The 57,671-nt window shown below is 69.1% G+C and carries 36 protein-coding genes and 2 pseudogenes (2 of these 38 running past the window's edge); 16 read left to right on the top strand and 22 right to left on the bottom strand.

Going from position 1 to position 57,671, the window contains the following annotated elements; translation table 11 throughout:
- Positions 1–883, bottom strand: the 5' portion of a protein-coding gene (locus ACTDXD_RS24745; RefSeq protein WP_440127783.1) for a FecCD family ABC transporter permease. It extends 251 nt beyond the left edge of the window; the window shows 883 of its 1,134 coding nt (coding positions 1–883); it begins with the start codon at positions 881–883; the stop codon falls past the left edge of the window.
- 5 nt (positions 884–888) lie between these two features.
- The gene (locus tag ACTDXD_RS24740; RefSeq protein WP_440127782.1) at positions 889–2,322 is read right to left on the bottom strand and encodes a FecCD family ABC transporter permease; all 1,434 of its coding nucleotides are present in this window, start codon (positions 2,320–2,322) and stop codon (positions 889–891) included.
- Between the two features lie 210 nt (positions 2,323–2,532).
- Between ACTDXD_RS24740 and ACTDXD_RS24735 the strand changes: the two genes are divergently transcribed.
- A complete protein-coding gene (locus ACTDXD_RS24735) occupies positions 2,533–3,276 on the top strand; it encodes a hypothetical protein (protein WP_440124814.1) in 744 nt (247 codons plus the stop codon).
- A gap of 221 nt (positions 3,277–3,497) precedes the next feature.
- Positions 3,498–3,947, top strand: a complete 450-nt coding sequence (locus tag ACTDXD_RS24730) for a PaaI family thioesterase (protein ID WP_440124813.1) — start codon at positions 3,498–3,500, stop codon at positions 3,945–3,947.
- Between the two features lie 18 nt (positions 3,948–3,965).
- Here the strand turns inward: ACTDXD_RS24730 and ACTDXD_RS24725 are convergent, their stop codons facing one another.
- From ACTDXD_RS24725 to ACTDXD_RS24705, 5 genes are all read right to left on the bottom strand, one after another.
- Positions 3,966–5,411: an NAD(P)/FAD-dependent oxidoreductase gene (locus ACTDXD_RS24725; protein WP_440124812.1), complete on the bottom strand. Its 1,446-nt coding sequence runs from the start codon at positions 5,409–5,411 to the stop codon at positions 3,966–3,968.
- Positions 5,412–5,546: 135 nt separating this feature from the next.
- On the bottom strand, positions 5,547–6,602 hold the full coding sequence (locus ACTDXD_RS24720; RefSeq protein WP_440124811.1) for a tyrosine-type recombinase/integrase: 1,056 nt from the start codon (positions 6,600–6,602) through the stop codon (positions 5,547–5,549).
- A 90-nt stretch (positions 6,603–6,692) separates the two neighbouring features.
- Positions 6,693–7,475, bottom strand: a complete 783-nt coding sequence (locus ACTDXD_RS24715; RefSeq protein WP_440124810.1) for a pentapeptide repeat-containing protein — start codon at positions 7,473–7,475, stop codon at positions 6,693–6,695.
- Between the two features lie 374 nt (positions 7,476–7,849).
- On the bottom strand, positions 7,850–7,987 hold the full coding sequence (locus ACTDXD_RS24710; RefSeq protein WP_440124809.1) for a hypothetical protein: 138 nt from the start codon (positions 7,985–7,987) through the stop codon (positions 7,850–7,852).
- Positions 7,988–8,138: 151 nt separating this feature from the next.
- Positions 8,139–8,741, bottom strand: coding sequence for a TetR/AcrR family transcriptional regulator (locus ACTDXD_RS24705; protein ID WP_440124808.1), 603 nt, complete (start codon positions 8,739–8,741; stop codon positions 8,139–8,141).
- Between the two features lie 72 nt (positions 8,742–8,813).
- On the opposite strand from ACTDXD_RS24705, the gene ACTDXD_RS24700 reads away from it, so the two are divergent.
- Complete coding sequence (locus ACTDXD_RS24700; RefSeq protein ID WP_440127781.1) at positions 8,814–9,923, top strand: FAD-dependent oxidoreductase; 1,110 nt, start codon at positions 8,814–8,816, stop codon at positions 9,921–9,923.
- 250 nt (positions 9,924–10,173) lie between these two features.
- Here the strand turns inward: ACTDXD_RS24700 and ACTDXD_RS24695 are convergent, their stop codons facing one another.
- Complete coding sequence (locus tag ACTDXD_RS24695) at positions 10,174–11,658, bottom strand: dihydrolipoyl dehydrogenase family protein (RefSeq protein WP_440124807.1); 1,485 nt, start codon at positions 11,656–11,658, stop codon at positions 10,174–10,176.
- Positions 11,659–11,709: 51 nt separating this feature from the next.
- Positions 11,710–12,501: a precorrin-3B synthase gene (locus tag ACTDXD_RS24690; RefSeq protein ID WP_440124806.1), complete on the bottom strand. Its 792-nt coding sequence runs from the start codon at positions 12,499–12,501 to the stop codon at positions 11,710–11,712.
- Between the two features lie 139 nt (positions 12,502–12,640).
- Here ACTDXD_RS24690 and ACTDXD_RS24685 point away from each other — a divergent pair, with 139 nt between their 5' ends.
- From ACTDXD_RS24685 to ACTDXD_RS24665, 5 genes and pseudogenes are all read left to right on the top strand, one after another.
- Positions 12,641–13,789: an acyl-CoA dehydrogenase family protein gene (locus ACTDXD_RS24685; protein WP_440124805.1), complete on the top strand. Its 1,149-nt coding sequence runs from the start codon at positions 12,641–12,643 to the stop codon at positions 13,787–13,789.
- Positions 13,786–15,060, top strand: a complete 1,275-nt coding sequence (locus tag ACTDXD_RS24680; protein WP_440124804.1) for an acyl-CoA dehydrogenase family protein — start codon at positions 13,786–13,788, stop codon at positions 15,058–15,060. The genes ACTDXD_RS24685 and ACTDXD_RS24680 overlap by 4 nt, the downstream gene beginning before the upstream one ends.
- A gap of 42 nt (positions 15,061–15,102) precedes the next feature.
- Positions 15,103–15,501 carry a PPOX class F420-dependent oxidoreductase gene (locus ACTDXD_RS24675; RefSeq protein WP_440124803.1) on the top strand — a complete coding sequence of 133 codons (399 nt, stop codon included), beginning with the start codon at positions 15,103–15,105 and terminating at the stop codon, positions 15,499–15,501.
- A 46-nt stretch (positions 15,502–15,547) separates the two neighbouring features.
- Entirely contained in the window at positions 15,548–16,081 is a 534-nt protein-coding gene (locus ACTDXD_RS24670) for a glutathione peroxidase (protein ID WP_440124801.1), read from the top strand.
- A 392-nt stretch (positions 16,082–16,473) separates the two neighbouring features.
- Positions 16,474–16,623: pseudogene (locus ACTDXD_RS24665) on the top strand (DapH/DapD/GlmU-related protein); the annotation flags it as partial.
- A gap of 41 nt (positions 16,624–16,664) precedes the next feature.
- Here the strand turns inward: ACTDXD_RS24665 and ACTDXD_RS24660 are convergent.
- Genes ACTDXD_RS24660 through ACTDXD_RS24650 form a run of 3 tightly spaced genes read right to left on the bottom strand, consistent with a single transcriptional unit; the run spans position 16,665 to position 20,324 of the window.
- Positions 16,665–18,029, bottom strand: coding sequence for a metallopeptidase TldD-related protein (locus ACTDXD_RS24660; RefSeq protein WP_440124800.1), 1,365 nt, complete (start codon positions 18,027–18,029; stop codon positions 16,665–16,667).
- Positions 18,026–19,537 (bottom strand): TldD/PmbA family protein, encoded by a 1,512-nt coding sequence (locus tag ACTDXD_RS24655; protein WP_440124799.1) that lies wholly within the window; start codon positions 19,535–19,537, stop codon positions 18,026–18,028. Before ACTDXD_RS24655 ends, ACTDXD_RS24660 begins: the two co-directional genes overlap by 4 nt.
- Before the next feature lie 22 nt (positions 19,538–19,559).
- On the bottom strand, positions 19,560–20,324 hold the full coding sequence (locus ACTDXD_RS24650) for a TSUP family transporter (protein WP_440124798.1): 765 nt from the start codon (positions 20,322–20,324) through the stop codon (positions 19,560–19,562).
- Between the two features lie 108 nt (positions 20,325–20,432).
- On the opposite strand from ACTDXD_RS24650, the gene ACTDXD_RS24645 reads away from it, so the two are divergent.
- The 4 genes from ACTDXD_RS24645 to ACTDXD_RS24630 are packed head-to-tail and all read left to right on the top strand — an operon-like array spanning position 20,433 to position 25,111.
- A complete protein-coding gene (locus ACTDXD_RS24645; protein ID WP_440124796.1) occupies positions 20,433–20,978 on the top strand; it encodes an FxsA family protein in 546 nt (181 codons plus the stop codon).
- A 22-nt stretch (positions 20,979–21,000) separates the two neighbouring features.
- Entirely contained in the window at positions 21,001–22,620 is a 1,620-nt protein-coding gene (locus tag ACTDXD_RS24640) for an amidohydrolase (protein ID WP_440124795.1), read from the top strand.
- A gap of 20 nt (positions 22,621–22,640) precedes the next feature.
- Positions 22,641–24,302 carry an apolipoprotein N-acyltransferase gene (lnt, locus tag ACTDXD_RS24635; RefSeq protein WP_440127780.1) on the top strand — a complete coding sequence of 554 codons (1,662 nt, stop codon included), beginning with the start codon at positions 22,641–22,643 and terminating at the stop codon, positions 24,300–24,302.
- On the top strand, positions 24,302–25,111 hold the full coding sequence (locus ACTDXD_RS24630; protein ID WP_440124794.1) for a polyprenol monophosphomannose synthase: 810 nt from the start codon (positions 24,302–24,304) through the stop codon (positions 25,109–25,111). The genes lnt and ACTDXD_RS24630 overlap by 1 nt, the downstream gene beginning before the upstream one ends.
- 47 nt (positions 25,112–25,158) lie before the next feature.
- Here the strand turns inward: ACTDXD_RS24630 and ACTDXD_RS24625 are convergent, their stop codons facing one another.
- The 5 genes from ACTDXD_RS24625 to ACTDXD_RS24605 all read right to left on the bottom strand — a co-directional run bounded on the left by ACTDXD_RS24625 (position 25,159) and on the right by ACTDXD_RS24605 (position 30,386).
- Complete coding sequence (locus tag ACTDXD_RS24625) at positions 25,159–26,193, bottom strand: AurF N-oxygenase family protein (protein ID WP_440124793.1); 1,035 nt, start codon at positions 26,191–26,193, stop codon at positions 25,159–25,161.
- Entirely contained in the window at positions 26,190–27,131 is a 942-nt protein-coding gene (locus tag ACTDXD_RS24620) for a prephenate dehydrogenase/arogenate dehydrogenase family protein (protein WP_440124792.1), read from the bottom strand. Before ACTDXD_RS24620 ends, ACTDXD_RS24625 begins: the two co-directional genes overlap by 4 nt.
- A complete protein-coding gene (gene pabB / locus ACTDXD_RS24615) occupies positions 27,128–29,245 on the bottom strand; it encodes an aminodeoxychorismate synthase component I (protein ID WP_440124791.1) in 2,118 nt (705 codons plus the stop codon). The genes ACTDXD_RS24620 and pabB overlap by 4 nt, the downstream gene beginning before the upstream one ends.
- Positions 29,246–29,390: 145 nt before the next feature.
- Positions 29,391–29,777, bottom strand: a complete 387-nt coding sequence (locus ACTDXD_RS24610) for a chorismate mutase (RefSeq protein WP_440124790.1) — start codon at positions 29,775–29,777, stop codon at positions 29,391–29,393.
- 273 nt (positions 29,778–30,050) lie between these two features.
- The gene (locus tag ACTDXD_RS24605; RefSeq protein ID WP_440124789.1) at positions 30,051–30,386 is read right to left on the bottom strand and encodes an RNA polymerase-binding protein RbpA; all 336 of its coding nucleotides are present in this window, start codon (positions 30,384–30,386) and stop codon (positions 30,051–30,053) included.
- A gap of 182 nt (positions 30,387–30,568) precedes the next feature.
- Between ACTDXD_RS24605 and ACTDXD_RS24600 the strand changes: the two genes are divergently transcribed.
- Complete coding sequence (locus ACTDXD_RS24600) at positions 30,569–30,901, top strand: hypothetical protein (RefSeq protein ID WP_440124788.1); 333 nt, start codon at positions 30,569–30,571, stop codon at positions 30,899–30,901.
- A 25-nt stretch (positions 30,902–30,926) separates the two neighbouring features.
- Here the strand turns inward: ACTDXD_RS24600 and ACTDXD_RS24595 are convergent, their stop codons facing one another.
- On the bottom strand, positions 30,927–31,529 hold the full coding sequence (locus ACTDXD_RS24595) for a hypothetical protein (protein WP_440124787.1): 603 nt from the start codon (positions 31,527–31,529) through the stop codon (positions 30,927–30,929).
- 464 nt (positions 31,530–31,993) lie between these two features.
- Between ACTDXD_RS24595 and ACTDXD_RS24590 the strand changes: the two genes are divergently transcribed.
- Positions 31,994–54,148 carry a non-ribosomal peptide synthase/polyketide synthase gene (locus ACTDXD_RS24590; RefSeq protein ID WP_440124786.1) on the top strand — a complete coding sequence of 7,385 codons (22,155 nt, stop codon included), beginning with the start codon at positions 31,994–31,996 and terminating at the stop codon, positions 54,146–54,148.
- Between the two features lie 17 nt (positions 54,149–54,165).
- Here the strand turns inward: ACTDXD_RS24590 and ACTDXD_RS24585 are convergent, their stop codons facing one another.
- Positions 54,166–54,891, bottom strand: coding sequence for a TetR/AcrR family transcriptional regulator (locus ACTDXD_RS24585; protein ID WP_440124785.1), 726 nt, complete (start codon positions 54,889–54,891; stop codon positions 54,166–54,168).
- A gap of 99 nt (positions 54,892–54,990) precedes the next feature.
- Between ACTDXD_RS24585 and ACTDXD_RS24580 the strand changes: the two genes are divergently transcribed.
- Together ACTDXD_RS24580 and ACTDXD_RS24575 are read left to right on the top strand one after the other, a co-directional pair.
- Positions 54,991–55,368: a VOC family protein gene (locus ACTDXD_RS24580; RefSeq protein ID WP_440127779.1), complete on the top strand. Its 378-nt coding sequence runs from the start codon at positions 54,991–54,993 to the stop codon at positions 55,366–55,368.
- Between the two features lie 229 nt (positions 55,369–55,597).
- Positions 55,598–56,560 carry a quinone oxidoreductase family protein gene (locus ACTDXD_RS24575; RefSeq protein ID WP_440124784.1) on the top strand — a complete coding sequence of 321 codons (963 nt, stop codon included), beginning with the start codon at positions 55,598–55,600 and terminating at the stop codon, positions 56,558–56,560.
- A 373-nt stretch (positions 56,561–56,933) separates the two neighbouring features.
- On the opposite strand, the gene ACTDXD_RS24570 is transcribed toward ACTDXD_RS24575, so the two are convergent.
- The 3 genes and pseudogenes from ACTDXD_RS24570 to ACTDXD_RS24560 all read right to left on the bottom strand — a co-directional run.
- On the bottom strand, positions 56,934–57,398 hold the full coding sequence (locus tag ACTDXD_RS24570) for a hypothetical protein (protein WP_440127831.1): 465 nt from the start codon (positions 57,396–57,398) through the stop codon (positions 56,934–56,936).
- 16 nt (positions 57,399–57,414) lie between these two features.
- Positions 57,415–57,564 (bottom strand): annotated as a pseudogene (locus tag ACTDXD_RS24565) (DUF4158 domain-containing protein); the annotation flags it as partial.
- A gap of 90 nt (positions 57,565–57,654) precedes the next feature.
- Positions 57,655–57,671 carry the end of a pentapeptide repeat-containing protein gene (locus ACTDXD_RS24560; protein WP_440127778.1) on the bottom strand. Its footprint extends 388 nt past the window's final position, so the window shows 17 of its 405 coding nt (coding positions 389–405); its start codon lies beyond the right edge, outside the window; the stop codon is at positions 57,655–57,657.

The following is a 57,671-nucleotide window of genomic DNA, read 5'->3' as shown; positions in this document are numbered from 1 at the left end:
CGATGGCGGCGAGCGCGCAGGCGGCGACGAGGAGCATGCCTTGCTGCGATTGCAGGCGGATCCCGAGGGAGCGGGCGGTGTCGTCGCCGAGGCGGAGGGCGCCGATGGTGAACGAGGCGATGATCGTCCAGGTGCCGATGACGGCGAGGGCGATGCCCGCGGGGATGACCTGACTCCAGCTGATCCCGTTGAGGGAGCCCGTGAGCCAGACCTGGGCGCGGGAGACGTCGTTGATGTCGGCGGAGACGAGCATCCAGTTGGTCAGGCCGATCAGCATGGCGTTGGCGCCGATGCCGATGAGCACGAGCCGGAATCCGTCGACGCCGTTCTTCCAGGCGAGCAGGTAGATCACGGTGGCCGTGAGCAGACCGCCGGCGAGGGCGGCCAGGGGCAGGCCGAGGGCTGCGAGGACTCCGACGATGGTGCCGCCGCTGGTGACGACGATCAGGGCGACGGCAGCGGCGCTGGCGCCGGCGGTGATGCCGAGGATGTCGGGGCTGGCCAGGGCGTTGCGGGACAACGACTGGGTGATGGCTCCGGAGACGGCGAGAGCCGCGCCGACGACGAGGGCGCCGATGCCGCGGGGGAGTCGCAGGTCGAACACGATGAACCGGTCGAGTCGTTCGCCGCCGCCGAAGAGAACTTCGAGGACTTGGGGGACGGACATGGGGTAGTCGCCGCGACCGAGTCCGATGCACAGGAGCAGGAATGCGGCGACGGCGAGCAGGAGGCACACCAGCACCGGGCGTCCGCGCCATACGACGGAGAAGCGGCCGAGGCGGAAGGCGGGGCGGGCGGGGACGGCGGTGGAGCGCTGGACGGGGGTGTGGCGGCGGCGTTCTCGGCCGGTGGTGGAGGGCGCCGCGGGGTCGATCTTCGTCAGGTCGGTCACAGCGACACCAGCTTCCGGCGGCGGACGAGGGCAATGAAGAACGGGGCGCCGACCAGGGCGAGCACGATGCCGACCTGGAGTTCGCCGGGGCGCACCACGATGCGGCCGATGACGTCGGCGAGGACGAGGAGCACGCCGCCGAGCAGGCCTGCGTAGGGAACGAGCCAGCGGTAGTCGGGGCCGGTGACGGCGCGGGCGATGTGCGGGACGATCAGGCCGACGAACGCGATGGGCCCGCACGCCGCGGTGGCGGCGCCGGTGAGGATGGTGATCACGGCGATGCCGATGACGCGGGTGAGTGCGATGTTGGTGCCCAGGGATCGGGCGACGTCCTCACCGAGGCTGAGCACGTTGAGGCCCGGGGTGCTCGCGAGGGCGATGAGGAGGCCGACGACGATGAACGGCAGGACCTGCCAGAGCACGTCCATGCCGCGGCCGGCGACGGATCCGACGACCCAGAAGCGGTAGCCGTCGAGGCTGGTCTGGTCGAGCAGGACGACGGTTTGAATCATGGCCTGGAGGAAGAAGGCGACGGCGGCGCCGGCGAGGGCCAGGCTCAGGGGGCTCGAGCCGCCGTTGCCGATGGAGGAGAACCCGAACACGATGACGCTGGCGAACAGGGATCCGGCGAACGCGAACCACAGGTATTCGGCGGGGGTGCTGGTGCCGAGCAGGTAGATCGAGAGTACGACGAACAGTGCGGCGCCTGCGTTGATGCCCAGTAGCCCGGCGTCGGCGAGCGGGTTGCGGGTGTGGCCTTGGATGAGGGCGCCTGCTACGCCCAGGGCGATGCCGACGAGCAGTCCGAGCAGGGTGCGGGGGATGCGCAGGGAGTGGATGATCACGTCGGTTTCGGCGCCGTCGTTGACGAACAACGCGTGGAACACTTCGGTGAAGGTCATCGGTCGTGCGCCGATGGCGACGCTGGCGAGCAGGACCAGCACGAGCATCACGGCGAGCGCGAGCAGTCCCAGAAGTCGTCGGCGGCGGATCCCGGCGACGCTGGTGTCCGCGGGCAGCGGCGTGAAACCGTCGTCGGCGGCGGTGCGGGCCATGACGACCTCGGTGCGGCGGCGCAGCAGGGCGCGGCGGGGGCCGACGGGAGCGCCGGTGTCCGGGTCGCGGGTGATCAGGTCGGTCCAGGCTTTGCCGAGGCTTGCGCCGGTGCGGCCTTCCCGGTGGCCCCGGTTCCACAGCAGCACCCCGAGGGCGGCGGCCAGTGCGGCGCCGCCGAAGACGACGCGGTCGGTCTGTCCGCCGCCGTTGGCGTCGGCGAGGGTGTCGACCAGTAGTGCGCCGATCGCGAGGGGGATTGCGAGGAGCGCGAGATCCAGCAGTTCCGCGACGACGCGCCGGGCCGTGGTGGGCGGTTCGGTGCACTCGGTGGTCGTGGGTTCTGTGGCCGTGAGTGTGGGGGAGGGGGGTCGAATGATGGCCACGTGCGTGGTGCGCTCCTCGTGACGGCGTGCTCGGCTGGGTTTGGAGGTTAGGTTACGGAATCCTATTTCGGTCTGTCACGGGGCGGGTCCGCTCGGTGGGTGTTGGTTCGGTGCGGCGGGTTGCGCAATCCCCACCTCGAATGTAATGGTTAGCCTTACCTAAGCAAACCGCTGGGTTCCTGTCGACAAGAGAGGTGTCGGATGACGACTCTGCTGCTGCCACCGACCACCACCGCTCCGGTCCCCACGTTCGACGACCGGAGCATCCGCGCATTCGAGGACACCCGCACCCGCCTGCGGGCCCTTGCCGCGGGATCTCCCCGCGTCTACGCCGTGGCCTGTATCGACGAAGAGCCCAAGCGCCGCTGGTGGAGTCTCGGCAGTGCGGAACGCACCGAACGCGTCGAACTGCTCTACCGACGCTCCCTCGAGGACGTCGACGAACCGCGCATCGCCGCAGAGCAGGTCGCTGCCGCCCTCATTCACGCCGTGGTCGGCCGGGTCCTGGCACCACTCGCTCTCGAAGGGCGCGCGTGGGATCCCGGGCTCGACAATCTCTGGCTGCATCAAGACAGTGACGGCTGCATCGACTGGGCCGGTGTCGCCGACGACACCCTGCGCGTACTCCCCGGAGACCGGGCCGCCGCCGAGCGCGGGGTCGTGGTGCTGCCGTGCGAGCAGGCCCTGGCGGTGTGGACTGCCCATCGCGCGGTGACGGCCCTGACCGCGGTGCACGAGGCCGTGCAGCGATGCGCCCCGCTCGACGGCCCGCGCTTCTGGGCGATGGTCGGACGCACGATCGTCACCGGCGCATCGCAACTGCCCGTCCTCGGTGGCGCCTCCCGGCGCGACGCGGCGCGACGCGGCCAGCAACTGCTCGACGCGTTCGTTGCCGCGGGCCACCCGGTGCGAGGCCTTGTGGGATTAGGTCAGGCTTCCCTATAGTTGGGGGCGTGCAACACCGGACCGTGCCGGAGTCCTGAGGGCTGCAGCGACTCCCGGTCCATCCCGACGGCGGGCCTCGCGATCACCACGCGAGGCCCGCCGCTACGTTCGGACCGCTCGGATGGTTGCCGCACCGGCAGGCGAAAACCTCCATGCCCTACCATCGTTCGACGGCAACCGGCGACCCGGCCGGCCCCGATCGAGCAGGAGCACGCTTAGACATGACCGATCACTCCCTTCCGGATCCCGCCGCCGCCACCCTCGAAGAGATCACCACCTTCAACCGCGCCGGCTTCGGGACCGCACTCGGGCTCGAGTTCCTGGAAGTGACCGCCGACGTCGTGCGGGCGCAGTGGACGGTGAGCCCCGATCAGCATCAGCCCTACGGCATCGTGCACGGCGGGGTGTACTGCGCGGTGATCGAGACGATCGCGAGCATGGGCGGCGCCACCTGGTTCGGTGAGCGCGGCAACGTCGTCGGCGTCAACAACAACACCGATTTCCTGCGGGCCACCCGCGAAGGCATCCTCACCGCCGTCGGCACCCCCATCCACCGTGGCCGCACTCAGCAGCTGTGGCGGGTGGTGATCACCGACGAGAAGGAGCGTGTCGTCTCACAGGGGCAGGTGCGGCTGGCGAACATCGAGGACAGCGCCCGCATCGGGAACTGACGGCGCACGCCGGGGCGGTCAGCCTGCCGCTCGACGTGCCGCCGACGAGTCGCCTTCGTTCTGGGCAGTGTCCTTCCCGTCGGCGGCGTCCTTCCCGTCGGCGGTGCCGTTGCCCGCAGTGACGGAGTTCTCGTGGTGTCGTAGTCGCTCGATGGCGATCCGCGCGAACACCTGCTGCTCGGTTGCGGCCATCTCGTTACGTCCCGTCGAGAAGAACGCCTGCGCCCACGACAACAATGTCGACATCTTCGACGAGAACCCCACCAGGTACAGCAGGTGGATGAACAACCAGGCGATCCAGCCGAGGAACCCGCTGATCTCGAGCTTGCCGACTTTCGCAACCGCGCTGAACCGCGAGATGGTCGCCATCGACCCCTTGTCGAAGTACTTGAACGGGGCCCGCTGGGCCGGGGTCTGCCCCGCGAGGGAGGCGATGATCTGTTTCGCCGCGTACTTGCCCCCCTGCATCGCCACCTGCGCAAGCCCGGGAAGCTTGTCGAGCGACATCATGTCGCCGATCACGAACACGTTCGGATATCCCGGGAGCGACAGATCGGGCAGCACCTCGACGCGACCCGCCCGATCGATCCCGGCACCGGACTGCTCGGCCAGTTGCTGACCCAGCGGGCTCGCCGCTACGCCCGCCGACCACACCTTGCACTGTGATTCGAGACGTCGCTCGGTGCCGTCCTTCTCCTTGACCGTCAGGCCGTCCGCGTCGACGCCGGTGACCATCGCACCCAGCTGGATCTCCACCCCGAGGCCCTCGAGGGTCTTGCGTGCCTTCTTCGACAGCTTCCCGCCGTAGACGGGCAGCACGTCCGATGCCCCGTCGAGCAGAACCACCCGCGCCCGCGTGGAGTCGATATGACGGAAGGTGTCCTTGAGAGTGCGGCGGGAGAGCTCGGCGATCTGACCGGCCAGCTCGACCCCCGTCGGGCCCGCGCCGACCACCACGAACGTCAGCAACCGCGCTTGCTCCTCGGGGTCGTTCGACAATTCGGCCTGCTCGAAGGCGCCGAGAATTCGGCCGCGCAACTCGAGTGCGTCGTCGATCGTCTTCATGCCGGGCGCGAACTCCGCGAAGTGATCGTTGCCGAAATAGGACTGGCCGGCGCCTGCGGCGACGATCAGCGAGTCGAAGCCGGTGGTGGTGCGACGCTCCAGGAATTGGGAGGTGATCGTGCCGTTCTCGAGATCGATGTCGTCGACTTCCCCGAGCAGCACCTGGGTGTTCTCCTGTTTGCGCAGCACCATGCGCGTGGCCGGGGCGATGTCGCCGACCGAGAGGATGCCCGTCGCGACCTGATAGAGCAGCGGCTGGAACAGGTGATGGGTGGTGCGCGCGACCAGCGTGACGTCCGCGTCGGCGCGGGCCAGGGCCTGCGCGGCGAACAACCCTCCGAACCCCGATCCGATCACCACGACGCGATGACGAGCAGATCCCACCGATTCGACGCTCATGCAAGCTCCTTCGTTGATCTCGGTACAGCAGCGGTTCGACGGCCCAGCGTTTCAGCGCCCGTTTCAGCGCCCGTTTCAGCGCCCGTTTCAACGCCACTGCAGTTTCGATGCCACTGCGGTTCGGTTCCCAGTCTGTCAGCTCTCGCCGTCACTCACAGCGCGATCGGTGCCGCCGAGCAACCCGTACACCGGGTTGTGGCGGGCCGCGTGCCGCACCGCATCGTTCGTCGCCGAGGTGTAGATCTGCACGGTCTGCAGCGACCGGTGCCCAAGCAGTTGCTGCAACTCGACCATCGTCGCGCCGTTGTCGGCCAGCGAAGTTGCGAAGGTGTGCCGTAGCGCGTGCGCGAGCGCACCTCGTTTGCGTTCGGACTCGATACCCGCCCGCCGATACACCCGTCGCACCCGATACTGCAGGGTGCCGCGGGTGATGCGCTGCCCATCGGCGCCGACGAACAACGGATCTGCCGGTGTGTGCCGCTCCCACACCGGCAGGTCGGCGCGGTCGGCGAGCGCGGATCGCCGCAGCGTCGGAAACCTGGAATAGCGTTCCTGCAGGTAGGCAGAGACGATCGCCGTCCAGCTGTCCTCGAGGGGGATCTCTCGTTCGACCGCGCCCTTACCGTGCACGCGCAGCACCGGGGCTTCGAGTCCACCGAGGATGTGCCCGAGATCCAGTGAGATCAGCTCTTCCGTCCGGATGCCGGTGAGCAGCAGCGTCGCGACCAACGCCAGATCCCGCTGCGGCCAGTCCCGCGACGACCCGCTCGGGTGCTGCGCGTCGCGGGTCAAGGTGTCGACGAGTTGCCCGACGGCGGCCGGTTTGAATGCTTTCGGGGTGTGTTCGGGGCGTTTCGGCTGCGCGATCGAGGCCATCGGATTGCCTTCGGAGAGCCCCTCGGTGACGAGAAAGTTGCAGAAGTTGTTCCAGACCGACCACGCGCGACGCACCGACGCCGGTTGGCGTTCCCGCGCGAAGGCGGCGAACGCCGACCGCAACCCGCGGATCGTGAGATCCGCGATGGTCAGGGTGTCCGGTGCGGCACCACGCACCGCCGCGAGTGCGGCACACACCCCGTGCAGGTCCAGGCGGTATGCCTTGACGGTGTGCGCCGAGCGTTTCGCGGTCTGCAAGGTCTCCAGGTACGACGCGACCCAGTCGAGGAGGGGCGGTTCGTCCCGGCTCGTCATCGGAGCAGCCACCTTCCCGTGGTTGTCGTACGCTTGTGCGAATCCAGTGTGCCAGGAGGGGCCGACAGGTTCGGTGGGGCCGGTGGGTGCTCACCGGTCCCACGTCGGGCGCGGTACCCAATGCGGCAGTGCCGTGTCGTGGTTCCCGCGCGCCGAGGCGATCTGCGGACCGGTCAGGTACAGCGCCGACGACAGGTCGGCGCCGTCGAGTCGGGCGTCACGCAGGTCGGCGCCGAGCAGGTCGACCGCGCTCAGATCGCTGCCGCGCAGATCCGTGCCGATCAGGCACGCCCCGCGCAGATCGGCGCCGCACAGGGCGCGGCTGCGTAGAGACCGGCCGGCGAGGTCCGCGCCGGGGTGCAGTCGTGGATCGGGTGTGCCGGTGGCGTGATATGACGCGCGGATCACCTCACTGACGTCGACGAGCAGGTTGCGTACCTGCTCGTGCAGCGCGTCCAGGTCGAGAGCGACCAATTCGGATGCCTCGAGCCGGGTGAGTCCGGTGATCGTCTCGGCCAGTTCGGCGGCGCCGGCGATGTCGTCGGGGTCGAGGGCGCGGTCGGTGGCCTCGTGGAGATACCAGAGCATCTCGTGCAGTTGTTTCATTCTCGGGAACACTGCCCCGGTGAGGGGGCCGGGGACCCGTGCGGTGGCGGCTTGCCCGGCGCCGAAGCAGTCGAACGTGGTACAGCCACGGTACCCGCGCGCGGCCAGGACGTCGTGGATCGTGCAGCCGAAATCGGATGCGAGGTGTGCGCATGGTGTTCCGGCGGGCTTGTCGGTGGCGAAATCGGCGGAGCGGGAGAATCCGAAGACGGTGCAGCACAAGGCAGCACAGTTGCGGCAGTCGCCAAGTAGGTGGGTGCGGGGCATGGGAACTCCGAAGGGTGTGATCCGGTGGGAGGCGAAGCTGGGGAACCGGTCATGGTCCCCCTGCTCGGGGCACACGGAATCACCGCCGCGCGCAGGCGGCGTCGTTCACGATCGACGCGTGGCTCGAAGGTCACGCACAAGAATCGGTGTTCACTGCTTCGGAGAGTAGCAGGGCCTCGGCCCGGTTCCCGGACGCACTGGCAGCGGCATCCGTTGATGAGAGCCGGCAGCGCCCCCTCGAAGGGCGGGAGGCCACTGTGTCAGCGGATCGATTCGAGGAGCCGGGCATGGTCCTCGGCGTCGCCACCATGGCGTGAACATCCGCAACGCTAGGGTGCAATATGCCGGAAATTGTGCGTCGGCGGCGTATCCAGTCACCGCCGCCACGCATCATCTACCACGCCCTCACCGATCCCGATCGTGACCCGACTCGCCGGTGGTTGATCCTGCGTGAGAGCGAACAACGCCCGATGGTCGTGGAAGCTGTCGAGCCCGATCTGGGGTGTGGACATCTATCTGGCCGCGGCGTCCCGACGCTCGGAAGCGGTGCGTTGCATCGCCACCGAGTTTGCTGACGATCCGACGTTCGTGGTGCTGGACGGGCAACACACCCGCTACCGACTCGATGCGGCAGCGCATGCTGCCACGGCAGACTTTGCGGGCTCATCGCAGATGGGGATGCAGCGAACAACTCGCGTGTTGCGGGTCACCCGGAATATAACGGTCGATGACGGCGCGGATCACCGGACGAGACCACTGTGCGATCGCGTCGGGTTCCTCGGGTCCGAGAAGAAGCGCGGTGACCACGAGTCCATCGACGACTGCCCCGAGTTCGCTCGCAGCCTCGGGGGTAGCGATTCCGTGGGAAGCGAGCATCTGCGCCCTCCACCTCTCCGCCAACGCCCCACGCTCGCGCATCGTGACGCGAAGTTCTTCATTGTGAACAGCAGCCAAGGTCAGCTCCAGGCGAGCAAGCGTCCGAACACGTTCCTCGCCCAGCATGCGCACGACAGATCGAACGACGGCGTCGACGATGTCTTCTGCCGTCGAGTCCGTTTCGCCCAGCAGAGGTGCCTGTTCGAACTCGAGGAGGCGGTCGGTGCACCCACGCACCAATTCCACACGAGAGCGGAAGTAGTAGGTGGCGCTGCCCATCGGCAGCCCGGCCTCCGCGTCAACGGCTCGATGCGTCAGGCCGCGCATTCCGCTCGAAGCGAGGACACGTAAGCCCGCATCCAACAGGTCCGTGCGTCGATCGGACACCATCCATCCTCTCTACGTTTGTTGAGGTATGTTGGACATACTATCCCTCAACAAATGTAGAGACTGGAGGTCGTGATGAAGGTAATCGTCGTCGGGGCGGGCATGGCCGGATTGGCCGCGGCGGTGGGCCTCACGCAGGACGGTCACGAGGTGACCGTCCTCGAACGTGCCGAGGAAATCAGTCAGGCCGGCGCCGGAATAGGTGTCATGCCCAACGGAATCAGGGCCCTCGACCGCTTGGCGCTGGGCGACGCTGTCCGCGCCCACTTCGTACCCGGGGATGGGGACGGCACCACGCGAGACCGTGGCGGGCGCGCTCTGTTGCGCGTTCGAGACGCGGAGAAGGCCACGCCTGCAGTTGATCCGATTGTCGCGCTGCCGCGTCGAACCCTCGCCGGCATTCTGCGTGACGCCCTACCGGAAGGGACAGTGAAGAGTCCTGTCCATGTCACGAGCGTCGACGCTGCCTCCGGTTCCGTTGTGAGCACGACCGAGACCATGCACGCGGATCTCATTGTCGCCGCCGACGGTGCCCGAAGCCGTGTGCGCAGAATCCTTTTCCCAGGGCACCCCGGACTGAAGCCGTCAGGCCAGCATGCCGCGCAGGCGATTGTTCCGGACTTCACGCAGGACGTCTCGCCCATCATCGGTGAGATGCTCGACCACCGGTCGGGAGGCCGGTTCGGCACACTGCCGATGGCCGACGGAAGCATCTACTGGTACGCGCTCTGGGACTCGCGGCAGCAGGTGCCGAGCGATCCCTCCTCGCTTCTGCGGTGGTTGCGGTACGACCGGGCGGAGTGGCATCCGGCCGTGGGCGACCTGCTCTCCGCGACGGATCCGGAACGCATCCATGTCAGAGAGACAGCATCACTGGCCAGGCCTCTTCCGTCGCTGACTGTCGGGCGAGTTGCGTTACTCGAGGACGCCGCCCATGCGATGACTCCGGATCTCGGCCAAGGGGCAAGCCAAGCGTTCGAGGATGCCGTCGCGCTGATCGATGCGATCCGCACCAGCCAACACGACGTTCCTGTTGCACTGCGGCGCTACGACGCGGAGCGTCGCGCCCGCACGGCGAGAATGATTCTGCTCTCCCGACTGACCGGTCGCCTCTCATCGCTTCGAGGAGTCGCGGGCGCAACCCGCGACGCGGTCATGCGCCTTATGCCGGCCATGCCTGCTTGATGTCGAATGACGCGGACGCTGAGTGGCGCCGGACCCGCACTCAGAGACCTCGACATGCCCGACGCTACCTGCCTGCTGGTGCACCGTATCTGGTGAAGCCTCGCCGCGATGGCGACACCGGGTACGAGCGCTACAGCGGCGACGGGTATCGATTCGTTCAACGCTTCTGGCCCGGTTCGGGTCCACGGGTGCAGATTTCCGGGACATGTGAAGACAACGCCGATAGATAACCACTGCAAAGACCTTGGTATCAGGGGCGGCGGGTTTCGAGTAGACGCAGCCACACCTCACTGATGGTGGGGTAGGCCGGTACGGCATGCCACAGCAGGTCGAGGGGTACCTTTCCGACGATCGCGACGGTGGCGGCATGGACGAGTTCGGCGACCTCGGACCCGACGAACGTGGCGCCGACCAGCACGTCGGTGGTGCGGTCGACGACCAGCGCCGCGTGGCCGGTGAAGTCGTCGCGGTGCAGGGCGGCACCCGCGACGTCGATGTCGGCCTCGAGCACCTCGATGTCGAGTCCGGCGGCACGGGCCGAGTCGGCGGTGTGTCCGACGGCGGAGACTTCGGGGACGGTGAAGATCACCTGGGGGATCTGCTGGTGGTCGGCGCTCGCCCGGTACCGGGGGTCGTCGAGGGGCCGGTTCTCGGCGCGGGCGGCGATGACGTCGCCGCACACCCGGGCCTGGTACTTGCCCATGTGGGTCAGCGCGGCGCGGCCGTTGACGTCGCCGACGGCATACAGCCAGGCGCCGTCGACACCGTCGACGGTGAGATGGTCGACAGTGAGATGGTCGTCGACGGTGATCTTGCGGGCGTCGAGCCCTACAGTGTCGAGTCCGAGATGGTCGACGGCGGGTCGGCGGCCGGTCGCGACGACGAGTTCGTCGACTTCGAGGGTGGTGCCGTCGGTCAGTTCCACTGTGAGGGGGCCGCCGTGGATCATGCCGATGCCGGTGTCGCGGGCGTCGGGGCGGGTCACCGAGGTGACTTCGGTGCCGAACCGCACCTGCACGTCGCGGGTGCGCATCGCGGCGGCGACAGCGTCGGAGGCGAACGGTTCTACCCGCGCGAGCAGGCGGGCGCCGCGAACCACGACGGTGATCTCGTCGGCGCCGAGTTGTCGTAGCCACGTGGCAGTTTCGCAGGCGACGACGCCGCCGCCGAGCACGAGGACCCGGCGGGGGATCTGCTGCAGGTTCGTTGCGTCGCGGGAGGTCCAGGGCAGCGCCGCGCGAAGTCCCGGCAGGTCGGGGACGGTGGCGAGGGTGCCGGTGGCGAGGACGACGGCGTGGCGGGCGTGCAGGGTACGCGGGTGGTCGCCGTCGACGGTGACGGTGCGGGGCCCGGTGAGGTGGGCGTGGCCGCGGATCACATCGATGCCTGCGGCGTCGGCCCACAGTACTTGGGAGGAGTCGTCGTGACCGGAGGTGAATCGGTCGCGGCGGGTCAGGACGGCGGGGGTGTCGACGTGTTCGGTGGTGACGTGCTGCTGGACACCGGGCATGTGCGTGGCGGTGGTGAGGACCTGGGTGGGGCGGAGCAGGGCCTTACTGGGCATGCATGCCCAGTAGGAGCATTCGCCGCCGACCAGTTCGTGTTCGACGAGGGCGGCGGTGCGGTCGGAGCCGGCGATCGCGTACTGCGCGGCGTTCTCGCCTGCGGGGCCTGCGCCGAGCACGATGACGTCGAAGGTGTCGGTGGATGCGGAGTCGGCCGGTTCGGAACTCACGCGTTCTACGGTAGGCCGCTCGGGTGCGGGGCGGGGGTGGTTCGTCGGAGGTCAGTGCAGGCGCGGTGACTGGGCGTCGAAGATCAGGCCCATGGGGGCGAGGACTCGCACGACTTGTTCGGCGATGTGCTCGGGGAGGTCACACAGCAGAATCGAGCGCCAAGGGGTGATGACGAGGGGGCGGTCGACGGCGGCAAGGAATTCGGCGAGGCGGGCGGGGAGCAGACCTCCGGGTAGGCCGCCGGCGAGGGTGACGGTGCCGCTCGGCTGGTCGAGCCATCCGATCGGGGCGCTCGGAGGTGCGGGAAGGGCAACGGCGGGGGCGGTGTCCGCGGAGAAAGACGGGGTGTCGTCGAACAGGAGGTCGACGGCGGCGTCAGGGTCGGTTCGGCGGATCCCGGTGTCGGTGCCGGCGAGGACCAGTGTCCATTCGTCGCCGGAGAGGGCGAGCAGCGCGCGATCGGGGGTCAGCGCAACGATGTCGCCGGTGCCGTCGTCGAGCCCGAGGGTGCTGCCGGGGCGTGCGGTGGGGAGGTGGGGGAGCGCTGCGTCGGTGAGGGGACGGATATCGCATTTTCCGCCGATGCGGCCGCTGAGCGGGGAGGTGAACAGGTGGGGCAGTGCGGGATGGCCCACGGTGAGTCCGGCGCTGGTGACGGCGGCGGTCAGGGTTGCGGGGTCGCCGTGCAGGCGCAGGTGGGCGTGCGGGGTCAGGTACAGGACGCCGCCGGCGTGGGTGTGCGCGAGGTCGGCGAGGGCCTGCAACTGCGCGGCGGCCAGTCTTCCGGCGGGCAGATGCACGTCTACGGGTGCGGGGTCGTCGCTCGGGTTCGTCGCGGTCACATCGTCCAGTATCCGGGTGCGGGGAAGTCTCGTGAAACGCACGGAAGAGACTTTCCTTTACAGGATTGGATAACTATATTCTCATTATTGAGATCGAGGTGCTCCTTCGTGGGCCCCTACCTGAGACGAGAGGCACTGCATGCTGCTCGAACCCACGCCCGACCAGGACTTCTTCCGCGACACGACCGCCCGGTTCCTGCAGGAGCGGACCCCGGTCGCGGTCCTGCGGGGCCTGCGCGACGATGCCGCCGGATTCGATCCCGCCTTTTGGCGTGCCGGTGCCGAACTCGGCTGGACCAGCCTGCTCGTCGATGAAGCGCACGGCGGCGGCTCCCTCAGCGACTCGGGCCTGATCGACCTGTCGTTGATCGCATACGAGTTCGGCCGTCACGCCGCACCGGGCCCGCTGGTCCCGACCAATGTGGTGGCGGCTCTGCTGGGCAGGCACGGTCGCCACCCGGAGACCCTTGCCGGGCTGCTCGACGGCTCCGTCACCGCCGCGTGGTGTTCCGCCGAACCGCCTCCGCAGGCCCGTGCCGCGACCACCGCGCTGTCGATCACCGTCGACGGCGGCGAGGTGATCGTGCACGGCACCAAACGCCCCGTGGAGGCCGCGGGCACCGCCGAGATGCTGCTGGTGACCGGCCGCACCGGCGACGGTGTCAGCCACGTGCTCGTGCCCCGCGACACTCCCGGCGTGCGCGTCACGGCGATGCGCTCGGTGGATCTGACCCGCCGCTACGCGAAGGTCGAGTTCGACGAGGTGCGCCTTCCCGCCAGCGCACTGCTCGGCACTGCGGGGGACGGCGCCGCCGACGACGAGTACGCCCGCCACGTGGCGATCGTGCTGGGCTGCGCCGAAACCGTCGGTGCGCTGCAGACCGCGTTCGACACCACCGTGGCGTGGGCATTCGACCGATATTCGTTCGGCAGGGCCCTGGCTTCTTACCAGGCCATCAAGCATCGTTTCGCGGACATGAAGATGTGGCTCGAGGCGTGCCACGCGATCAGCGACAGCGCAGCCGCCGCCGTCGCCGCAGGCACCCCCGACGCGGCCCGTCTGTCGAGCGCGGCGAAAGCCTACATCGGCGACCACGCCGCCGATCTGATGCAGGAATGCGTGCAGTTCCACGGCGGAATCGGCCTGACCTTCGAACACGACCTGCACTTGTACACCCGGCGCGTCGCCGCGAACCGGTCCACCTACGGCACCCCCGCCGAGCATCGCCGGATGCTTGCCGATGCCGTCATCGCCACCGCTGCCACGTCGAAGGAGAGCGCACAGTGACCCAGACCGAGGTCGAGATCGAAACCCTCGACGAGTTCCGGGCGCGTGCTCGCACCTGGATCCGGGCGACTCTCGAGCCCGCCGATCCCGCCGCCCACATCGGGGTACTACGCAAGGAAACCTCCGACGAGGACGAACTCGCCGCGGTCGCCCACGACCGCGCGCTGCAACGGTCGTTGTACGACGCGGGGCTCGCCGGCGTCAGCATTCCCCGCGAGTACGGCGGGCAAGGGCTGACGCCCGCGCACCAGCGGGTCCTCAACGACGAACTCGCCGGGTTCGAGTATCCGGCGCGGCTGCAGGCTCCGACCTTCGTGCCGTGCGCGGCGGTGCTGCTCGACTTCGGCACCGAGGAACAGAAGAAGCGGCACATCCCGGCGATCCTGCGCGGGGAGGAACTGTGGATGCAGATGTTGTCGGAGCCCAGTGGCGGCTCCGATGTGGCCGGCGCGGTGACCACTGCGGTGCGCGACGGAGACGACTGGATCCTCAACGGCTCGAAGATCTGGACCACCGGCGCCTGGTGGTCCGACTGGGCGTTGTGCCTGGCCCGCACGAACTGGGATGCGCCCAAACATCGCGGGTTGACGGTGTTCATGGTGCCGCTGAAGGCCGAGGGCATCGAGGTACATCGCATCGAGATGCTCAGCGGATCGAAGGAGTTCTGTCAGGAGTTCATGACCGACGTCCGGATCCCGGACAGCGCGCGGATCGGTGAGGTCGATGCCGGCTGGACCGTCGGCACCCGCTGGATGTTCCACGAACGGCTGTTGTTGCGTTCCCCGTACGCGACGTTGCCTGCGGGCAACAGCCGCGGCGGCTCCCGCACGGAAGAACTTCTCGCGGTGGCCCGCGATGCCGGACGCCTCGACGACCCCCTCGCTCGGGATCTGATCGGCGAGGCCGACACCCTCGAACTGGTCAAGAATGCACTGCAGAACCGTATCGGGCAGGGCATGGCGACCGGCGCGATGACCGACCAGGCCGCGAGCATCGTCCGGTTGATGCACGGCGAGGTAGCGACCCGGCTCACCACGATCATCTACGAGATGACCGGCGCCGCGGGCGCCGCGTGGGATGAGGACGACGGCGCAGTCGTCGAATGCGGCACCGATTTCCTGATGCAACAGTCGTTCACGATAGCCGGTGGCACCACCGAGATGGCCCGCAACACCATCAGCGAACGGGTTCTCGGGATGCCGCGTGAGCGCAGCCACGACCCGAACCTCGCCTTCCGGGACGTGCCTCGCGGCGCGCCGACCGGAAGGTGAACCGCCGCGCGCACTTCGGGGCCTGTTCCGTAGGGTGGGCGCATGTCTGATGGGGAAGTCACCACACCGTCGTTCGCCGACCTCGCCGCCGCCCAGTACGTGCTGCTGAGCACGTTCCGCAAGAACGGCACGGCTGTCGCCACTGCCGTGTGGGCGGTCGCGGACGGAGACCGGTTGCTGGTATGGACCGCCACCGGGTCCCACAAAGTGGGACGCGTGCGTCGCGACTCGCGGATCACGCTTGCGGTGTGCGATGCGCGCGGACGTCCGCGTAGCGCTGCGGTGCCGGGCACCGCGGTATTGCTCGACGACGCCGGCACCGAACGCACCCGGTCCGCGATCATCGGCAAGTACAAGCTGTTCGGGTGGCTGACCGTCAAGGGCAGTCTGCTGCGGCGCGGCCGGTCCGGCACGATCGGGGTGGCGTGCACCCTCGACTGACACTGCATATCCGATATCCGACCGACCCCGATCTCCGAGGAGCACTATGAGCGTCCATGATTTCACCGTCACCACCGCCGACGGCGGCACCGAATCCCTCGGTGTGCACCGCGGAAAACACCTGTTGATCGTCAACGTCGCGAGCAAGTGCGGGCTGACCCCGCAGTACGAGGGCCTCGAGGCACTGCACCGCGCGAAGAAGGACGCAGGCCTGCAGGTCGTGGGGTTCCCGTGCAATCAGTTCGGTGGCCAGGAGCCGGGCACCGACCAGGAGATCCAGGATTTCTGCTCGGTCAACTACGACGTGACCTTCCCGGTCTACGGCAAGATCGACGTCAACGGCGAGGACGCCGCGCCGCTATACACGCATCTGCGTGCGCAGGCACCCGGCGACTTCGGCCCAGGCAACGGGTTCCTGTTCGAGCATGTGAGCAAGTCGCGCCCCGAGGCGATCGGCACCGACGAGGTGAAGTGGAATTTCACCAAGTTCCTCGTCGACCCCGACGGCGCGGTGGTCCGCCGCTTCGAGCCGACCGTCACTCCCGAGGAGATCGCGACGGAACTCGCCGACCTGCTCTAGGGATCGTCGCCCGGAGACGACACCCCCGGAAGAAGACACCTGTGGAAGGTGGTACCGCGGTGCACCACACCTATCTGTCCCAATCCGTGTTCGTCGCTGCCGCAGGGCTTCCTGTTGTTCCCGGGGCCCTGCGGCACCGGTTGCTGCGCGGGGCCGGTGCGCGTACGTCCGCGCCGAGCTTGATCCACCGCGGTGTGGTGGTGCAGGGGCTGGGCCGGTTGACACTCGGCTCCGGGGTCTTCGTCAATTACGGGTGCTTCTTCGACACGGTCGCCGACATCACCGTCGGCGACCGTGTCTTCCTCGCCGACCATGTTCGCGTGCTCACCAGCAGTCACCGCACCGGAGGACGGGAACAACGCGCCGGGCCGCTCACCGGCGAACCGGTGCACATCGGGGACGGTGCCTGGATCGGGTCCGGGGCGGTGATCCTGCCCGGTGTGACGATCGGGACCGGCGCCGTCATCGGCGCGAATTCCCTGGTCACCGCGGACTGCGCGCCGAACGCGCTGTACGTCGGCAGTCCCGCTCGGCATCGGCGCAACCTACCCTGATCGCCCATCGGACCACCGGACGGTGCTGCTCACTGTGCCGCGCTCACCGAGGACATGTGGAAATCGGGGATGCGCATCGGGGGCATCGCGGTGCGGGTGAACCAGTCGTTCCATTCCCGCGGCAACGTCCGTTCGGTCGCCCCGACTTCGACGGCGCGGCGCAGCAGGTCGAGCGGGGACTCATTGAATCGGAAGTTGTTCACCGCGCCGCGCACCTGTCCGTCCTCGATCAGGTACACCCCGTCGCGGGTCAGGCCGGTCAGCAGCAGCGCCGACGGGTCCACATCCCGCAAATACCACAAGGTGGTGAGCAGCAAGCCTCGTTCGGTGCCGGCGATCATCTCGTCGAGGGTGGCGCGCGAGCCGCCGGTGAGCAGCAGATTCTCTCCGGGCGCCGTCACCGGCACGGAGAATTCCGCCGCCGCCGCACGCGGGTAGGTCAATGCCGCCACGGTGCCGTCGCGGATCCAGTCGACGCGTTCGATTCCGAGACCGTTGTCGAACACCGACACCGTGTCGGTCGAGGCGGTGGCGGTGAGGAACGGTGGGCAGGCCAGCCCCGGCACCGCCGGATCCGAGGTCAACGTCACCGGCAACGCCGCCACGGTCTCGCCGAGGCGGGTGCCGCCGGGCCGCGACCAGACGGTGTGCCCCTCCTCGGCGCCGCGCCCGGCCATCGACCACATCAGGTAGATCATCAGATCCGCCACCGCCGAGGGCGGCAGCAGCGTCTCGTACCGGCCCGGCGGCAACGCCACCGTGGTCTCGGCCCACCCGAGGCGCCGGTCCAGTTCCGTGAGCAGCGCAGTGGTGTCGACGTCGGTGGTGCCTGCCCCGACCCAGGCGCCCGCGCCGGACAGCCCGCCGCGTTTCGCGGTGATTTCGAGTGACCCGTCCGTCTGCGTCCAGCGGCGTCGCAGCCCGGTGGAGGTGCCCAGCCAGGTGGTGTGCACCTGGTGATGTGCGAACCCGTACAGCGGATCGCGCCCGCCGCCACCGAAACCGGCGGCCAACGCGCCGATCACGTCACCGAACACGTCGATGCCGGTGCCCGCTGCCGCGTCCGCCCAGTTCCCGGGTTCCCCGTCGCCGGGCAGCAGCGGCATCGCGTCGGTGGCCTCGGCCGCGGTGTCTGCGGCCGCGACTGCGGCGGCCACTACCGCGGGGATCTCGTCGGCGGGCACACTCGGGGCGGTCACGATGCCGCAGCGTGGTCGCGGGCTTCGGCGGATCGCGATCACCGTCCAACTGCGGGCGTGCATCACCCCGTTGGTGGTCATCGAACTGCCCGCCCACCGCACATTCGCGTCTGCGCGGTCGGTGACCAGCACGATCGTCTCGTCGGCGCGGGACGCGGCCAGCGCGGCGTCGACGAGCCGGGGTGCGTCGATCATCGACTGCCCTCCTGCCGGGTGTTGAGCACGTTGATCTGCCGCAGCAGTACCGACGGGCAACCATGACCGACCGCGGCGACCTGCCCGGGTTGCGCTTTACCACAGTTCATCGCCCCGCCGAGCTGCCATGTCGAGCGTCCCCCGACGGCTTCGAGCGCACCCCAGAAGTCGGTGGTGCTCGACTGATACGCCGCATCCCGCACTTGCCCGGCGAGGCGGCCGCCGCGGATCCGATAGAACCGTTGCCCGGTGAACTGGAAGTTGTAGCGCTGCATGTCGATCGACCAACTTCGATCACCGACCACGTACAACCCGTCCTCGACCCCGCCGATCAGATCGGCCGTGGACCGATCCACCTGCGGATCCGGTTGCAGCGACACATTCGCCATCCGCTGCAACGGCACATGATGCGCCGAGTCGGCGTAGGCGCAGCCGTTCGAGCGCCCCACACCGGCCTTGGCGGCGAACGCCCGGTCCAGCTGATAGCCCACGAGCCGCCCGTCGCACACCAGATCCCACGACTGGGCGGCCACGCCGTCGTCGTCGAATCCGACGGTGGCCAGTCCGTGCGGCTCGGTGCGATCCGCTCGCACGTGCATCGCGGCACTGCCGTAACGCAGCGTCCCGAGCCGGTCCGGGGTCGCGAAGGAAGTCCCCGCATAGGCGGCCTCGTAACCGATCGCGCGGTCGTATTCGGTGGCATGCCCGACCGACTCGTGAATGGTCAACCACAGATTCGTCGGGTCGATCACCAGGTCCGTGGGGCCCGCCGTCACCGTCGGCGCGTGCGCCTTCTCGACCAGCAGTTCGGGCAGCGCCGCGAGCTCACCGGACCAGTCCCACCCCGCATCCGAACAGACGTACTCCCAGCCCCGCCCGGTCGGTGCCGCCAGGGTGCGCATCGATTCGAACGTCCCGGCCCGGCGGTCCACCGTCGTCGCCTCCAGCTGCGGATGCACCCGCACTCGCTGCTGGGTGATCGACGAACCCGCCAGATCCGCGTAGAAACCCTGTTCCTTGACCAGATCGCACCTCGCCGCCACGTGATGCACCCCGTCCGCGTCGAGCAACCGGCGCGAATAGTCGGTCAACACCGCGACCTTCTCGTCGGTGGACACCGTGAACGGGTCCACCCGGTAGTCCGAGCACCACGTCGCCCCGCGGTACACCGGCTCGGGTGCCCACTCGACGGGGTCCCGGTTGATCGGGCGCAGCGCCTGCGCCACCGCCACCGCGCGCGTCGCCGCATACGCGGCGCCGTCGGGATCCGGATCCGGATGCGACGCGAAACCCCAGGTTCCGTCGAGCAACACCCGCACCGCCACCCCGAGATCCGAGGCGTCCACCACGGACTGGACCGCGCCGTCACGCACCATCAACGACTCGGTGCGCACCCGATGCACCCGCACATCGGCGTGTTGCGCCCCCGCCGCACGTGCCACCGACAGTGCCGCATCGGCGATACGCGGCAACGGCAGCGCCAGAAAATCCGGATCGACGACGTTCACCTGCAGCAGCGTATCGGCCCGCTCACCCGAACTGTTGAATTCCGAGCCGGATCACCATCACGGTCACCACCACCAGCAGCACCACCCGCACGAACCCGGCGCCGCGCCGCAGCGCGGTGCGCGATCCCAGCACCGACCCGGCGACATTGCATACCGCCATCGCCAACCCGAGCGTCCACCACACGTGCCCGCCGAGCGCGAACAACACCAGCGCCCCGAGATTCGACCCGAAGTTGAGGACCTTCGCCATCGCGGCCGAAGTCACGAACTCACTGCCGAGCATCGCGGCGAACACGATGATGAAGAAGGTGCCCGTGCCGGGACCGAGGATGCCGTCGTAGAACCCGATGACCGCGGCCGCCCCTACGATCACCACCACCATGCGCGGCACGCTGGGCCGGTGGGCCGGGGCGGTTCCGAGCGTCGGACGCGCCGTGACGAACACCGCCACCGACACCAGCACCACCATCACCACGGGAATGAACACATCCGGGTCGATCAGCGAGACCGCCGCCGCACCCGCCGCCGCACACACCGCCGCGACGAGCGCCGCGGGCGCCAGGATCTTCCACTGCAGCCGGATGCGCCGCGCGAAGGTGAGCACCGCCGCGCCGGTGCCGAAGATCGCGGTGAGTTTGTTCGTCGCCAACGCCGCCTGCGGGGTGAGCTGCGGTGCCACGAGGAACAGGGCAGGCAGCAGGATCAGCCCGCCGCCGCCGACCACGGCGTCGACCCACCCGGCGGCCGTGGCCGCCACCAGCAGTACGCCCCAGTCCGCGGCACTCATCCCGCCATTCGATCACGTCGGGAGAAAAATCGCGTACTCGTTCGTTGAGGGGATAACGGCCGCTCATCCCCTGCAGCAGACGAAGCGGCCGGCACCGGAAGGACCGCCATGTACCTGTTGTTGTTCCTCGCCTACGTGGTCGCGGAGATCGCTGTGCTCGCCTGGCTCGGCAGCGCGCTCGGCGCGCTGTCCACCGTGCTGTTGTTCCTGGGTGTGAGCGTGCTCGGCTACGCGGTGCTCGCCTCCCGCGGCCGCCGTGCGCTGCGTGATCTGACGTCGCTGCGCGGTGGCACGACACCGAACCTCGATGTGACACCGGAACGGATGCTCACCGACGGTGCGCTCATCGGTGTCGGTGCCGCCCTCGTGCTGGTGCCCGGGCTGGTCACCAGTGTGCTCGGGATCGTGTTGTTGCTGCCGACCCGCGCGGTGCTGCGCCCGCTGGTGCGCATCGCCGCGGCGCGGCAGGTCGCGCGGCACGGCGCCACCGTGCGGGGGGCCCGCATGGTGGTGGTGGACGGGCAGGTCGTCGAACACACGGTCGTCGGTGCCGATCCGCGGCTGACCGCACCTGCTGCGTCCGACTCGGTGATCGCCGGCGACGGTGTGCTCGAGGGCGAGATCGTCGACACCCCGCCCCGCCGACACCCGTGACGAGGGGGCAGACTGGACTCTCGTGAGTTCAGCACCGCGCACCCGGCTTCTCGTCGGCGGCCGCATCTACAGTTCCTCCGCCCCGGACGCGACCGCGATGGCGGTCACGGACGGACACGTCGTGTGGGTCGGTCAGGACCGTCCTGGGAGGGCATTGCATCCGGATGCGGAGATCGTCGATCTCGACGGGTTGTTCGTCGCACCCGGATTCGTCGACACCCACATGCATGTCACCGCTCAGGGGTTGACGGTCACCGACCGCAACCCGCTCGCGGTGGACCTGGCCGACCTCGGCAGTTGCGCCGAGTTGTTGCGGCGGGTCGCGGAGTTCGCCGCGACCCACGACGACGCCGTGATCTGGGGGCAGGGCTGGGACGAGACCACCTGGCCCGACGGCGCACCGACCACCGCGGCGCTCGATGCCGCCGCGCCGGGCCGCGCGGTGTACTTGGCGCGGGTCGACGCGCATTCGGCGGTGGCGTCGACGGCGTTGCGGCGGGCTGTGCAGGCCACCGGGCTCGACGGCTATCACCCCGAGCGGCCGTTGACCGCCGCCGCGCATCACGCGGTGCGCGCGGCCGCGCACGCGGCGCTCACCCCGCAGCAACGCGCCGCGGCGCGCGCCGCGGCCCTCGACGACGCGGCCGCGCACGGGATCGTCGCGGTGCACGAGTGCGGTGGCCCCGACATCTTCGGTGTCGACGACTTCACCGAACTGCTCGCCCTCGACCATCCGGTGCAGGTGCGCGGCTACTGGGGGCAGGCCGTCACCACCGAGGGCCAGGCACGTGCGGTGCTCGCGGACACCGGAGCGCACGCCCTCGGCGGCGACCTGTTCGTCGATGGTGCGTTCGGGTCGCGGACCGCGTGGGTGTCGGAGCCGTATCTCGATGCGCCCGGCTGTTGCGGCCGCACCTACCTCGATGTCGAGGCCATCGCCGCGCATCTGCGGGCCTGTACCGTCGCCGGGGTCCAGGCCGGATTCCACGTGATCGGTGACGCGGCGACGGCAGCGGTGATCGCGGCGATCGAGCAGGTCGCCGCGGATCTCGGTGGGCCCGCCGTTGCGTCGTGCGGGCATCGTCTCGAACATGTCGAGTCGGTGACCGCCGCGCAGGCGCAGGTGCTTGCGCGGTACGGGATCCTCGCGAGCATGCAGCCGGGATTCGATGCGGCGTGGGGTGGGCCGTCGGGAATGTATGCGCAGCGACTCGGTGCCGAACGGGCGGCCGTGCTCAACGATTTCGCGGCGATCGCCGCGACCGGCACGTCGCTGGCGTTCGGGTCGGATGCGCCGGTGACCGCGCCGCGCCCGTGGGCGATGCTGCGCGCGGCAGTGCACCATCGCACCGAGGGCAGCGGTATTTCGCCGCGGGCCGCGTTCGCTGCGGCGACGCGCGGGGCGTGGCGGGCCGGTGGGGTGCGTGACGGTCTGGCGGGCACGTTGGAGCCGGGTGCGCCTGCGTCGTATGCGCTGTGGGAGGCGGGGGAACTGGTGATCAGTGCCCCCAAGGACGGGGTGCAGCGGTGGTCGACGGATCCGCGGTCGCGGGTTGCGCCGCTGCCGGATCTGAGTCCGGGCACCGCCGATCCGGTGCTGGTGCGCAGTGTGCATCGTGGCCGTGTGGTGTACGAGCGGTGAGTGCCGAGCCACAGGATGTGATGCAGCGCAATAGGTTTCGGGCGGGAGCGGGTGCGTCGCTGACCCGGCGGCTGGTGCCGGTGGTGGCACGGTCGGTGGCTGCGGTCGGTGCCGGCGTACTGCTGTTCGCGAGTTTCCCGCCGCGCCCGTTGTGGTTTCTGGCGCCGCTGGGCATCGCGGTCCTGGTTGCGGTGGTGACGGCCCGGCCGATGCGGCGGAGGGCGGGGTTCGGGTACGGCTATCTTGCGGGCCTGGGATTCCTGGTGCCGTTGCTGCCGTGGATCGGGGTGTATGTCGGGCCGTTGCCGTGGTTGGCGTTGGCCGCGGTCGAAGCGTTGTTCATCGGCCTGTTCGGGGCGTTGGCGGTGCATGTGCGGTCCTTGCCTGCGGCACCGGTGTGGATCGCGGCGGCGTGGTCGCTGACCGAGTATGCGCGGTCGTCGGTGCCGTTCGGTGGGTTTCCGTGGGGCCGGTTGGCGTTCGGGCAGCCCGACGGGTTCTTGGTGTGGCTTGCCGTGGTGGGGGGCGCGCCGTTGGTGTCGTTCGCGGTGGCGTTGATCGGCAGTGGCGCGGCCGTGCTCGTGCTCGGGGTGTGGCAGTGTCGGCGTCGCGGCAGGCCGGGTGGTGGTGGTCTGTGGGCGGCAGTCGCGTGGACGGCGCTGGCGCCGCTGGCAGCAGCGGCGGCATGGCCGTTGATCGTCACCCCGGATACCGTTGATTCGGACGGGCGGGAGGTGACGGTCGCGGCGATCCAGGGCAGTGTGCCGCGCCTGGGTCTCGACTTCAACGCGCAACGCAAGGCGGTCCTGGACAACCACGTCGCCCGCACCCTCGAACTCGCCGAGCAGGTGCGTGCCGGTCGGGTCGAGGCTCCGGACGTGGTGATCTGGCCGGAGAATGCGTCCGATATCGATCCGTTGCGCAACGCCGATGCTGCAGCGGACATCACCGCGGCGTCCGCGGCGATCGGTGCCCCGATCCTCGTCGGCGCGGTGCTCGTCAACGGCGACGGCACCACCACCAATTCGGTGATCGTGTGGGACGCGCAGTCCGGCCCGGGGGAGCGGCACGACAAGCGGATCATCCAGCCGTTCGGCGAGTATCTGCCCTATCGGTCGTTCTTCCGGTTGTTCTCCGAATACGCCGACCGGGCCGGGTTCTTCGTGCCGGGAGACGGGGACGGCACGGTCTCGGCCGCGGGTATCACGATCGGGGTGGCCACGTGCTACGAGGTGGCGTTCGATCGGGCGTTTCGTGATTCGGTCGATGCCGGCGCGCAGGTGCTGGCGGTGCCGACGAACAATGCCACCTTCGGCGACACCGAGATGACATATCAGCAGCTGGCGATGTCGCGGGTGCGGGCCGTCGAGCACGGTCGCACCGTGGTGGTCGCCGCGACGAGCGGCGTCAGCGCGGTCGTCGACCCTGACGGTCGGGTGCAGCAACGCACTGCGTTGTTCGAGCCGGCCGCGTTGGTCGCGCACGTGCCTCTGCGGCAAGACGCTACGCTGGCTAGTCGGTTCGGACCCGTCCCGGAGCTCGCGCTCTGTGTCGGGGCCGTGGTCGCTGCCGGCCTCGCACTCGTGCGTGATCGTCGGCGGCGGGATATGCCGGGGTCACAGCCCGACTCCGACACAGCATCAACCCCGGCCGACGGCCGGTTCGACAGGGAGGACCACTGATGGCAGCGGCGACGCCGGCCGGGGACACGAGCGCACCGAGCGCGCGCACCCTGGTGATCATTCCGACGTACAACGAACGCGAGAACATCGGACGGATCGTCGCGCGGCTGCACGCTGCGCTGCCGCACACCCACGTGTTGATCGTCGACGACGGCAGCCCCGATGGCACCGGCGCGTTCGCCGACGAACTCGCGGCTGCCGATCGTGGTCCCGACGGCTCGGGTGGGCGTATCGAGGTGATGCATCGCACCGAGAAGAACGGTCTCGGTGCCGCCTACATCGCCGGTTTCCGGTGGGGCCTGGACCGCGGCTACACCGTGCTCGTGGAAATGGACGCCGACGGCAGTCATGCCCCCGAGCAGCTGCATCTGCTGCTCGAGCGGATCGATGCCGGCGCCGATCTGGTTCTCGGTTCGCGGTATGTGCCGGGCGGCACCGTGGTGAACTGGCCGTGGCATCGGGAGGTGCTCTCGCGCGGCGGGAACATCTATTCGCGTGTGGCGCTCGGGGTGGGCGTCCAGGACATCACCGGTGGTTATCGCGCGTACCGGCGGCATGTGCTCGAAGCGCTCGATCTCGACGCGATCGCCTCGCACGGCTACTGCTTCCAGGTGGATCTGGCCTGGCGGACTCTGCAGGCCGGATTCACGGTCGGTGAGGTGCCGATCACGTTCACCGAGCGGGAGATCGGGGAATCGAAGATGAGCGGCAACATCGTGCAGGAAGCGTTGCTCAAGGTCACGTTGTGGGGGCTCGAGTCGCGGCTGTCGAAGGGGCGGGCGCTGCTCGCGCGGGTGACCGGCCGCTGACCCACAACGCCCTTCGGGTCACGCATCCGGTGCGCGCCGGGTGTGTCTCAGGCCGGATCGAAGGGGCCGCGCGCGACGAGGTCGGCTTCGACCCCGAGATGCCCGCACAACCGGCGGATGGCGGTGCAGTCCTGCACCACCGGCCGCCCGGCGGTCGCAGCGGCGGCATCGGCGAGCATCGCCTGCCCGCCGGGGATCTGCTCGTGCGCCACGATTGCGGCCCAGGTGCTCATGTCGTTGCCGGTGAACGCCTCGATGCCGGCGGCGAGCGCATCGAGTAGGAGTTCACGTTCGGTGGCGTCGAGTTCGTCGAAGATCATCATGAGCAGTTCCCCGGCCAGGGAGCTGTGACACAACTCGTCGCGGCGATGCACGGACACCGTGCTGCGGTTGACCTGCTGCACCGTCTCGTCGCCGATGAACAAGCCCAGATAGGCGCTGATCGAGGTTTCGGCGACGGTGGTGAACGCCAATCGGATCAAGGCCGCATGCCGAGGGTCGAGGGCGTGGGCGATGGCCGCGTCGTGGGCACGGACGGTACGGCAGGGAGGCAGCACCGCGTCGGGCATCGCCCAGCCGCGGCGCCGGCGGGTCAAGGCGTTGGCGTTCTGATGCATCAGTGTGTGGTATTGCTCGTCGACCATCGCCTGGAGCACCCCGACGGTGACCGTGTCGTGCGGGCCGACGCCGAACACGTCCGAGGTGATCAATCCGAATCCGGGATTGACGACGTGCTGTTCGATGTCGATGACGTTCTTGTTGTATGCGATCCAGGCCCAGGACTCGATGCGGGCGCGGTGTTGCTGGTCGAGCGCGAGATAGCGGGGGTGGGTGTGGAACGGGATCATCGTTTCGGGAAAGTCGTGCAGGGCCGGCTCGAACATCGCGTCGAGGTCGGGTTCGGCCTTCTTGACCGCGGCGCGGCGCGGCCACGAGTGGGACAGGCCACGGATCACGGCGCTCTCGACGGGATCGGTCGGGTCGTGGGTGGGCAGTTCCGGAGGGCGGAGCCGGGCGCGCACGGGTTCGGCGGTGGCGGCGTCGGCGTGGGCGAGGGGGACGCCGAAATCGGGATCGATCATCGCGGACCCCCGTTCTCGAGGTCGGATCCGGGTGCTGCGGACGGCAGCGTCGTCAGCAGCTGCCCGCATATCGCACGATACCGGTCGAGCCCGGGTCCGAGGGCGGTACCGGCCCGGGTCATCGCCGCGGCGAATGTGTCGATCCGCTCGGGGTCGGCGGCGGCGTCGAGTTCGTCGAGGGCACCACGCAGGGCGCGGCGGGCCTGCGCCGCGTAGGGGTTGGCCGCCTGGATGTCGTGGTACACCGCGGGGACGCCCGAGGCGACTCGCGCGAGGAGTGCGCGCAGCAGCAGATGCGGGGGCGGGGCGGTGCTCTCGGTGGCCGCCGGCGGATCGAGGGCCTCGAGGGCCAACCCGAATGCGAGGGCGGTCGCGTGGGTCAGGGCTTGGGTGGTGGCGGTGATCCGGTCGTGTTCGTCGGCATCGACCGCGACGACGCGCACCCGTTCGCGGCGCAACACCGCAAGAAATGCTTGCACGGGTGGTCCGGGTCGGTAGACGACGGCGGCGACGGGCCGCCCCGCCATCCCGAGAGACGGAGCGAACATGGGGTTGATGCCCAGGGCCGCACGGTCGGGCAGTCCGTTGTGCACGGCGTCGGCCATGACGGTTTTCACCGACAGGGTGTCGACGAGCAGGGCATCGGGGCGCAGCACGGCCGCGAGGGCGGGAAGCGCGGCGAGAGCAACCGGTTCCGGGACGGCGAGGACGACGGTGGCGGCTGCCCGCAGCGCGGATGCGGCGGCAGGAGTCGGTGCCGTGATGTCGGCACAGAGCGCCTGACGATCCGAATCAGTGTGCGCAGCAGCGGGTTCGGTTGCCTGTGCGTCGAGGACGTGGACGGTGTGGCCGGCGCGGCGCAACGCCGCGACGAGCATCGCACCGACGGCCCCGCAACCTCCGGCGACGACGATGGGCCCGGTGAGTGTCGCCGTCACCGGCGGGTTCCGTCTGCCGGCGACGCCACGTCGACGGGGCCGGTTCCGCCGACGCGAGCGGCTCCACCCGTCCCCCCCGCGCCGGGGTCGGCGAGGCAGCGGCGCATCGCGACGGCCTTGACCAGGGTTTCTTCGAGTTCGTCGTCGGGGTCGGAGAGCGCGACGATCGCGCCGCCGATACCGAAGCTGACCTGATGGTCGGTGGCGACCATCGTGCGGATGACGATGGACAGATCCACCGTGCCGGTCAGGGACAGATATCCGAGTGCCCCGGAGTAGACGCCGCGTGGCCCGTCCTCGAGTTTGTCGATGATCTCCATCGTGCGCAGTTTCGGTGCGCCGGTCATCGAGCCGCCCGGGAATGCGGCCCGCACACAGTCCACCGCCGTCCTGTCGGGACGTAGGGTTCCTCGGACGGTGGACACCAATTGGTGTACTGCGGAATAGGTTTCGACGTCGAAGAGGTCGGGGACGTGCACTGATCCTGGGATGCACACCCGGGAAAGATCGTTGCGTACCAGATCGACGATCATCAAGTTCTCGGAGCGGTCCTTCTCGCAGGTGCGCAGATGCTCGCGTAGGAGGTCGTCCTGCGCGGCGGTGGTGCCGCGCGGCCGGGTGCCCTTGATCGGCTTGGACTCGACGACGCGGTCCGGCCCGATCCGCAGGAACCGTTCCGGGGAGGCGCTGAGCACCGCCAGTCCCGGAAAGCGCAGCAACGCACTGTACGGGGTGGGGCTGATGCTGCGCAGGACCCGGTAGGTGCGGAGCGGATCGATGTGCCGGTCGACGGTCGCGGTGTTGGTCAGGCACACCTCGTACGTTTCGCCGCTGCGGATCTCGGCGAGGCACTGGCCGATCAGGTCGAGGTACCGCCGCGGGTCGTGCCGCACCCGGATCTTCTCGTCGCGATCGGCGCGCACCAGCAGCGGCGGCGGGGCGGGCGGCACCGAGTCGGACAGGGTGGCGAGTACCGCGGCGGTCTCGTCGAACCACGCCTCGGTGGCGGTCTCGCCCACCTGCTCGCTGAGCGCGAGCAGGTGGCAGCGCCCGGCCTCGTGGTCGAGGACGACGGCCCGGTCGGCGAACACCATCGCGGCGTCGGCGACGGGGGAGGTGTGCACGAGTTGACCGCCGGCGTCGGCTTTGAGTTCGTAGCCGAGATATCCCACGTAGCCGAGTCCGAACGCGCAGGGCAGGTCGTTGCGGGGCTCGACGCGCCGGTCGGTGAGGCGCCGGTCGAGATGGTCGAAGAACGTGCGGTGATACGAGGCACTGCTGCCGTCCGAACGGTGTTCGCGCACCAGGGTTTCCGCGACGCTGTAGGTGACGAACTCGGCGCGGGGCCCGGAGGCGTCGCCCATGACCGTGAATCGGGACTCCGGTTCGAGTGCGTCACTGCCGTCGAGGAGGAAACTGTGCGGGCCCGCGGCGAACAACGCCTCGTAGACCGCCTGCGGTGCGGGGTGGCAGTCGAGGGTTCGGCTCTCGAGCACGAATCGTGCGGCGGCCGGTGCCGGGGCGGGGGCGGCGGCCCCGTTGCGGGTGGTGCGTGCACGGGTCGTGGTGACGGCACGGAAGTTGTCGAGCAGTTCGAATCCGTAGTCGGTGCCGATCGATTCGGGGTGGAACTGCACGCCGAACAGAGGCCGGTGGCGATGCGCGACGGCCATGAGCAATCCGTCGCCGGTGCGGGCGAGGACCTCGAACTCGCCGGGGACGTCCTCGACGATCAGCGAGTGGTAGCGCACGGCGGTGAAGGGGGACGGGATCCCGGCGAACAGCCCGGTCCCGTTGTGCAGGATGTCGCTCGTGCGACCGTGCACCGGCTCGGGGGCGCGGACCACGGTGCTGCCGAACAGGTGGCACAACCCCTGATGGCCGAGACATACCCCGAGCACGGGGACGTGCAGTTCGGTCAGCGCGCGGGCGCTGATCCCGAAATCGCGTTCGCGGTCCGGGCGGCCGGGGCCGGGGGAGATGACGACGTTGTCGAAGTCGAGGGTGAGGACGTCGTCCCAGGGGGTGTCGTTGGTGACCACGAGCGGGGCGGCGCCGTTGACGCGGGTCAGCAGGCTGTAGAGGTTGTAGGTGAACGAGTCGTAGTTGTCCACGAGCAGTGTGCGGACCGGCGGTGCGGGCGGGTCGGGCTGCGACCTACGGTGCGATGACGACCCAGGGTGCGATGACGACCCAGGGTGCGATGACGACCCAGCGTGGGTCGATCTGGGGTCGGACGGGGACGCAGCCATGACCCGCTCAGCTCCGGCGCTCGGCGGACGCGGTGACGCTCGGATCGCCCCCGGTGGAGGGAGCGCCGTCGGCGACGATGAGGTCCTCGACCCGGCACGCCTCCCCGATCAGCAGGTCGTAGAGTTCGCGCACGAACTCGGCGGACAGCCCGTGACGTTCGGCATAGTCGCGGGCGCGGCGCTGCACGAGCTGCATGCGGCCGGGTTGCAGCACCGCGATGTCGTGCCGTTGTTTCAGTTCGGCGACGCGCGTGCACAGCGCCAGCCGGTCCCGGACGTCGTCGAGCAGTGCCCGGTCGACGCGATCGAGTTCGATGCGCAACGCTTCGAGCGCGGTCTCGGGATCGGTGACGGAGCGGATTTCGCTGCCGGTGACGGTGTTGTTGTCGTTCACGTGTATTCACCCCCCGGGTGCTGCCCGACCGATCATCGTCGGATGATCGGTGCGTGGTGTGAAGGTGGTGCCGCCGAGTGTTCTCGTCCGGCGGGTTCGCCCATAATTGCACGCCGATCCGCACGGCTGCCCGTCATTTGATCTTTTTGTGGCGTGTCTGCGACCTGACGCCGGGCGGGTCCTGGAGAAAAGGAAATGCCGTTGCGGGAAACAATTCCCGCAACGGCATCGCCGGTTGCGCGGGCCCGGGGTGATGACCACCCGTCGGGTCGGTCAGCCGCGCCTCTTGCTCTTGATCAGGTCGAGACGCTCTTTGAGCAGTTCCTCGAGGTCCTCGACCGAGCGACGCTCGAGCAGCATGTCCCAGTGGGTGCGCGGCGGCTTGGTCTTCTTCGGCTCGGGTGCCGCACCCTCGATGAGGGTGCCTTCGAGGCCGTTCTTGCACATCCAGGTACCGGGGATTTCGGCTTCGTCGGCGAACGGCACCTCGAACTCTTCGCCGTTGTCGCAGCGATAGCGTGCCATCCGACGCGGCGCGAGATCGTGGTCACGGTCGGTTTCGTAACTCACCGCCCCGAGTCGGCTGCCTCGCAGTACACGATCTGCCATGGTGGTGTCCTCTCTCGTATTGCTCCGCCCGGTGGGTCCCGGCACCGACGCGGCGTGTGCCGGACGGTACCCACGTCCACACCATGTCAACGTCGGCGGGGCCGAATCCGTTCCCGAACCGGGGACACGGCCGGTCAGCCAGTTTACCGGCACCGGTTCTGCGCTCGGTAACGTGTCGCCCTATGTCCGGACGCGAGCGCAGACCATCGAGCTGTCTGTGGTGTGGGCGACCGGTGCCCGAGATCGGGACGGGTCGCCGCCGTCACTATTGCCGCCGGTCATGCCGGCAACGCGCCTACGAGCAGCGAGTCACCGCGGCGAGCTCGGGTCTGGCAGCCGATGCCGTAGTGCTCTCGGCGGCCGAGGCCGAGGCCCTGACCGATCGGGCGTTCGAGGTGCGGTGTGCCGCCGAGGACGTGGCTACCGCCGTCGACGAAGGTGCCGATCAGGGGGAACTACGTCGGTTGTGCGCCGAACTGGTGGAGTTGGCGCGGGCGGCCGAGCGGCTGCGCTGAGCATCCGGCTGCCCGCGCGGTGCGCTCACACGAAGAATCCGCCCATGGTGTAGATGACCTGGCAGAACGCGCCGTTGACGTACCGGACCGACCCGAACAGTGCAGCCATGACGGGGCCGGGCCCCGGCGCGATGGTGGTGGACAGTTGCGGGACCCCACCGATCCGGTCGTCGAGCGTGGCGACACCGGCCCGGAAGTTCTCCATGTTCATCCACACGAACTTCAGGTCGGCGGCGGCGGGCGGCACGGGGATGGTCGGCTGCACGAACACCTTCATCTCCCCGAATCCGATGTCCGGATCGGCGTGCGGGCCCGGGTGTGCCCAACCGGAGGTCATCGCGAAGGGGGTGAATCCGCCCCCGCAGCCCGGCCCGACCGACGGCGCGGGCGACATGAACGGCTGCGGAATGTTGCGCGGCGGAGGTTCGAGGATCGTCGGGGTGCGGGCGGCGTCGACCAGCCGGTCGAGAGCGCCGACAACGTCCGGCGAGCCCGCGAGCTCGGCGCGCAACTGGTCGACGGGCATTCCGGCGAGCGCCGGATCGGCGGCCGCGTGTGCGGGGGCCGTGACGGCTATCGCTGCGGCGAACAGGACACCGAGTGAGCGGGCGAACCGGCGACGCGACATCGGATGCTCCTTCGTGGGTGTGAGAGTGGTGCGTCAGGCGGGAACAATCGTCGGGTACCGCAAATCGTGGGACAGGTGTGATCCGAGTTTCGAGAATAGGCACCGAGAGCGGGTTTCGTGCGGTTTCCGAATTTGCCGTCGCAAATCGGGCATTTCGCAATCGAATATCGAACGGTGATCGAATCGCGATGAAAAAGTAATGATTCTCGCGGACAAATGGTGCGCGGCCGGTGACCGGTTCGATCCGAATTACCGATCGGTATCGCCACCGGTATCGCCTTCGCTCCCCGTCTCCTTTCTGCGGCGCGAAACCGCACCGGGACGCAACGGATGTGGTCTAGCTTGGGGAGTGCTTCCGATCACTCGGAAGCGAACGCACGACCGGAAAAATGGGGCACCTATGGAGCCACCATGACGCGATGTCGGGGCGCGCCGGTTTCGGCCACATCGCTTCTCGGAGGGGAATGTCGTTGCGATCTCATGAGTCGGCGCTGCCCGAAGGCGCCTTCCCGCTGTCGTCCGCTCAACGATCGATCTGGTTCGCGCAGCAACTCGCACCGCACGTGCCGATCTGCATCGCGCAGTACATCGATCTGCGCGGCGACCTCGACATCGACCTGCTGTGCCGGGTCTCGTACCTGGCAGGCGGCGAGTTCCAATCCGCCTATCTGCGGATCCTCGAAGTCGACGGCGAGCCCTACCAGGTCGTCGACAGCTCCATCGCCTCCGAAACCATCCCGCAGGTCGACCTGCGCGGTGAAACCGACCCGCTGCGCGCCGCCCGCGACTGGATGGACGCGGACTACGCCCGACCGGTCGATCTGACCACCGACCTGCTGGTGAACATGGCGATCCTGCAGGTCGCCGACGACCGGTACTTCTGGTACACCCGCATCCACCATGTCGCGCTCGACGGCTACGCCGCGATGACCATGATCAACCGGGCGGCCGCGCTGTACACCGCGGCGCGCGAGCAGCGGGAACCCGATTCCGCGCGCGCCGCGGACCTGCGCACCCTCTACGACTGGGACCGCGACTATCACGGCTCGGCCCGCTACCTCTCCGACCGCGACTACTGGCTCGAACGGGTCGCCGGACTCGAAGCCGGATCCACCCTCGCGCACCGCGACGCCCCGACAGCTGCCCAGAGCCTGCTCACCGGCACCGCACTGCCCGACGATCTGGTGCGGGCCCTGACCGCGAGCGACGAGACCGCCGGCTCGTCGTCCACCGCGACGGTCATCGCAGCCTTCTCGACCTATCTGGCGCGCATGACAGGCCACGACGACGTGGTGATCAATCTGCCCGTCTCGGCCCGCACCACCGCGATCGTGCGGCGCAGCGGCGGCATGCTCGTCAACACGGCGCCCATGCACATCGGGCTCGCCGCCGACGACACCCGCCACGATCTGGTGCAACGGGTGCAGTTGGAGCTCACCGGGGCGTTGCGGCACCAGCGTTTCAGCCTCGAGGACATCCGCAGGGAAAGCGGTGCCGCGGGCGACCCGACCCGCTACGCCGGGCCGATGGTCAACGTCATGCTCTTCCGTCAGCAGATCACCCTCGGGGACATCCGCGGGGAATTCCACATCATGACCTCCGGCCCCGTCGAGGACCTGCTGGTCAACATCTATCAGAGCGGAACTCCCGCGAAGACGTTCATCGATTTCCGCGGCAACCCGCACCGCTACGATCCCGACGAACTCGCGGAACACCACGCCGCGTTCGTCGCGTTGCTCGGCGAGTTCCTGCGCGCCCCAGGAGACACCCCGCTCGACCGGATCGACCCCGCCACCGCCGAGATCGGCCGTCGCCGCAGGCACGCAGTGGCGACCGAGGCGTTCTGGCGCCACACCCTCGCCGGGGCACCCGAACAGCTCCGGCTGCCGCACAGCACCGTCGACGAGGGCACACCCGTCGAGACCGCGAACCCCGGTGTGCCCGCCGAGCCGATCGGCGTTGTCGACACGGTCCTCGCCCTGCCCCCCGCAGCGCTCGCGGTCGTGCGCGAGGTCGCCGACGGCACGCACCCGTCCGGCCTCGCCGACACCTGGTACCCGGTGTTGCACGCTGCCACCGCGATCGTCGAGGCCCGCCTGACCGCCGAGGAATACACCGTCGTCGGGTGGCCCGCTAGCGCCGTGGTGTTGCCGTTGTGCGCTCGCATCGACGGCAGCGAATCGTTCACCGACCTGCTCGCGCGGTTGGTCACGCTCGACACCGAGGCCGCAGCGCACGCCGATGTCACGGCCGAGGTGCTGGCCTCGTGTGGCCCCGCTCCGGTCCCGCCGGTGGTTCTGACGGTCACCGGGACCGAGGCACGCCCCGCGACCGGGCCGGCAGCGGACGCCGCGCTGGCACTGCACATGACGGTGACCGCCGACGCTCTGCACGTGCACGGCACCTACCGGCCGGACGAGATCGACTCGCAGACGGCAACGGACTTCGTGGTGCGGGTCGGCCGCGTCCTGACTGCCGCCTGCGCAGATCCGGCCTGCCCGGTCGGAGATCTGCCCGTGGTCGCGCCCGACGAGCCGGCCGGGTTGTTGCCCGCCCGCGGCCGCCCCGCGATGTCTCCGCAACTGTGGCCCGAACTGCTCTCGGCGGTCGCCGCGATCGTCCCCGACAGCCCCGCCCTCGTGTGCGGCGACCGCGCCGTGACCTACGCCGAACTCGACCTGTGGTCCAATCGGCTCGCCCGCATCCTCATCGGCGCGGGTGCCGGACCGGACCGCATCATCGCGTTGGGTATCGCCCGCTCCATCGAATCGGTGGCTGCGCTGTGGGCGGTCGCGAAGGCCGGTGCGGCGTTCGTGCCGATCGACCCGGCGTACCCCACCGACCGCATCGACTACATGCTCACCGACTCCGGTGCCGTACTGGGCCTGACCGTCGGCGCGCACCGGCCGCAGCTGCCCGACCACGTGCCCTGGCTCGAACTCGACGATCCCGCTCTGCGGACCCGGATCGAGCACACCTCGGGGGTCCCCGTCACCGACGCCGACCGTCCCTGCGATCTGCATTTCGATCATGCCGCGTACCTGATCTACACCTCCGGCTCCACCGGCCGCCCCAAAGGGGTGCTCGTCCCGCACCGCGGCCTGGCGAACCTGTCCGCCACGTTGCACACTCGCCTCGCCCCGCCGCCCACCGCCCGGGTCTCACATTTCTCGTCCCCGAGCTTCGACGCCTCGATCTTCGAATACATGACGGCGTTCGGGGTCGGCGCCACCCTCGTGGTCGTCCCCGCCACCGTGTACGGCGGTGACGAACTGACCGATCTGCTCAATCGGGAACGCGTCACCCACATGTTCTCGACCCCCGCAGCGTTGGCGTCACTCGACCCGGCCCGACTGCAGGCCGGGGCGATCACCGTCGCCGGCGAGGCCTGCCCCCCGGAACTCGCCGCACGATGGGCACCGGGCCGGCGCATGTTCAACGCCTACGGACCCACCGAGACCACCATCGTCGTCAACATCACCGACCCGCTCGTCGCGGGCGAGACCGTCACGCTCGGGGCGCCGGTGTGTGGGGTCACCGAAGTGGTCCTCGACCCCCGGCTGCATCCGGTGCCGCGCGGGGTCGCGGGCGAGCTGTATGTCGGCGGGCCCGGTGTCACCCGCGGCTATTTCGACCGGCCCGCTCTGACCGCGGCCCGCTTCGTCGCCGACCCGTACGGCCCACCCGGATCGCGCACCTACCGCACCGGCGATGTGGTCCGCTGGCATCACCACGGCACCATCGAATACCTCGGCCGCTCCGACTTCCAGGTCAAGATCCGCGGCTTCCGCATCGAACTCGGTGAGATCGACGCCGCCCTGACCGACCATCCCACCGTCGCGTTCGCCGTCACCCTCGGCCGCACCGCACCGTCCGGCGATCCGATGCTCGTCGCCTACCTCCTGCCCGAGACCGGACATGTCGTCGACACCGACACCGTGGCCGAGCACCTGCGGCGGCGGCTGCCTGCGCATATGGTGCCCGCCGCGCTCGTGGTGCTCGACCACATCCCGCTGACCCCGGTGGGCAAACTCGACCGCCGGGCCCTGCCCGAGCCGGTGTTCGCCACCACCGTCGCGACGGGCGACGCAGCGGGCTCGCCCACCGAAACCGCGGTGTCGCAGATCCTGACCGACCAACTCGGTCTCGACGGGATCGGGTTCGACGACAGTTTCTTCGACCTCGGCGGTAACTCCCTGATCGCCACCCGTGTGGTGGCGCGCCTGAACGACGCATTCGGCACCGAGGTGGGGGTGCGCACCCTCTTCGAGGCTCCGACCGTGCGGGCGCTCGCCGCGCACCTCGACGCGAGCGGCGTTACCGCGGAACGTCTCACCCGGATTCCGCTGACCGCACGCCCCCGGCCCGGGCAGGTACCGGTGTCGGCGGCCCAGCGGCGACTGTGGTTCGTCAATCAGCTCGATCCCGCCTCCGCTGCCTACAACATTCCCATCGCCATCACGTTGACCGGCCGGCTGGACGTCGCCGCGCTCACCGCCGCGGTGCACGATCTGCTCGAGCGGCACGAGGCACTGCGGACCTTGTTCCCCGCGACCGCCGACGGCCCGATCCAGCAGATCCTCTCGGCGGCGCAGATCGACCTCGATCCGAACCCGACCACCGTCGACCCGACCGACCTCGAGCGATCGGTCGCCGAGGTCGTCACCGCCGGATTCGACGTCACCGTCGATCCACCGGTGCGGCTGCGGCTGCTGCGGGTGCACGACGAGCATCATGTCGTCGCGGTGGTCGTGCACCACATCGCCGCGGACGGTGCGTCCCTGGCGCCGCTGGCCCGCGACCTGATGACCGCCTATCTCGCGCGCCGGGACGAGCGGAACCCGCAGTGGGACGCGTTGCCGGTGCAGTACGCCGATTACACCCTGTGGTTCGACGAGATCCTCGGCACCGTCGACGACGCCGCATCCCGCGCCGCGCAGCAACTCGACTTCTGGCGCACCCGGCTCGCGGGTGCCCCGGAGATCGGCGCGTTGCCCACCGATCGGCCGCGGCCCCCGACCCAGTCGTTCCGCGGCGCCACCGTCGACTTCGACATCGATCCTGCCCTGTACCGCAGGATCAGCGCGGTCGCGCACGCGCACGGCGCCACCGAGTTCATGGTGATGCACGCCGCGGTGAGCCTGCTGATCGCGCGGGTGTCCGGCAGCGACGACGTCCTCATCGGCACTCCCGTCTCGGGTCGCGGTGAACCCGAACTCGACAACCTGGTGGGCATGTTCGTCAACACCGTCGTGCTGCGTACCGCGGTGCCACCGGCGATGCCGTTCGGCGCCTATCTGCGGGCGGTCCGCGACGGTGATCTCGAAGCATTCGCACATGCCGATCTGCCGTTCGATGCGCTCGTCGATCTGCTCGCCGGGCACCGGTCGGCGGCGCATTCCCCGCTGTTCCAGGTGATGCTCGCCTTCCAGAACAACGACACCGCCCACCTGGAACTGCCGGACCTGACGGTCGACATCACCGAAATCGACACCGCCACCACCAAGTTCGATCTGCATCTGACGGTCACGGAGATCCCGGGCCTCGACGGCGGCATCGACTCGCTGCACGGCGCCCTGTCGTACGCCACCGATCTGTTCGACGCGGAGACCGCCGCCGGATTCATCGACCGCCTCGTGCGGCTGATCACCGCCGCGGTGACCGACCCCGGCCGCGCCGTCGGTGATCTCGACCTGCTGTGCGCCGGTGAACGCAGCCGGGTGCTCGACGAATGGAACGCCACCACTGTGGCGCTGCCCGACGCCACCCTCCTCGACCCGTTCGCCGCGCAGGTTGCTGCCACGCCGGACGCGGTCGCCGTGGTCGCCGGGGATCGCGCTCTGCGCTACGCAGAGTTCGATGCCGTCACCACCCGTCTCGCCCGCCTCCTGCTGCGCCGCGGCGCCGGACCCGGCCGGATCGTCGGCCTGGCCGTGTCCCGGTCGCTCGAACTGCTCGTCGGCATGTATGCGATCGTCAAGACCGGCGCCGCGTACCTGCCGGTCGACCCCGAACACCCCGCCGAACGCACCGGCTATGTGCTCACCAGCGCCCGCCCCGCGCTGATCCTGACCGCCACCGCCGACGCCGATTGCCTGGCCGGCTCCGATGTGGAGGTCCTGCACCTCGACACGCTCGACCTCCACGGCGAATCGGATGCGCCGCTGACCGAGACCGACCGCCGCGCCCCGGTCGGTGACGATTTGGCCTACGTCATCTACACCTCCGGCTCCACGGGCCGCCCCAAGGGCGTCGCGGTGACCCACCGCGCCATCGTCAACCGGTTGCGCTGGATGCAGCACACCTATCCGCTGACCGGCGCCGACAGCGTGCTGCAGAAGACCCCCGCGACATTCGACGTGTCGGTGTGGGAGTTCTTCTGGCCCCTGCATACCGGGGCACGGCTTGTGCTTGCTGCACCCGGTGGGCACCGTGATCCCCACTACCTGCTCGATCTCATCGACGCGCAACAGATCACGGTCGCGCATTTCGTGCCGTCCATGCTCGCGGTGTTCACCGCGGCCGCCGAAACCCGGCCGGCGGCGGGCAGTTCCCTGCGGCATCTGTTCGCCTCGGGTGAGGCGCTGCCTCCGGAAACCGCTGCCGCGACCCGCCGCGCCTTCCCCCGGATCGGATTGCACAACCTGTACGGACCCACCGAAGCGGCCGTCGATGTCACTGCCTGGGCCACCAGTGACGACGACACCGGCACCGTGCCGCTCGGTGGCCCGGTGTGGAACACCCGCGCCTATGTCCTCGATGCTCGGTTGCATCCGGTGCCCGTCGGGGCGGTCGGCGAACTGTATCTTGCCGGGGTGCAACTCGCCCGGGGCTATCTCGGCCGCGGCGCACTGACCGCCGACCGGTTCGTCGCCGACCCGCACGGACAGCCGGGGGAGCGGATGTACCGCACCGGCGACCTCGCCACCCGCCGCCCCGACGGCGCCCTGCTGTACCTGGGGCGCACCGACTTCCAGGTCAAGATCCGGGGCCTGCGTATCGAGCTCGGCGAAATCGAACATGCCCTGCGCAGCCGGCCGGACGTTGCGCAGGCCGCGGTGCTCGTCCATCACCTCGCCGACGATGTGCTCACCGGGTACGTGGTGCCGCACCCCGGCCGCAGCGTCGACACCGTCGCGGTCACCGCCGCACTCGCCCGGCAACTCCCCGAATACATGGTGCCCGCCACGCTGATCGTGCTCGATCGGTTCCCGGTGGGTGTCAACGGCAAACTCGACCGTGATGCGCTCCCGGCGCCCGACCCGACCGCACCCGACCGCCCGTACAGTCCGCCGCGCACCCCTGTCGAGCAACTCGTCGCCGATACCTTCGCCGAATTGCTCGACGTACCCCGGGTGGGGTTGCACGACAGCTTCCTCGACCTCGGCGGCGGCTCCCTGCTCGCGATGCGGCTCGCCGCGCGGCTGTCCGTCGCACTCGGCGTCGACCTCGGCATCCGCGACCTGTTCGACAATCCGACCGTTGCGGGGGTGCTCGACCATGTGCACCACGCCTCCGCCCCCGCGCCCGCCGCCGCGCGCCCGCCGCTCGCCGCCGGGCCACGCCCGGCTCCGCTGCCGCTGTCCCCGGCGCAGCAACGGATGTGGTTCATCAACCAGTTCGACACGACGTCTCCGGCCTACAACATCGCCGTCGCGCTGCGTCTGACCGGACACCTCGAGCTGGACGTCCTGCGGGCCGCGGTCGCCGACGTCGTTGCCCGCCACGAATCGCTGCGTACCCGCTACCCGTTCGTCGACACCGCTCCCGTGCAGGTGATCGTCCCGGCCGCGGCGGCGTCGCTCGCGGACTTCACCGTCACCGCGATCGACGCCGACACCGTCGACGCGCACATCGAGAAGATCGCGGCGACCGGATTCGACGTCGCGACCGAAATCCCCGCCCGTATCCGGTTGCTTGCGCTCTCCGAGAGCGAGCACGTGCTCGTGATGGTGCTGCATCACATCACCGGTGACGGGTTCTCCCTCGGCCCGCTGGCCCGTGACGTCATCACCGCGTATACGGCGCGCACGGCCGGGCACGATCCCGGCTGGGCGCCGCTGCCGATCCAGTACGCCGACTACACGCTGTGGCAGCGGACTGTGCTCGGCGACGAGACCGATCCGGATTCGCTCGCCGCGCGACAACTGCGGTTCTGGCGTGAGCAGCTCGACGGGGTCCCGGAACTGCTCGAACTGCCGCTCGATCGTGCCCGCCCGGTGCAGCAGAGCCGCCGTGGTGGCCGGGTGCCGTTCACCCTCGATGCCGCGGCCCACCGCCGGTTGGTGGCGTTGGCGCGCAGGCACGACACGTCGGTGTTCATGGTGGTGCACGCGGCGCTGGCGGTGCTGCTCGCTCGGTTGTCGTCGACCTCCGACATCGCGATCGGCACCCCGGTCGCGGGTCGCGGGCACCGCCACCTCGACGATCTGATCGGCATGTTCGTCAACACCGTCGTGTTGCGCACCCGGGTCGACGACACCGAACCGTTCGCGGCGTTGCTGCAGCGGGTCCGCGACGACGACCTCGCGGCGTTCGATCACGCCGACATTCCGTTCGAGCGTCTCGTGGAGGTTCTCGATCCGCCCCGGTCGACGGCATATTCACCGCTGTTCCAGGTGATGCTCGAGTTCCAGGACACCGAACGCCCCGAGGTGGTGTTGCCCGATCTGACCGTCGCAGTTCTCGATCTCGCGGCGCCGTTGTCGCTGTTCGATCTGCAGTTGTCGGTCGCCGAAACCGTCGACGACCGGGGGCCTGCCGGGATCTCGGCGTATTTCACCTACGCCACGGATCTGTTCGACACCGACACCGTGCGCTCCTTCGCCGACCGGTTCATTCGCATCATCGATGCGGTCAGCGCCGGACCTGCCGCGGTATCGGACTCGAGTGCGGCCGCGGCGGGGGCGCGGATTCCGGTCGGTGACATCGGCATCGTCAGCGAGGCCGAACTGGCCATCCTCGCTCCGGCCCGCGGCCGTCCTCCGGTCTCGCCGCAGCAGTGGCCGGAGATGCTCACCGCGATCGCCGCGATCATGCCCGAGTCGGTGGCGTTGTCGTTCCGGGGCCGTCAGGTGACCTATCGGGACCTCGACGAGTGGTCCACCCGCGTCGCCCGCCTACTCATCGACAGTGGCGTTGGTCCAGAAAATGTTGTAGCACTGGGTATTTCACGTTCCATCGAGTCGGTGGCGGCGGTGTGGGCGGTCACCAAGACCGGCGCGGCGTTCGTGCCCGTCGACCCCACCTACCCACCCGAACGCATCACCTACATGCTCACCGACTGCGCCGCCGCCCTCGGGTTGACCACCATCGAGCACCGCGACCGGCTCCCCGACACGGTGCCGTGGCTCGTCCTCGACGATCCGGCCGTGCGCGAGCGTCTCGCCGCGGCGTCCACCGACCCGATCGCCGACACCGACCGCACCACACCGCTGCGGTTCGACCATCCCGCCTACCTGATCTACACCTCCGGCTCCACCGGCCGCCCCAAAGGCGTCGTCGTCACCCACCGCGGCCTGACCAACCTCAATGCCGAGGTCCGCGAACACTTCACGATCACCCACCACGCCCGCGTCTCGCATCTGGCGTCCCCGAGCTTCGACGCCTCGATCTTCGAGTACACCAAGGCGTTCTGCGCAGGCGCCACCCTGGTGATCGTGCCTCCCGACGTGTACGGCGGCGACGAACTCGCCCGGCTGCTCCGCGACGAACAGGTCACCCACGCCTTCATCACCCCCACCGCCCTGGCATCGCTCGACCCGCACGACCTCGACACCCTGCGCGTCCTCGTCGTCGCCGGGGAGGCCTGCCCACCGGAACTCGTCGCCCGCTGGGCACCCGGCCGGCAGATGTTCAACGGCTACGGCCCGTCCGAGGCCACCATCGAAACCAGCGTCAGCCCCGCCCTGCATCCCGAGGAGGTCGTCACCGTCGGCGGCCCCGCCGTCGGTTTCCACCAGGTCGTCCTCGACGACCGACTACGACCCGTGCCCGTCGGGGTCGCCGGCGAACTGTACATCGCCGGGCCCGGTGTGGCCCGCGGCTACCACCGGCGCCCCGACCTGACCGCGGCCCGCTTCCTCGCCGACCCCTACGGCCGCAGTGGGGAACGGATGTACCGCACCGGCGACGTGGTGCGCTGGCGCACCGACCACACCGTCGAATACCTCGGGCGATCCGACTTCCAGGTCAAGGTCCGCGGCTTCCGCATCGAACTCGGCGAGATCGACGCCGCGCTCACCGGCCACGACCACGTCGCGTTCGCGCACACCACCGGACACACCGCACCCTCCGGCGACACCGTCCTGATCGCCTACGTGCTCCCCGACGCCGGCACCGACATCGACCCCGCCGCGGTCCGCGCGCACGTCGCCGCACGCCTGCCCTCCCACATGGTGCCCGCGACCGTGGTGGTCCTCGACGAGATCCCCCTGACCCCCGTCGGGAAGCTCGACCACCGGGCACTGCCCGTCCCGGATCTGACCGCCACCGGCGGTCACTACCATCCGCCGGCCACCGACCTCGAACACGTTCTCGCCGGCATCCTCGCTGACGTCCTCGGCCACGAGCGGGTATCGGTGGACGACAACTTCTTCGACATCGGCGGCAACTCGCTGATTGCCACCCGCGTCGTCGCCCGCGTGAACACCGCCCTGGGCACCGACGCCGGGGTGCGGGTCCTGTTCGAAGCCCCCACCGTGCGCGCCCTCGCCGCGCGGGTCCTCGACGATCACGGCGGGCACGGACACACCCCGCTGGTACCGGCGGTGCGCCCCGAGCGGTTGCCGCTCGCCCCCGCCCAGCAGCGGATGTGGTTCGTCAACCAATTCGACACCACCTCCGCCGCCTACAACATTCCCCTCGCGATCCGCCTCACCGGCCGCCTCGACACGGCGGCCCTCGACGCCGCCGTAGCGGATCTGCTGGACCGGCACGAAACATTGCGCACCTGGTATCCCGGCGACGAGAACGGGCCTCGGCAGCTGATCGCGACCACCGAGAAGGTGCTGATCGCGCTGCGCCCGGAGCCCATCTCGGAGGCCGATCTGCCCGGCCGGATCGCCGAGTTGATCGGTGCCGGTTTCGATGTGGCGGCCGCGGTGCCGGTCCGCGCCGCCCTGCTTGCAGTGTCCGACACCGAGCACGTGCTGGTCGTGGTGGTGCACCACATTGCCGCGGACGGTGCGTCGATGGCGCCGCTGGCCCGCGACCTGATGGCCGCCTATCTGGCCCGCAGCCGTCACACCGCCCCGGAACTGTCGCCCCTGGCCGTGCAGTACGTCGATTACGCCCTGTGGCAACAGAAGCTGCTCGGCGACCCCTCCGACCCCGACTCGATCGCCGCGACCCAACTCGATTTCTGGCGCACCGCCCTGGCCGGTCTGCCGGAGGTGCTGCCGCTGCCCACCGATCGGCCCCGGCCACCGCAGCAGTCGTTCCGCGGCGCCGTGCACCACTTCGAGGTCGATCGCCCCGTGCACGACGCACTGATCGATCTCGCCGCTGCTCACAACGCCACGGTGTTCATGACCGTCCACGCCGCGCTGGCGGTGCTGCTCGCACGGTTGTCGGGTACCGACGACATCGCGATCGGCAGCCCGGTCGCAGGACGTGGACATCGTGCGCTCGACGACCTGGTCGGGATGTTCGTCAACACCGTGGTGCTGCGCACCCCCATCACCGGGGGACTGTCGTTCAGTGATCACCTGCATCGCACTCGCGAGATCGACCTGGCGGCGTTCGGGCACACCGAACTGCCCTTCGAGAAACTGGTCGATGCGCTCGACCCGACTCGCCACACGGATCATTCCCCGCTGTTCCAGGTGGTACTCGAGTTCGGCAACGTCGAGCGCGCTCATCTCGAGCTGCCGGAGCTGACCGTCGAGGCTCTCGACGCCGATCTGAATGTCGCGAAGTTCGATGTCCAGCTCAACGTGCAGGAGGTCCCCGGCGGCGGTCTGAGCTGCGCACTGACCTACGCCACCGATCTGTTCGACGCAGCGACCGCCGAGGCGATCGTCGACAGGTTCGTGCGGGTGCTCACCGCCGTCACCGGCGATCCGGACCTTGCTGTCGGTGATCTCGATCTGCTCACCGAACCGGAACACGACGCGCTCACCGCGGCGAGTCGCGCAAGCGGGACCGCGGCGAACGGCGACACGTTGCTCGATCTGTTCCGCCGCGGCGCCGCCGTGGACCCCGACGCTGTCGCCGTGACCGCCGACGACGGGCATCTGACGTATCGGCAACTCGAAGACCGTGTCCACCGACTTGCCCGGCTGCTGCTCGATCACGGCGCGGGCGCGGACACCCTCGTCGCGGTCGCGCTGCCTCGCACCTGCGAACTCGTCGTCGCGTTGCTCGCGATCCTCGAGGCCGGTGCCGGGTACCTGCCGATCGACGTGGCGTATCCGCCGGAGCGTCTCGCGTTCATGTTCGCCGATGCGCGTCCGGTGTGTGTCCTCACCACCGCCGAGCACGCCGCGTTCATGCCCGAGACCGCCCCGGAGATGCTGTTGCTCGACGAGCAGGCAGTCTTCGACCGGCTCTCGGCGCTTCCTACCGCGGCCCTGACCGAGGCAGAGCGGGGTGCGGTCCATCCGGATCAGACGGCGTACGTGATCTACACCTCCGGCTCGACCGGCCGCCCCAAGGGGGTGGTGGTGCCGCACCGCACCGTGGTGACCCTGATGACCGACACCCACCCCCAGTTCGGTTTCGACCAGCACGACGTGTGGACGCTGTTCCACTCCTATGCCTTCGACTTCTCGGTGTGGGAACTGTGGGGTGCGCTCGCGCACGGCGGTCGTCTCGTCGTCGTCGACTACCACACCGCCCGCACCCCCGACGAATTCCTCGCATTGGTGCGGCGCGAACAGGTCACCGTCCTGAACCAGACGCCGACGGCATTCCAGCAACTCGTCGAGGCCGACCGGGCGGCCGGGGGTCCACCGCTGCCGTTGCGCTGGATCATCTTCGGTGGTGAAGCCCTCGACCTGGCGCAGCTCGACCGCTGGTATCGCAGGCACGACGACACGTCGCCCACTTTGGTGAATATGTACGGCATCACCGAAACCACCGTGCACGTCACCGCGTTGCCGTTGGGTCGCGCGGTGGCCGCGGAGGCCAATGGCAGCCTCATCGGTGCACCGCTTCCGTCACTGCAGTTGCACATCCTCGACACCCGGCTGCATCCCGTGCCTGCAGGCACCACCGGTGAACTGTATGTGGCGGGGGGACAATTGACTCGCGGCTATCTGCATCGTCCCGATCTGACCGCCACCCGTTTCGTCGCCGACCCGCACGGTGGTCCGGGTGCGCGGCTCTATCGCACCGGGGACCTGGCCCGGCGCACCCGCGGCGGCGACATCGAATATGTCGGACGCAGCGACTTCCAGGTCCAGATGCGTGGTTTCCGCATCGAACTCGGCGAAGTCGAAGCCGCGCTGTTGCGTACGGCCGGTGTCGCCCGTGCTGTCGTGGTCGTGCACCACGACGAGCGCACCGCCACCGACCGCCTCGTCGGGTATCTCGTGCCGGAAACCGGGGTGGATCTCGAGGTCGACGCCGTGCTGGCGCAGGTCGCCACCGATCTCGCCGCCTACATGGTGCCCGCCGCCCTCGTCGTGCTCGACACCCTGCCGGTGGGGGCCACCGGCAAACTCGATCGCCGGGCGTTGCCCGCCCCGGATTTCGCGGCGCGGTCCGCCGTGACCCGCGCCCCGGCCGGGGACCGCGAGGTGCGACTCGTCGAATTGTTCGCGCAGGTGCTGGGTCTCGACACGGTCGGGGTCGACGACTCGTTCTTCGCCTTGGGCGGCGACTCGATCATGTCGATTCAGTTGGTGTCGCGCGCGAAGGCCGCCGGGTTGGAGCTGTCGCCGCGGGAGGTGTTCGAGCACAAGACCCCCGCGGCGCTCGCCGCGGTCGCCGCGGTCGCCGCCGCGCCGACCGTGTTGTCGGAACTGCCCGGCGGCGGTGTCGGTGAGGTGCCGCTGCCCCCGATCGTGCACTGGATGCTCGAGCGGGGCGGCAGCTACGACCGGTACACGCAGGCGGTGCTGCTGCGACTGCCGACCGGCCTGAACAGATCTGCGCTGACCGCCTTGATCCAGGCACTGCTCGATCGGCACGATATACTCCGCGGTCGCCTGTATCCGAGTGCCGAGGCGTCGCGCGGTGTCGCGTTGCATGTCGACCCGCCCGGCACGGTGCACGCCGAGACCGTGATCTATCGGGTGCCGGTCACCAGTGCCGCGGACACCGCCGAGTTCTTCGCTCTCGCGTCGCACGAACTCGACGCGGCCGCCGACCGGCTCGATCCGTCGGCCGGGGTGCTGATACAGGCGGTGTGGTTCGATTCGGCCACGGGCGCCGGCCGGTTACTGCTGGTGATTCATCATCTCGCGGTCGACGGGGTGTCGTGGCGCATCCTGGTGCCCGATCTCGCGGCGGCGTGGGCGGCCGGCCTCGATCCGGACTCGCCTACGGCGGCGCTGCCACCGGTCGCGGGGACATCGGTGCGTCGGTGGGCGCACGCTCTTGCCGAGTCGGCGCATGATCCGGGGCGCCGCTCCGAACTCGAGTTCTGGCGCCGCACCGTCGATGTCGTCGAACCTCCGGTGGGGGATCGGCCGTTCGATCCGGCGGTGGATGTCAACGACACGGTCTCGACGGTGGAATCGGTGCTGCCCACCTCGGTGACCGAGGCGCTGCTCACGACGGTGCCCGAGCGGTTCCACGGTTCGGTCGAGCACGGGTTGCTCGCCGCTTTCGCGCTTGCGGTCACGGCGTGGCGCCGCGACCGTGGGCAACACCGCAACGAGGTGCTCCTCAATGTGGAAGGGCACGGCAGGGAGACGTCCGCCGCGGACGGCGCCGATCTGGGTGGCACCGTCGGCTGGTTCACCACCCTCCACCCGTTGCGGCTGGACCTGGCCGGACTCGACGTCGACGACGCATTTGCCGGGGGGCCCGCTGCGGGGCGCGCCATCAAGACCGTCAAAGAACATCTCGCCGCGGTGCCGGATCACGGTGTCGGCTTCGGTCTGTTGCGGTATCTCGCCGCGGACACCGCCGCCGAGTTGGCGACGCTGGCCACTCCGCAACTGAGTTTCAACTATCTCGGCCGTCCCACCGTCGGGACCGACACCGCCGCCGATGTGCCGTGGTTGCCGATCGGGGCGTTCGGGCGTGGCGGCACGCAGAGCCCCGACATGCCGGCCGCCGCGGTGATCGATCTCAATGCGGTGACGGTCGACGGATCCGACGGGCCGGTGCTGCGCACGTTCTGGTCGTTCCCGGAAGGGCTGCTCGAGGACACCGAGGTCACCGCCCTCGCCGCGCGGTTCACCGCCGCGGCGACGGCGCTGGCGCGGCATGCGCGAAGCCCGCACGCCGGAGGTCTGACGCCGTCGGATCTGCCGCTGGTGCGGCTCGATCAGGCGACCCTCGAACAGCTCGAGGATCGGTACGGTCCGCTCGAGACGGTCTGGCCGACCGCACCGCTGCAGACCGGTTTGCTGTTCCACGCATTGCTGGCGGGGGACCGCCCCGACGCGTATGTCGTCCAGCTCGTGCTCGAGGTCACCGGCCGACTCGATGCGGCGCGGCTGCGGCGCGCGTTTCAGTTGCTGCTGGTGCGGCACCCGAATCTGCGGGTCGCGTTCACCGGTGACGGCGCGGACGGATACGTGCAGGTCGTGCCGACGCACACCGACGTGCCGTTCACGGTGGCCGACACCAGCGACGACCCGGATCCGGACGCTGCCGCCATCCGGTTGCTCGATCTGGACCGCACCACCCGATTCGACACCACCGCCGCGCCGCTGCTCCGGGTCACGGTCGTGCACATCGGACCGGACCGGCACCGTGTCGCCCTGACCAACCATCATCTGCTGCTCGACGGCTGGTCCACACCGGTTCTGATCCGGGAACTGCTCGTGCTGTATGCCACCGACAGTGATACCACGCTTCTCGAGCGGCCCCACAGTTTCGGGACGTATCTGGCGTGGCTTGCCGACCGGGACCAGGACGCGTCGGTGCAGGCCTACCGTCGCGCGCTGGCCGGGGTCGACGAGCCGACGCTGCTCGCTCCGCAGCACCGTACTGCCGCGGGCAGCGGGGTCTCCGCAGACCTCGATGTCGAGGTGGGTGCGGATCTGTCGGCCCGGATCGACGCGGCAGCTGCCGCGCGTGGGGTCACCGTCAACACTGTGGTGCAGGTCGCGTGGGGGTTGGTGCTCGGTGCCCTCACCGGTCACAGCGATGTGGTGTTCGGGGCGACTGTCTCCGGGCGTCCGCCGCAGGTGGCGGGGATCGAGACGATGGTGGGGTTGTTCATCAACACCGTCCCCGTCCGTGTCACCGTGCACCCCGGCGATACTGTCGCGACGCTCGTCGATCGGGTGCAGGCCGAACAGGCGGCGCTGCTCGATCATCATCATGTGGATCTGAACACCCTCGATCGGCATGTCGGTGCCGCCGTCGGGTTCGACACGTTGACCGTGTTCGAGTCCTATCCGGTCGATGCGGCCGGGATGAGCGCCGATACCGATATCGCCGGAATGCGCGTCACCGGGATCACCGGCCGCGACTCTGCCCACTATCCGCTGAGCATCGTTGCGCACACCGACACCGCCATGCATCTGCGGATGAAATATCTGCCCGAGGTGTTCGATCCCAGTGAGGTGGCGGTCGTCGCCGACCGCATCGTGGCGGCGTTGACCACGTTGGTGGGGGACCCTGGCGCGCGGCTCGCGCAGTGCACGGTGCTCACCGCCGCCGAACAGGAGGTGCTGACCCCGGTGCGTGGCCCGGCCGGGGGGTCGACGCTGACGTTGCCGGAGTTGTTCGCCGCCACCGCGGCCGCGCATCCCGATGCGATCGCGGTGACCGACGGTGCTGTCGCGGTGACCTACCGGGATCTCGACGATCGCTCGAATCTATTGGCGCGCAATCTGATCGATGTAGGAGCTGGGCCGGATACGGCCGTTGCGCTGGGCATCGCCCGCTCTGTCGAGTCGGTGCTCGCGATATGGGCGATCGCCAAGACGGGGGCAGCGTTCGTGCCGGTCGACCCCCGTTATCCGGCCGAGCGCGTCGCGTTCATGCTCGCCGATTGCGGTGCGACCGTCGGGGTCACGACCGCGGCACATCGCGGCGGGTTGCCGGACACGGTGCAGTGGTTCGATCTGCACAGCTTCGATCTGCGCAATCCCGACACCGGGACCGGCGCACCGATCACCGACACCGCCCGGACGAGACCGTTGCATCTCGACCACGCCGCCTACCTCATCTACACCTCCGGCTCCACCGGCCGCCCCAAAGGTGTGGTGACCACACACCGCAGCCTGCACAATTTCGCACTCGACCAGCGGGAGCGTTTCGGGGCGGGACCGGGCTCGAACGTCATGCACTTCTCGTCCCCGAGTTTCGACGCATCGATCTTCGAGTACCTGCTGGCCTTCGGATCCGGTGCCACACTCGTGGTGGTTCCGCCGGAGTTGTACGGGGGCACCGAACTCGGGCAGTTCCTCGCCGAGCACGCTGTCACCCACGGGTTCATCACCCCCGCCGCGCTCGCGTCACTCGATCCGGCCGATTTGACCGCGTTCGTCGACCTCGCCGTCGGCGGCGAAGCCTGGCCGGCGGACCTGCTCGCCGCCTGGGCGCCGGGTCGTCGCCTCGTCGACGCCTACGGGCCCACCGAAACCACGATCATGGCCGCGATCAGCGACCCGCTGCGCCGCGACAGCGTCCTGACACTCGGACCGCCCCTGCGCGGAGTGCACGCCGTGATCCTCGACGACCTGCTGCGTCCCGTCCCGGTTGGGGCGTCCGGTGAGTTGTATCTCGCAGGCACCGGCCTGGCGCGGGGCTATCATGCTCGCCCGGATCTGACGGCGGACCGGTTCGTCGCCGACCCGTACGGGCAGGCGGGGGAGCGGATGTACCGCACAGGTGATGTGGTGCGGTGGGTCGGCGACCCGGCCGGCCGGCTCGAGATCGAATACGTCGGCCGTGCCGACTTCCAGGTCAAGATCCGTGGGTTCCGCGTCGAACTCGGCGAGATCGACGCCGCCCTGGCCTCCCATCCCGACGTCGGGTTCGCCGTGACCGTCGCGCACACCGCCCCGTCGGGGGAAACGGTGCTGGTCGCGCACTGCCACCCGGCCACCCCCGGAACGCTGGACCGAGACACCATCAAAAACCATGTCGCACAACATCTTCCTGCACACATGGTGCCCGCCTTCATCACCGTGCTCGACGAGATCCCGCTGACGCCCGTCGGGAAACTCGACCGCAGCGCCCTCCCCGCACCGGACCTGACCCGCACCGGCACCGCCCACCAGCCACCCGCCGACGGACTCGAAACCGTCCTCGCCGAACACCTGCGCGAACTGCTCGGACTCGACACCCTGTCGGCAACCGACAGTTTCTTCGACATCGGCGGCAACTCGCTGATCGCAACACGCGCCGTCACCCGCATCGGGGAGCATCTCGGCCGCGACATCCCCGTACGCGCCCTGTTCGAACACCCCACCGTGCAGGAACTTGCGGCACACCTGCACTCCGTCGACAGCACCGCCGACCACCCCCGGACGCGCACCGGCCCCACTGCCGCGCCCCGCCCCGCCCGTATCCCGCTGTCCCCGGCCCAGCAGCGCCTCTGGTTCGTCAACCAGTTCGACACCGCCTCCGCCGCGTACAACATCCCCCTCGCCATCCGACTCAGCGGACACCTGTCCCGCGCCGCGCTCGGCACCGCCCTGCACGACGTGGTGGCCCGGCACGAAGCACTGCGCACCGTGTACCCCGCCACCGCGGACGGGCCACACCAGCGCATCCTCGCCGCCGACGACGTGCCACTGACACTCGACGTGGTACCTGCCGACGCCGACACAGCGCTGGCCGCGGTCGCCGAGTTCGCCTCGGCCGGCTTCGATGTCACCGTCGATGTGCCACTGCGCGCGCGGGTCTTCGCGCTCGGACGCGACGAGCACATCGCGGTGCTCGTGGTGCACCACATCGCCGCCGACGGCTCGTCGCTGGCACCCCTGGCCCGCGACCTGATGGTGGCCTACCAGGGCCGCACCCGCGGCGACGCGCCCGCCTGGACGCCGCTGCCCGTCCACTACGCCGACTACGCCCTGTGGCAACACGACCGGCTCGGCGACCCGGCCGACCCCGACTCCCTCGCCGAAGCCCAGACCCGGTTCTGGCGCGAGACCCTCGCCGCACTGCCGGAGGTGCTGCCGCTACCCACCGACAGGCCCCGGCCGCCGCAACAGTCGTTCCGCGGCGATGTGGTCCGCTTCCCCATCGACGTGGCGCTGCATCAGCGGCTCACCCAGCTGGCCGCGGCGCACGGCACCACCGTGTTCATGACAATGCACGCCGCCCTCGCCGTGCTGCTCGCGCGTCTGTCGAACACAGAAGACATCGCCGTCGGCAGCCCGGTCGCCGGGCGCGGACACCGCGACCTCGACGACGTCGTCGGCATGTTCGTCAATACCGTGGTGCTGCGCACCCCGGTACCTGCGGCAGCGACATTCACCGAACTGCTCGCCGACGTCACCGACCGTGACCTTGCGGCTTTCGCGCACACCGACATCCCGTTCGAGACCGTGGTCGAGACCGCCGACCCGATCCGTTCGACCGCGCATTCACCGCTGTTCCAGGTGTCCCTCGAATTCCAGAACACCGGACGCGTGGCGTTCGAGTTGCCGCACCTGACAGTGCAGGGCATGACCCTCGACCCGACCGTGTGCAACTTCGATCTCGAATTGCTGGTCGCCGACGCCGGTGGGGCACTCGATACCGGCGTCACCGAGGGCGGTCTCGACGCTGCGTTCGTGTACGCCACCGACTTGTTCGACGCCGACACCGTCGCCGGGTTCGCGGCACGGCTGACCCGGCTGCTCGACGCGGTCACCACCGATCCGCAGGTCCCGGTCGGCGACATCGACCTGCTCACCGCGCGCGAACATGACGCTCTGGTGCCCGCGTGGGGGCCTGCCGGTATCGGCGCCCGCGTATGGCCGGATCTGCTCGACGAGGCCGTCGCCGTCGATCCCACCGCGGTCGCAGTGGTCGACGGAGACCGCACCATCTCCTACCGCGAACTCGACCGGGCCTCGACCGCGCTGGCGCGGCTGCTCCTCGACCGAGGTGCCGGCCCCGACACCGTGGTGGCGCTCGCGTTGCCCCGGTCGATCGATTCGGTGGCCGCGGTGTGGGCGACCACCCGCAGCGGCGCGATGTTCGTGCCCGTCGACCCCACCTATCCGCCCGAACGAATCGAGTTCATGCTCACCGACAGTGCGGCAACCGTCGGGGTCACCGACAGCGCGCACCGCGATACGCTCCCGGACACCGTGGACTGGCTCGTCCTCGACTCCGACGAGATCCGCGCGGATCTGACCGGCCGCGACACCACCGCGATCACCGACGGCGATCGTCCGGTGCCGTTGCGCCCCGACCACGGCGCCTACCTGATCTACACCTCCGGATCCACCGGCCGCCCCAAGGGCGTGACGGTCACCCACCGCGGTCTCGCCGACCTCGCCGCCGAGGAACACGACCATCTGCTCGTCGAACCCGGCAGCCGCGTCTCGCACTTGGCGTCCCCGAGTTTCGACGCGTCGATCTTCGAGATGATGATGGCGCTGTCCGCGGGAGCGAGCCTGGTGATCGTGCCTCCCGGCGTGTACGGCGGCGATGACCTCGCCGCGGCGCTGCGCGCCCACCGCGTCGACCACGCCTTCATCACCCCGACCGCTCTCGCCTCCCTCGATCCGGCGCAGGTCCCCGATCTGCAGGTGCTGCTCGTCGCCGGTGAGGCGTGCCCACCGGAACTCGTCGACCGCTGGGCCGGCGGACACCGCATGATCGACGCCTACGGCCCCACCGAAGCGACCATCATGACCTCGCTGACCGCGCCGCTGCGCGCGGGGCACCCGGTAACCATCGGCAGTCCGTCGCGTGGATTCCGCTCGCTGGTGCTCGATGCGCGGATGCGTCCCGTCCCGGTGGGGGTGGCCGGCGAACTGTATGTGGCCGGGCCGGGTCTGGCGCGTGGTTATCACGGCAGGCCGGAGCTGACGGCGTCCCGGTTCGTTGCCGATCCGTACGGGTCGGCGGGGGAGCGGATGTATCGCACCGGTGATGTGGTGCGGTGGGTCGGTGAGCCGGAGGGTCGGCTCGAGCTCGAGTATGTGGGGCGTTCGGATTTCCAGGTCAAGATCCGTGGGTTCCGGGTCGAGCTCGGCGAGATCGACACCGCGCTGACCGGCCACGACCAGGTGGTGTTCGCGCATACCCTCGGCCACACCGCCCCATCGGGGGAGACGGTGCTCGTCTCGTACGTGCGTGCGGTGGAGGGCACCGTGCCCGACCCGGCGGTGTTGCGTCGGCATGTGGCCGCACACCTGCCCGGGCACATGGTGCCGACGGTGATCCTCGTACTCGACACGATCCCGCTGACGCCCGCCGGGAAACTGGATCGCCGGGCGCTGCCTGCGCCGGACTTCACGGCCCGGGCTGCGACGGGCCGGGCTCCCGACACCGACCTCGAACGTCTCGTCGCGGAGGTGTTCGCCACCCATCTGGGTCTGACGGCAGTCGCCGCCGACGACAACTTCTTCGAGCTCGGTGGCACGTCGCTGCTCGCGACCCGTCTCGTCCCGGATCTGTCGCAGCGCCTGAATCGGCGGATCGGGTTGCCCGCGTTGTTCACTCATCCGACGGTCGCCGACCTGGCCCAGCATCTCGGCGGTGACGCCGACAGCGGCACCGTCGACGACGCGCTACGGGTGCTGGTGCCGCTGCGGGAGGGGAGCACACCAGCGTTGTTCTGCGTGCACCCTGCCGCGGGTCTGGCCTGGGGATACGCCGGTCTGACCCAGCATCTCGACGGGGAACGCGCCGTGTACGGGTTGCAGTTGCCCACCTTGAGCGGTTCCGGCACCGTCGACAGCGTCCGGTCGTTGGCCGTGCGCTACGCCGAGGAGATCCGACGGGTGCAGCCGCATGGCCCGTACCACCTGCTGGGGTGGTCGCTCGGCGGGATCGTCGCGCACGCCGTCGCTGTCGAACTGCAACGTGACGGGGAGGTGGTCGACACCCTTGCGTTGCTGGATGCGCATCTCAACGTGCCGGGCGGGGCGGCGCCCGGGGTCAAGGATATGCTCCGCGATCTCGGGGTGTCGGTCAACGGCGGCCCCGAACTCGGTTACGAGGAGGCACTCGCGGTTCTCGAACGGTCCTTCGGGGAACTGTCGGGCCTGACCGCACAGCACCTCGAACGGTTGCACACCGGATCGGCGGCCGCGGCCCGCGCAGCGCGCCGGCATTCGCCGGTGACCTTCCACGGCGATGTGTTGTTCTTCACCGCCACCCGCTCGGCGGGGTCGGTGCCCGCTGTCGCGGCGTGGCACGACATCGTCGACGGTGAGATCCACCAGTTCCGCATCGAGTGTGAGCATCACGAGATGGTGGCGCCGCCGGCCGCGCAGGACATCGCCGCAGTGCTTACCGCGCGGTTCGAGGACAGTGATGCGAGTCTTCGTCGGGGGCAGGACCGTTGGGGGATCGGTTCGGGACTGTCGCGTTGAGTGCGAAGGTGTGGAGGCTAGGCCCGGTCGATGAGGGACTGTACGGCATCGAGGACGCGGTCGAGCCCGAACTTCCATGCACTCTGCGGGCTGTAGGAGGTGTTCAGTGCCGCCCCGGCAGCGCCGCCCACCCGCCGGGCGAGCGGGAATTCGTCGCCGATATATCCGGCGAGGCGCCGGTGCCACGCGGACCACACCTCGGCCATGTCGGCGGCCCGGGGGTCGGGGCGGCGTGCCTGCGCCGACGCCCGGGTGAAGTCTGCGACGAAGGTCAGCGCGGCGTCGCGGTCGAGGTCCGTCAGCCCGGTGTGATCGAAAGCGTGCAGGTCGTGGTCGTAGGCCGCGATGGTGCCCGGTCCCAGCGAGGCCCGTTGATCGTTGACATCGAGCAGCCACCAGTGCGCGGTATACAGCGCGAGGTCCGCCTCGGCGACCTGCCGGACCCGGGCACGCCAGTCTTCGCTCGGATAGGAAGCGCGGGGTCGGCCGGCGCGCGCGGCGTCGACCATGAGCACCAGCAGGTCGTCGCGGGACCCGACGTGGGTATAGAGAGCCATCCCGGAGACGCCGAGGTCGGCGGCGAGTCGGCGCACCGTCACAGCGTCGAGCCCTTCGGAGTCGGAGAGGTCGATGGCGGTCGACACTGCTTGTGCGGTCGTAATTTTCGCTTGCGGACCGCGGGTGCCGCCGCGCGGTGCGTCGGGGTGATCGCGCCACAGCAGATCGATCAGATCGCGGGCCATCGGGTCTCTCCTGAGCTCGGGGTGCACATTTCCCGATAACTCTATACACTGAATAAAGTATACACCGCATAAGGTTTCGCGAGTCCCCTGGAGGTCACCATCAACATCACCGGAACAGCCCTGTCGCTCAACGTCGCCGACACCGCCGCCTCCGCCGACTTCGCGAAGCGGCACTTCGGATTCACCGAAGCGATGGCCGACGAAGGATTCGTTTCCCTGCAACACCCCGGCGCGGGACTGAACATCGTCTTCCTACGCACCGGCCTGGCCAGTTTCAAACCCGCGTCCATCGCGGGGCCCGCCGGCCGAGGAATGTTGATCGCTTTCGTCGTCGACGACCTCGATGCCGAATATGCCCGCATCGTCGGCGAGGGCGCCTCGGTGATCACTGCGCCGGAAACCGAACCCTGGGGCGAGCGCTACTGCCAGTTCGCCGACCCCAACGGCATCGTGTGGCAACTCGTGCAGTGGGTCTGACTCCGCTACTCGGCCAATTGGGGCGAAAAGTCGCGCTAAGGCTTCGCCTTGGTCGGGCCGCGCCACAGTGGGCCGCGTGACCGAGTCATCGACACCGTCCCGGTAGTTTCTTCTCGCACTACGATTTGAATATGGTGGGTGCGTCGGCAGGTAGCGTGGCACCTACGGCCCGTGATGGTCAGTAAGGGTGACGTCCTGGTCGAGGTGTCGGAATGCTGGGGAGGTCAGCATGCGAGCGGTTCGGCTCGGATCCTTCGGGGGACCGGATGTATTAGTTTACGAAACAATCGACGACCCCGTTCCCGGTGTCGGTGAAGTTCTGGTTCGGGTCGCTGCGGCGGGAGTGAACTTCGCCGACGTTGTCATTCGCTCAGGTGCTGCACCGATGGCCCTAGCGTTGCCGTTCATTCCTGGGTTCGAAGTGGCAGGCACGGTTGAGGCGGTCGGACCGAACGTTGATTCACACCGGGTCGGCCAACGCGTTGTTGGTAGCACCGTGGGTGGTGGATATGCTGAGTTCGTTGTCCTTCCAGCTGCCTCGGCGTTGTCGATTCCGGCAGCGCTGTCGGATGACGATGCTGCTGCTGTGTTAGCGCAGGGATCGGCAGCAATCGGAATTACCGCCGCAGCGGCCCTTCGCAGCGGGGAAACCGCTCTGATTCATGCTGCCGCGGGCGGAGTCGGCAGCCTGCTGGTGCAATTGGCGAAACATTCGGGCGCGACGGTGATCGGAGCGGTCGGCGGCAAGCACAAAATGGCTGTAGCCGAAAAAATCGGTGCCGACATCGTGGTCGATTACAGCCGATCCGACTGGGCCGAGCAAGTCCGCGCTGCTGTCGGTGGCACTGTCGACGTCGTCTTGGACACCGTTGGTGGCCGCGTGACCGGCCAAGCGCTGTCGCTGGTCACGCCCGTAACCGGACGAATCCTGTTGTGCGGCAACAGTGGGGGCGCTTCGAGCATCGACGCAACCCAGGTAATGTTCGGCAACGCCACCGTTACCGGATATGCGAGCGCCACTGTGCCTCCGCCTCACCGTCGCTCGTATGCAGACAAGGCGCTCGCCCTCGCCTCGGCAGGCATGCTGCGGCCGTTGATCGGCTCGGTGCGGCCGCTCAGCACCGCCGCCAAGGCCCACCAAGCTCTTGAGAATCGCGAAACAACCGGGAAAACGCTACTCAAGCCCAGCTGATACTTGCTTGACCTGCCTTATTGCGGCAGAGCACGAGACACAACCAGATGGTTCCTGATCGGGTCAGGTGAGGTTCGTCCGCGCTCTTCGCAAACGCGGGATGGAGACGATGCTTCACTGTTTACTTCCCTGGGGCAGTTCGATGATCACGGCACCCAGCCAAGTCCGGCTGCGGATCAGTCGTCGTCCTCGGGGCGTCGGGATCGCGCAACGGCCGGTGGCCGCCGAGTTCGGACAGATGGAAGCCGTAGTGACCCTCGAACCGATATGGCGGCGCCCGAACGCCGAGAGCCGGGTTGACCGGCGCCGTGTTCGCAACCGCCATCGCCTCAGCACAGGTAATGCTGATCGACGTGCCGGAACAGGTCACGGGTCAACGCGTCCGCGCCCCGGTGAAACCACCGGCGCCAGGACGACATTCATCGCCTGCGAGCACAGCACCGCCGCAACCGACACCCCGAGGTTCGCCGCCCGTGCGCCGGTGCAAGCGACGTGGGTGAACGATTCGGCGAACTCCGGTTCCCACGCCATTCCCGACAGCAGATGTGCGCGGGTCACGCCACTTCGAGGAGTGCTCGGCGAAGTCGATGTGCCGCATCATCGCCGGAAGGAGCACCCGCACCGCCCCGGCGGTGCGAACATTCGGGCTGTCGCCTGTCGCCCACGCCTGATCAGCGATCCACGCCACCAGCTCACCCTCTATATCGGCGAACTCGATCAGCCCGTACCGGCGGATGATCTTGTCCTGATGGCCGTACCGGGTCTGCCTGCGGTCCAGATACAACTTCACACCACGGATCATCGATGCCCAGCTGCTCGGCCAGATAGTCCACCACATTCGCCGGCACCTCCAGCGGATCCGGCAGGAACATCCCCGGGTAGCGGACCGTCACGAGCTGGACGGAGAACCCCAATCGATTGCTGTCGCGGCGCCGCTCGGCAATCAACTCCCGGCCCTGTTCGTCGAGATGGAAGAACCGCTCCAACTCGGCCCGCGTCAACACCCCCGAACTGGCCGTACCCGGCACCACACCCTCATCACGCACAGCCGCTCATGAAACCAGCGCCACGACACCACTCAGCAACCACCCCAATCAGCCCCACCGGACAG

It is taken from the genome of Rhodococcus sp. SJ-3 (genome assembly GCF_051918125.1).
Classification (GTDB): Bacteria; Actinomycetota; Actinomycetes; order Mycobacteriales; family Mycobacteriaceae; genus Rhodococcus.
The sequence above is the reverse complement of the archived record's forward strand: the minus strand, read 5'-3'. Positions and strand labels throughout refer to the sequence as shown.

Excerpts from the sequence above, each read along its gene's own strand:
- ACTDXD_RS24585 (WP_440124785.1), bottom strand. The coding sequence starts at position 54,891 with ATGGCCCGCGATCTGATCGATCTGCTGTGGCGCGATCACCCCGACGCA.
- ACTDXD_RS24625 (WP_440124793.1), bottom strand. The coding sequence starts at position 26,193 with ATGATCGATCCCGATTTCGGCGTCCCCCTCGCCCACGCCGACGCCGCC.
- ACTDXD_RS24600 (WP_440124788.1), top strand. The coding sequence starts at position 30,569 with ATGTCCGGACGCGAGCGCAGACCATCGAGCTGTCTGTGGTGTGGGCGA.
- ACTDXD_RS24650 (WP_440124798.1), bottom strand. The coding sequence starts at position 20,324 with ATGAGTGCCGCGGACTGGGGCGTACTGCTGGTGGCGGCCACGGCCGCC.
- ACTDXD_RS24605 (WP_440124789.1), bottom strand. The coding sequence starts at position 30,386 with ATGGCAGATCGTGTACTGCGAGGCAGCCGACTCGGGGCGGTGAGTTAC.
- ACTDXD_RS24700 (WP_440127781.1), top strand. The coding sequence starts at position 8,814 with ATGAAGGTAATCGTCGTCGGGGCGGGCATGGCCGGATTGGCCGCGGCG.
- ACTDXD_RS24675 (WP_440124803.1), top strand. The coding sequence starts at position 15,103 with ATGTCTGATGGGGAAGTCACCACACCGTCGTTCGCCGACCTCGCCGCC.
- lnt (WP_440127780.1), top strand. The coding sequence starts at position 22,641 with ATGCAGCGCAATAGGTTTCGGGCGGGAGCGGGTGCGTCGCTGACCCGG.
- ACTDXD_RS24705 (WP_440124808.1), bottom strand. The coding sequence starts at position 8,741 with ATGGTGTCCGATCGACGCACGGACCTGTTGGATGCGGGCTTACGTGTC.
- ACTDXD_RS24645 (WP_440124796.1), top strand. The coding sequence starts at position 20,433 with ATGTACCTGTTGTTGTTCCTCGCCTACGTGGTCGCGGAGATCGCTGTG.
- ACTDXD_RS24575 (WP_440124784.1), top strand. The coding sequence starts at position 55,598 with ATGCGAGCGGTTCGGCTCGGATCCTTCGGGGGACCGGATGTATTAGTT.
- ACTDXD_RS24590 (WP_440124786.1), top strand. The coding sequence starts at position 31,994 with ATGTCGTTGCGATCTCATGAGTCGGCGCTGCCCGAAGGCGCCTTCCCG.
- ACTDXD_RS24735 (WP_440124814.1), top strand. The coding sequence starts at position 2,533 with ATGACGACTCTGCTGCTGCCACCGACCACCACCGCTCCGGTCCCCACG.
- ACTDXD_RS24595 (WP_440124787.1), bottom strand. The coding sequence starts at position 31,529 with ATGTCGCGTCGCCGGTTCGCCCGCTCACTCGGTGTCCTGTTCGCCGCA.
- ACTDXD_RS24570 (WP_440127831.1), bottom strand. The coding sequence starts at position 57,398 with ATGTGGTGGACTATCTGGCCGAGCAGCTGGGCATCGATGATCCGTGGT.
- ACTDXD_RS24710 (WP_440124809.1), bottom strand. The coding sequence starts at position 7,987 with ATGTCCACACCCCAGATCGGGCTCGACAGCTTCCACGACCATCGGGCG.
- ACTDXD_RS24670 (WP_440124801.1), top strand. The coding sequence starts at position 15,548 with ATGAGCGTCCATGATTTCACCGTCACCACCGCCGACGGCGGCACCGAA.
- ACTDXD_RS24685 (WP_440124805.1), top strand. The coding sequence starts at position 12,641 with ATGCTGCTCGAACCCACGCCCGACCAGGACTTCTTCCGCGACACGACC.
- ACTDXD_RS24730 (WP_440124813.1), top strand. The coding sequence starts at position 3,498 with ATGACCGATCACTCCCTTCCGGATCCCGCCGCCGCCACCCTCGAAGAG.
- ACTDXD_RS24630 (WP_440124794.1), top strand. The coding sequence starts at position 24,302 with ATGGCAGCGGCGACGCCGGCCGGGGACACGAGCGCACCGAGCGCGCGC.
- ACTDXD_RS24660 (WP_440124800.1), bottom strand. The coding sequence starts at position 18,029 with ATGATCGACGCACCCCGGCTCGTCGACGCCGCGCTGGCCGCGTCCCGC.
- ACTDXD_RS24725 (WP_440124812.1), bottom strand. The coding sequence starts at position 5,411 with ATGAGCGTCGAATCGGTGGGATCTGCTCGTCATCGCGTCGTGGTGATC.
- ACTDXD_RS24720 (WP_440124811.1), bottom strand. The coding sequence starts at position 6,602 with ATGACGAGCCGGGACGAACCGCCCCTCCTCGACTGGGTCGCGTCGTAC.
- ACTDXD_RS24715 (WP_440124810.1), bottom strand. The coding sequence starts at position 7,475 with ATGCCCCGCACCCACCTACTTGGCGACTGCCGCAACTGTGCTGCCTTG.